The sequence below is a fragment of the Alienimonas chondri genome (assembly GCF_013036045.1).
Lineage (GTDB): Bacteria > Planctomycetota > Planctomycetia > Planctomycetales > Planctomycetaceae > Alienimonas > Alienimonas chondri.
The window spans coordinates 1-57671 of record NZ_WTPX01000008.1 but is presented as its reverse complement, the minus strand read 5'-3'; the positions used below and the strand labels follow the sequence as shown (position 1 = coordinate 57671).

The 57671-nt window shown below is 68.5% G+C and carries 45 protein-coding genes and 1 pseudogene (1 of these 46 running past the window's edge); 31 read left to right on the top strand and 15 right to left on the bottom strand.

The genetic code is table 11. The features are described from left to right. Window positions 1-158: the 3' portion of a phosphoribosylamine--glycine ligase gene (gene purD / locus LzC2_RS02470; protein ID WP_171183399.1), read on the top strand. Its footprint begins 1168 nt before the window's first position; only the last 158 of its 1326 coding nucleotides appear in the window; its start codon lies beyond the left edge, outside the window; it ends in the stop codon at window positions 156-158. 86 nt (window positions 159-244) lie between these two features. Here the strand turns inward: purD and LzC2_RS02465 are convergent, their stop codons facing one another. From LzC2_RS02465 to LzC2_RS02455, 3 genes are all read right to left on the bottom strand, one after another. Further along, window positions 245-1120 (bottom strand): sigma-70 family RNA polymerase sigma factor, encoded by an 876-nt coding sequence (locus LzC2_RS02465; protein WP_246254674.1) that lies wholly within the window; start codon window positions 1118-1120, stop codon window positions 245-247. A 288-nt stretch (window positions 1121-1408) separates the two neighbouring features. After that, a complete protein-coding gene (locus LzC2_RS02460; protein ID WP_171183384.1) occupies window positions 1409-3139 on the bottom strand; it encodes a 30S ribosomal protein S1 in 1731 nt (576 codons plus the stop codon). Window positions 3140-3380: 241 nt separating this feature from the next. Next, entirely contained in the window at window positions 3381-4553 is a 1173-nt protein-coding gene (locus LzC2_RS02455; protein WP_171183383.1) for a DUF4432 family protein, read from the bottom strand. A gap of 50 nt (window positions 4554-4603) precedes the next feature. Between LzC2_RS02455 and LzC2_RS02450 the strand changes: the two genes are divergently transcribed. From LzC2_RS02450 to LzC2_RS21990, 13 genes and pseudogenes are all read left to right on the top strand, one after another. Beyond that, window positions 4604-5464, top strand: a complete 861-nt coding sequence (locus LzC2_RS02450; protein ID WP_171183381.1) for a glycosyltransferase family 2 protein — start codon at window positions 4604-4606, stop codon at window positions 5462-5464. An 84-nt stretch (window positions 5465-5548) separates the two neighbouring features. After that, window positions 5549-7153: a P-loop nucleotide/nucleoside kinase family protein gene (locus tag LzC2_RS02445; protein WP_171183378.1), complete on the top strand. Its 1605-nt coding sequence runs from the start codon at window positions 5549-5551 to the stop codon at window positions 7151-7153. A 77-nt stretch (window positions 7154-7230) separates the two neighbouring features. Then, window positions 7231-9378 (top strand): ATP-dependent zinc metalloprotease FtsH, encoded by a 2148-nt coding sequence (gene ftsH / locus LzC2_RS02440; protein ID WP_171183376.1) that lies wholly within the window; start codon window positions 7231-7233, stop codon window positions 9376-9378. An 82-nt stretch (window positions 9379-9460) separates the two neighbouring features. Continuing rightward, on the top strand, window positions 9461-9742 hold the full coding sequence (locus LzC2_RS02435; protein ID WP_171183374.1) for a hypothetical protein: 282 nt from the start codon (window positions 9461-9463) through the stop codon (window positions 9740-9742). 344 nt (window positions 9743-10086) lie between these two features. Then, the gene (locus LzC2_RS02430; RefSeq protein ID WP_171183372.1) at window positions 10087-11502 is read left to right on the top strand and encodes a DEAD/DEAH box helicase; all 1416 of its coding nucleotides are present in this window, start codon (window positions 10087-10089) and stop codon (window positions 11500-11502) included. Window positions 11503-11640: 138 nt separating this feature from the next. Further along, complete coding sequence (rpsO, locus tag LzC2_RS02425) at window positions 11641-11910, top strand: 30S ribosomal protein S15 (RefSeq protein WP_171183370.1); 270 nt, start codon at window positions 11641-11643, stop codon at window positions 11908-11910. A gap of 266 nt (window positions 11911-12176) precedes the next feature. Next, entirely contained in the window at window positions 12177-14327 is a 2151-nt protein-coding gene (pnp, locus tag LzC2_RS02420) for a polyribonucleotide nucleotidyltransferase (protein ID WP_171183368.1), read from the top strand. Between the two features lie 63 nt (window positions 14328-14390). Further along, a complete protein-coding gene (locus LzC2_RS02415; RefSeq protein WP_171183365.1) occupies window positions 14391-15140 on the top strand; it encodes a sensor histidine kinase in 750 nt (249 codons plus the stop codon). Between the two features lie 53 nt (window positions 15141-15193). After that, window positions 15194-16609, top strand: coding sequence for a sigma-54-dependent transcriptional regulator (locus LzC2_RS02410; protein ID WP_171183363.1), 1416 nt, complete (start codon window positions 15194-15196; stop codon window positions 16607-16609). A 587-nt stretch (window positions 16610-17196) separates the two neighbouring features. Next, a complete protein-coding gene (locus tag LzC2_RS02405) occupies window positions 17197-18654 on the top strand; it encodes an Hsp70 family protein (RefSeq protein WP_171183361.1) in 1458 nt (485 codons plus the stop codon). Between the two features lie 114 nt (window positions 18655-18768). Next, window positions 18769-21552, top strand: a complete 2784-nt coding sequence (locus tag LzC2_RS02400; protein ID WP_246254679.1) for a PSD1 and planctomycete cytochrome C domain-containing protein — start codon at window positions 18769-18771, stop codon at window positions 21550-21552. A gap of 7 nt (window positions 21553-21559) precedes the next feature. Further along, on the top strand, window positions 21560-23002 hold the full coding sequence (locus LzC2_RS02395) for a DUF1501 domain-containing protein (RefSeq protein ID WP_171183356.1): 1443 nt from the start codon (window positions 21560-21562) through the stop codon (window positions 23000-23002). A gap of 219 nt (window positions 23003-23221) precedes the next feature. Beyond that, window positions 23222-23872: pseudogene (locus LzC2_RS21990) on the top strand (alpha/beta hydrolase); the annotation flags it as partial. A 246-nt stretch (window positions 23873-24118) separates the two neighbouring features. On the opposite strand, the gene LzC2_RS02390 reads toward LzC2_RS21990, so the two are convergent. After that, a complete protein-coding gene (locus LzC2_RS02390) occupies window positions 24119-25291 on the bottom strand; it encodes an FtsW/RodA/SpoVE family cell cycle protein (RefSeq protein ID WP_171183354.1) in 1173 nt (390 codons plus the stop codon). Between the two features lie 105 nt (window positions 25292-25396). Between LzC2_RS02390 and LzC2_RS02385 the strand changes: the two genes are divergently transcribed. The 3 genes from LzC2_RS02385 to LzC2_RS22710 all read left to right on the top strand — a co-directional run bounded on the left by LzC2_RS02385 (window position 25397) and on the right by LzC2_RS22710 (window position 29360). Continuing rightward, on the top strand, window positions 25397-26908 hold the full coding sequence (locus LzC2_RS02385) for a hypothetical protein (RefSeq protein ID WP_171183352.1): 1512 nt from the start codon (window positions 25397-25399) through the stop codon (window positions 26906-26908). Between the two features lie 209 nt (window positions 26909-27117). Beyond that, window positions 27118-28029, top strand: a complete 912-nt coding sequence (locus tag LzC2_RS02380; RefSeq protein ID WP_171183350.1) for a hypothetical protein — start codon at window positions 27118-27120, stop codon at window positions 28027-28029. A gap of 113 nt (window positions 28030-28142) precedes the next feature. Continuing rightward, window positions 28143-29360, top strand: a complete 1218-nt coding sequence (locus LzC2_RS22710) for an App1 family protein (RefSeq protein WP_171183348.1) — start codon at window positions 28143-28145, stop codon at window positions 29358-29360. Between the two features lie 39 nt (window positions 29361-29399). Here the strand turns inward: LzC2_RS22710 and LzC2_RS02370 are convergent, their stop codons facing one another. Further along, window positions 29400-29618 (bottom strand): hypervirulence associated TUDOR domain-containing protein, encoded by a 219-nt coding sequence (locus tag LzC2_RS02370; protein ID WP_171183346.1) that lies wholly within the window; start codon window positions 29616-29618, stop codon window positions 29400-29402. Between the two features lie 44 nt (window positions 29619-29662). Further along, the gene (locus tag LzC2_RS02365) at window positions 29663-29977 is read right to left on the bottom strand and encodes a cupin domain-containing protein (protein WP_171183344.1); all 315 of its coding nucleotides are present in this window, start codon (window positions 29975-29977) and stop codon (window positions 29663-29665) included. A gap of 240 nt (window positions 29978-30217) precedes the next feature. On the opposite strand from LzC2_RS02365, the gene LzC2_RS02360 reads away from it, so the two are divergent. Beyond that, window positions 30218-31507 (top strand): baeRF7 domain-containing protein, encoded by a 1290-nt coding sequence (locus LzC2_RS02360; protein ID WP_171183342.1) that lies wholly within the window; start codon window positions 30218-30220, stop codon window positions 31505-31507. Between the two features lie 580 nt (window positions 31508-32087). Continuing rightward, on the top strand, window positions 32088-32366 hold the full coding sequence (locus LzC2_RS02355) for a hypothetical protein (protein ID WP_171183340.1): 279 nt from the start codon (window positions 32088-32090) through the stop codon (window positions 32364-32366). 107 nt (window positions 32367-32473) lie between these two features. On the opposite strand, the gene LzC2_RS02350 is transcribed toward LzC2_RS02355, so the two are convergent. After that, window positions 32474-34225, bottom strand: a complete 1752-nt coding sequence (locus LzC2_RS02350; protein WP_171183338.1) for an alpha-keto acid decarboxylase family protein — start codon at window positions 34223-34225, stop codon at window positions 32474-32476. A gap of 213 nt (window positions 34226-34438) precedes the next feature. Between LzC2_RS02350 and LzC2_RS02345 the strand changes: the two genes are divergently transcribed. The 4 genes from LzC2_RS02345 to LzC2_RS02330 all read left to right on the top strand — a co-directional run bounded on the left by LzC2_RS02345 (window position 34439) and on the right by LzC2_RS02330 (window position 39942). Further along, the gene (locus tag LzC2_RS02345) at window positions 34439-36751 is read left to right on the top strand and encodes a hypothetical protein (RefSeq protein ID WP_171183336.1); all 2313 of its coding nucleotides are present in this window, start codon (window positions 34439-34441) and stop codon (window positions 36749-36751) included. Between the two features lie 70 nt (window positions 36752-36821). Beyond that, window positions 36822-38189: a glucose-6-phosphate isomerase gene (locus LzC2_RS02340; protein ID WP_171183334.1), complete on the top strand. Its 1368-nt coding sequence runs from the start codon at window positions 36822-36824 to the stop codon at window positions 38187-38189. A 110-nt stretch (window positions 38190-38299) separates the two neighbouring features. Further along, a complete protein-coding gene (locus LzC2_RS02335; RefSeq protein ID WP_171183332.1) occupies window positions 38300-39601 on the top strand; it encodes an aminotransferase-like domain-containing protein in 1302 nt (433 codons plus the stop codon). 161 nt (window positions 39602-39762) lie between these two features. Further along, window positions 39763-39942, top strand: coding sequence for a hypothetical protein (locus tag LzC2_RS02330; RefSeq protein WP_171183330.1), 180 nt, complete (start codon window positions 39763-39765; stop codon window positions 39940-39942). 126 nt (window positions 39943-40068) lie between these two features. Here the strand turns inward: LzC2_RS02330 and LzC2_RS02325 are convergent, their stop codons facing one another. Together LzC2_RS02325 and LzC2_RS02320 are read right to left on the bottom strand one after the other, a co-directional pair. After that, window positions 40069-40782, bottom strand: coding sequence for a zinc ribbon domain-containing protein (locus LzC2_RS02325; protein ID WP_171183328.1), 714 nt, complete (start codon window positions 40780-40782; stop codon window positions 40069-40071). Between the two features lie 117 nt (window positions 40783-40899). Further along, window positions 40900-41682, bottom strand: coding sequence for a metallophosphoesterase family protein (locus LzC2_RS02320; protein ID WP_171183326.1), 783 nt, complete (start codon window positions 41680-41682; stop codon window positions 40900-40902). Between the two features lie 203 nt (window positions 41683-41885). Here LzC2_RS02320 and LzC2_RS02315 point away from each other — a divergent pair, with 203 nt between their 5' ends. Continuing rightward, window positions 41886-42245 carry a hypothetical protein gene (locus tag LzC2_RS02315; RefSeq protein WP_171183324.1) on the top strand — a complete coding sequence of 120 codons (360 nt, stop codon included), beginning with the start codon at window positions 41886-41888 and terminating at the stop codon, window positions 42243-42245. 122 nt (window positions 42246-42367) lie between these two features. Then, entirely contained in the window at window positions 42368-44956 is a 2589-nt protein-coding gene (locus LzC2_RS02310) for a serine/threonine-protein kinase (protein ID WP_171183322.1), read from the top strand. Between the two features lie 45 nt (window positions 44957-45001). On the opposite strand, the gene LzC2_RS02305 is transcribed toward LzC2_RS02310, so the two are convergent. Further along, window positions 45002-45943, bottom strand: a complete 942-nt coding sequence (locus LzC2_RS02305) for an alpha/beta fold hydrolase (protein WP_171183319.1) — start codon at window positions 45941-45943, stop codon at window positions 45002-45004. A 331-nt stretch (window positions 45944-46274) separates the two neighbouring features. Here LzC2_RS02305 and LzC2_RS02300 point away from each other — a divergent pair, with 331 nt between their 5' ends. The 6 genes from LzC2_RS02300 to LzC2_RS02275 all read left to right on the top strand — a co-directional run bounded on the left by LzC2_RS02300 (window position 46275) and on the right by LzC2_RS02275 (window position 51796). Next, complete coding sequence (locus LzC2_RS02300) at window positions 46275-48242, top strand: vWA domain-containing protein (protein WP_171183316.1); 1968 nt, start codon at window positions 46275-46277, stop codon at window positions 48240-48242. Between the two features lie 73 nt (window positions 48243-48315). Further along, on the top strand, window positions 48316-48708 hold the full coding sequence (locus tag LzC2_RS02295) for a hypothetical protein (protein WP_171183314.1): 393 nt from the start codon (window positions 48316-48318) through the stop codon (window positions 48706-48708). 291 nt (window positions 48709-48999) lie between these two features. After that, window positions 49000-50703, top strand: coding sequence for an NYN domain-containing protein (locus LzC2_RS02290; protein WP_171183312.1), 1704 nt, complete (start codon window positions 49000-49002; stop codon window positions 50701-50703). A 140-nt stretch (window positions 50704-50843) separates the two neighbouring features. Then, complete coding sequence (locus LzC2_RS02285) at window positions 50844-51122, top strand: hypothetical protein (RefSeq protein ID WP_171183310.1); 279 nt, start codon at window positions 50844-50846, stop codon at window positions 51120-51122. Window positions 51123-51226: 104 nt separating this feature from the next. Then, on the top strand, window positions 51227-51442 hold the full coding sequence (locus tag LzC2_RS02280; protein WP_171183307.1) for a DUF433 domain-containing protein: 216 nt from the start codon (window positions 51227-51229) through the stop codon (window positions 51440-51442). Between the two features lie 18 nt (window positions 51443-51460). After that, the gene (locus LzC2_RS02275; protein ID WP_171183305.1) at window positions 51461-51796 is read left to right on the top strand and encodes a DUF5615 family PIN-like protein; all 336 of its coding nucleotides are present in this window, start codon (window positions 51461-51463) and stop codon (window positions 51794-51796) included. A 141-nt stretch (window positions 51797-51937) separates the two neighbouring features. Here LzC2_RS02275 and LzC2_RS02270 read toward each other — a convergent pair whose 3' ends face one another. From LzC2_RS02270 to LzC2_RS02250, 5 genes are all read right to left on the bottom strand, one after another. Further along, window positions 51938-52762, bottom strand: a complete 825-nt coding sequence (locus LzC2_RS02270; protein WP_171183303.1) for a FliA/WhiG family RNA polymerase sigma factor — start codon at window positions 52760-52762, stop codon at window positions 51938-51940. A 54-nt stretch (window positions 52763-52816) separates the two neighbouring features. Continuing rightward, window positions 52817-53074, bottom strand: coding sequence for a hypothetical protein (locus tag LzC2_RS02265; protein WP_171183302.1), 258 nt, complete (start codon window positions 53072-53074; stop codon window positions 52817-52819). Window positions 53075-53219: 145 nt separating this feature from the next. After that, the gene (locus LzC2_RS02260) at window positions 53220-54347 is read right to left on the bottom strand and encodes a flagellar biosynthesis protein FlhF (RefSeq protein ID WP_171183300.1); all 1128 of its coding nucleotides are present in this window, start codon (window positions 54345-54347) and stop codon (window positions 53220-53222) included. Between the two features lie 95 nt (window positions 54348-54442). Beyond that, window positions 54443-56677 (bottom strand): flagellar biosynthesis protein FlhA, encoded by a 2235-nt coding sequence (locus tag LzC2_RS02255; protein WP_171183297.1) that lies wholly within the window; start codon window positions 56675-56677, stop codon window positions 54443-54445. 451 nt (window positions 56678-57128) lie between these two features. Beyond that, window positions 57129-57590, bottom strand: a complete 462-nt coding sequence (locus tag LzC2_RS02250) for a hypothetical protein (protein ID WP_171183295.1) — start codon at window positions 57588-57590, stop codon at window positions 57129-57131. Window positions 57591-57671 lie beyond the last annotated feature (81 nt).

Below are 57671 nucleotides of genomic sequence, written 5' to 3'. Positions count from 1 at the left end.
GGCATGAGAGCGTGCAAACCGCCGGCGGGCGGGTGCTCGGCGTGACCGCGCTGGGCGACGACGTCACCGACGCCAAGCGGCGGGCCTACGAAGCCGTGCGTCGCATCCGCTGGGAGGGGGCCTGGTGCCGCACCGACATCGCGGATAAAGGCCGCTGAGGCGGCAGGGGAAAGGGGCGAGGCGTAAGGCGTAAGTTTTTGCGATGCGCTGCTTACGCCTTACGCCCCGCCCCTTTCCCCTCGCTTTACCCGCCCAGTCCGCGGTTGAGGCGGCGGAGGGCGTCGGTCTCGATCTGACGGACCCGTTCACGGGTCAGGCCGAGGACCTCGCCGATTTCCTTCAGCGTTTTCGGCTCGTCGCCCTCGAGGCCGAATCGCAGCTTGAGGATCGTGGACTCCCGTTCGTCCAGCTCGTCCATCAGGTCGAGGGCGCGGGCGATGCTGTCCGCTTCCGTGAGGTCCGCGTCCGGGGCGGGCGTGTTCTCGTCGGTGAGCATCTCGCCGAGGCTCCAGCCGCCGTCGTCCGCGGCGCTGTTTGGGCTGGTCTGATAGAGAGCCAGCGCCTTCTTGACGATCTCCAGCTTCCGCTTGGGGATTTCGAGTTCCTTGGCGATCTCCTCCGGCGTCGCGGTCCGGCCGAGGACGTCGCTCAGATGGGCCGACATCTTCCGCCACTTGCCCAGCAGTTCGACCATATAGGCCGGCACCCGCACGGTCTTCGCCGTGTTGACCAGCGCCCGCTTCACGGACTGCTTGATCCAGTAGCTGGCGTAGGTGCTGAACCGGGTGCCCATGTCCGGGTCGAAGCCTTCGACGGCCCGCATCAGACCGAGGTTGCCCTCCTCGATCAGGTCCGGCAGGGGCAATCCGCGGTTCGTGTAAGACCGGCTGATATTGACGACCAGCCGCAGATTGGCGCGGACCATGTGGTCGCGGGCGCCCATATCGCCGGTGGCGATCCGCCGGGCGAGAGACTTCTCCTCGTCGGCCGTCAGCAGCGGCGTCGCGTTGATCTCCCGCAGGTACGTTTCGAGCGGGGTCTGCACATGCCCGGCCCGACGACCGGGCGTCCGGGTGCGGGCATGAGTCGTCGTGCGGGGGCGAGCGGCGAGGGCGGGCAAGATCGGACCGGGGGCGGGGGGAACCTCCGCTCCGTCGGACCAGCTGTGCCGCGTCCTCCTGACGACGGCCGAGGCGCTAATCGCCCCGCCCCGCTGACATCGACCCGCACGCCTGCTCGACCGCACCCGGCAGCCGTCATTCGGCCCTGAATCGGCTCCCATCCGACCGGCGACGCCGGTCGTGACGGTCGCCGCGGACATCCGCGCACGAAAAACGGCCCCGGTTCGAAAACCGGAGCCGCACAGTGAAGATCAGCCGATCCGGCCGAAGCCGGACGCGGATCTCGCTCAGTCCTGTCCCGGCAGGGCGAACAGGGGACCGGCGTCCTCCGTACCGCCCTTGAGGTTCTCGTTCTTCTGCTCGGTACTGAGCTCTTCGGCCTCGCGGACCTGCTGCTCGAACTCCTCGTCGGAGGCGTCCAGCTTCAGCGACAGGCCGATCTTGCGATCCGCCGAATCGACCCGCAGCACGCGGACGTCCAGTTCCTCGCCGACCGTCGGGGTCTTGCCGGCCCGCTCCAGTTCGGAGACGTGCAGCAAGCCTTCCAGCTCCGGCTCGAGTTCGACGAAGGCGCCGAAGTTCGTGACCTTCGCCACGGTGCCGGAGACGACCGAACCCGGAGCGTACTTCTCCGGGATGGTGGTGTTCCACGGATCGCCGTCGAGCTGCTTCAGCCCCAACGCGATCCGACGGCGATCCTCGTCCACGGAGAGCACTTCGCAGGTGACGCGATCGCCCTTCTGCAGCATCTCGTTGGCGTGGGTGAGCTTCCGCGTCCACGACATGTCGGAGACGTGCAGCAGGCCGTCGATGCCCTCTTCCAGCTCCACGAAGGCGCCGTAGTTGGTGAGGTTCCGAACGGTGCCGGAAACCTTCGCCCCTTCGGGGTACTTCTTGAGGATGTCGTCCCAGGGATTGGCCTGGGTCTGCTTCATCCCGAGCGAGATCTCCTGCTTCTGGTGATTGATGCCGAGCACCACCACGTCGACTTCGTCGCCGATGTGGACCAGTTCGTTCGGGTGGTTGACCCGCTTGGTCCAGGACATCTCGGAGATGTGAACCAGACCCTCGATGCCGTCTTCCAGCTTCACGAAGGCGCCGTAGGTCATCACGTTCACCACCTCGCCGGCGACCTTGGTGCCGACGGGGTACTTCTCGTCGATGTTGTCCCACGGGCTGGGGAACTTCTGCTTCAACCCGAGCGCGATCTTCTCGTTCTCGCGGTCGATGTTCAGGATTTTGACCTCGATCTTGTCGTTGATCGAGACCATGTCCGTCGGGTGGCCGATGCGGCCCCAGGACATATCCGTGATGTGCAGCAGGCCGTCGATCCCGCCCAGGTCCACGAACGCGCCGAAGTCGGCGATGTTCTTCACTTCGCCGGTGACGATGTCGCCCTCGGTGATGCGGGCGAGCAGCTCCTCTTTCATCTTCGCCCGGCGCTCTTCGATGAGCTTCCGGCGGGAGACCACGATGTTCCGACGGTTCTCGTCGACTTTCAGGATCATGCACTCGATGTCGCGGCCGACCCAGGCGTCGATGCTGGGCGGACGGCGAATGTCGACCTGCGAGGCCGGCAGGAAGACGTGCACGCCGATATCGACCAGCAGGCCGCCCTTGATCTTGCGGAGGATCGCCCCGCTGACCTGGTCGCCTTCGCCGTACAGGTTGGTGACGGCTTCCCACTCGCGGATGCGGTCCGCTTTGCGCTTCGAGAGCAGCAGGATGCCGAACGCTTCGTCCAGATCCTCCATGAGGACCTCGACTTCGTCGCCGGGCTTCGGCGGGCCTTCTTCCTCGGTCCACTCGTCGATCAGGCAGACGCCCTCGGACTTGTAACCGATGTCGACCAGCACTTCGTCGCCGTTCAGGCGGAGGACGGTGCCGGTGACGATCTGTTCGGGATCGACAGCTTCTTTGACGTACAGCTCGTCGGGAATTTCCCAATCTTCGCCGAGGGCTTCATCGAGCGCGTCGTCGTCGACGTCAAACTCGCGGAACAGGTTCCGATCGACCATAAGAGAAAACGCTTTCGTCGCCCGGCCGATCGCCGGGCGGCGGTCGCATCACCTGTCGCCGTTCTGTCGAACGCGCAAACGGGGAGCAAACCGCGGAGGGTTGGAGTGAGGGGACGGGGAAACGCGCACGGCGGGGCCGGGACGCGGTCGAGAAGATTAGTGAACGCAGGCGCAGGCGACTAGGCCGGATCGACGGATTTTGCGGGGAATCGTCACGCCGAGGCTCCGCGGGGCCTCGGCGTTACAGGGCACACGGGCAGTATTCCGGGATCGGCTGCGGATGCACCGTCGGCGGGTCGGCGGCGAGCGCCTCGGCCTCCGCGACCGCGGCCCGCACCTCCTCCGGCTCCGTGAGGAATCGCAACGTGAGCTTCATCACCCGCGTTTCGTCGGGCTGGAGCACGACCACGCGGCCCCGCGTCCGCTCGAAACTGCGGTGATTGGGGAACGCGGTGCAGGGTTCCAGCCCCACCACATAGCCGTCCCGCTTGCCGCCGAACTGCTTCCACAGGGCGATCCACGGCAGCGTGTCCACGTCGAACCGCACTTCCAAAGCGACGGAATCGTCGTCCGCCGGCATCAGCGCCCGGCCGCGACCGTCGGCGTCGCGGCGGGGTTTGAGGAAGTACGCCTGCTCCGCGAACCCCGGCGTCGGCGGGCCGAGCTTCGCCCAGTTCTCCGGCCCTTCGAAGTCGCTGCCGCTCTCCGCCGCCCGCGCATCGCGCGGGGCCACCACCTCCGCGGGCACGATGATCCGCGATCCCAGCGGCGTCTGGTTGATGTGATACAGCAGCATCATCTCCGCCGGCACGTCGCCGGCGTTGGTGACGGTGTCCGTCAAATGGAGTTCCGGCGAGCCGATCTCCGCTTCGTACCGGGCGTGCAGCGTGAGGGAGGAACCGAACAGCGTGCGCTCGCTGACGGAACCCTTGATCACGAGCCGGTCGCCCACCCGTTTCATGTTCCAGCTGTCAGCCGGCAGGTTTGCGATCCGACCGTGCAGCGTGAGCGGGTTCTCCGTCGGATTTCCATCCGGGTCGTTCCCCGGGGGCCCCATCCAGCTCAACCCGCAGCGGGTCAGCAGTTCGGTGAAGCCGTCGAGCCAGCCGAGGCCGTTGCGAGCGCCGAGGTTCACTAGGGACGGGTGCACGCATTGCGGCCCGGATGGTGAGTCCCAGCCGAAGACCCGTCCCCCGGGGCGTCCTTCGGGTCGACCGCCCCCGACGAGTAAACCCATCCCTCGGGTCGGACAAATGCAAGCATAAATCCGGTCTGTATTGAGATCGACAGCGTCGCAGCCGATGCCGCGGCCATCTTCAACCTGCGACCATCGGAGCTTGGCCTTCTCATCGCCGATTTGGTGCGGCGGCGGCGGCCCATCGCCGGGGCGGCGGAAGGTGTCTGACTCGGGCACCGAAGAGACCTATTGGAGCGGGGGTACGTTCTTCCGCTAATCTTCCCCCGATGCCCGCCCCGACCGCCACCGTAGCGACGCCACGACGCCGCTCGACCGACATCGGCGGACCCGCGTTCAGCCCGTCCTGGTACGAACGGCTCGAAGACTCCCTCGGCGAGACCGCCTGTCGGCAACTGGGATTTTACGCGATCCCGGAGGGGTTCACGCTGTCGGTTGTCATCCCCGTCTACAACGAAGAAGCGACGCTCGCGGCGCTCGTCCAACGGGTCCGCGACGTGCCGGTCCGGAAGGAGATCCTGCTGGTCGACGACGGTTCGACGGACGGCTCCAAGGCGCTGACGGAACGACTCGCCGCCGCCCCGGCGGACGAGTTCAACACCGTGCGGGCGTTTGCCCAGCCGCACAACATGGGCAAGGGCGCCGCGGTGCGGCGGGGGTTCGCGGAGGCGACGGGGGACTGCGTCGTCGTGCAGGACGCCGACCTCGAATACGACCCCGCGGAGTATCCGACGCTGCTCGAACCGATCATCAACGGCAAGGCGGACGCGGTCTTCGGCAGTCGCTTCCTCGGCGATCGCCCGCACCGGGTGCTGTACTTCTGGCACAGCATGGGGAACCGCTTCCTCACCCTGCTGAGCAACATGTTCACCGACCTGAACCTCACGGACATGGAGACCTGCTACAAGGTCTTCCGCCGCGAATTGATTCAGGAAATCGTTCCCACGCTGAAGGCGAACCGCTTCGGCTTCGAGCCGGAAGTGACCGCCAAGATCGCCCGCCGCAAGGCCCGGGTGTACGAGGTCAGCATCTCTTACAGCGGGCGGACCTACGCCGAGGGCAAGAAGATCGGATGGAAGGACGGCGTCAGCGCCCTGTGGTGCATCGTGCGATACGGGATCGCGGATTGACTACGATCGGAACCGCGACCGTCAGGGAGCCGGCTCTGCACGGTCGCGATCACAGAGAGCCGGCTCCCTGACGATCGCGGTTCCATGTCATCCACCGATCCGCTGCTCGTCCTCGCGACCGACCTCGGCGGCGCCCCCGCCGAGCTGAAGGAAACGCACATCTCCCGGGTCGCCCTCTCCGGCGAACCGGGCGCCGGCGGGGTCGTGCTGAAGCAGTGCAAGCCGGTCGACTTCGGCTTCGTCGATCTCCGCACCCGCGAACAGCGCCGGGCCGCTTTGGAAAAGGAACACGCCGTCAACGACCGCTTTGCCCCCGGCGTTTATCGCGGGGTGAGAGAACTGTCGGACGGCGAGCCGGTGCTGGAGATGCTCCGCCTCAACGAGGCCGACACGCTCGAAGCGAAGGTGAAGCGGGGCGAAGCGACGGCCGCGGACCTCGACCCCGTGCTCGACCACCTCCTGCCGCTATTCGAGGCCAGCGAGCGAACGCCGCAATGGGGCGACCCGGCGGTGATCCGGCAGAACCTGACCGAGAACCTGGATGTATTGGATGAAGCGGAACGGCGCTTCGGGGTCGACTTGTGGGCGATCGCGTTGCGATCGGAGCAGTTGACCTGCCTGACGCTGATCGAACCAGAACTGGATGCCCGTGCGGCAGACGGCTGGATCCGAGACGGCCACGGGGACCTGCGGTGCGAACACGTCTACCTGACCACAGACGGCGTGAAAGTCTTGGACGGCATTGCGTTCTCGGATCGATTGCGGTGCGTAGACGTCGCCGACGAGGTCTGCTTCCTCGCCGTGGACCTCAAGCGCTTGTTAGAGGAGCAATACGCCGACAGTTCATGGGGTGGTCTGCATTACGAATTGCTCGACCGCTACGGCGACCGCAGCGGTGATCCAAATGCCGAGCCGCACTGCTCTGTGCTCCTCGCGTTCTACGAGTCGTATCGCGCGGCGGTGCGAGCCAAGATCGCCGCGATCCGGGCGCTTAGCACAGACAGCGAGGGCGAGAGAGCCGATGCGCTACGGGAAGCGAAACGATGGATAGAGCCGACGCTGACTTGGCTCACCATCATGCGGGAGATGCACGTGACGGTACTGGTGGGCGGCCTTAGCGGGTCCGGAAAATCGACGCTCGCCGCCGCCTTGGCGGAGCGTCTCGGGGCGACGCAACTTCGCAGCGACGTGATCAGAAAACAGCTCTTCCCAGCCGGCGACGACGGATCGAGCGACTACTCGCCGGAGGCAACCGCGGAGACCTACGACGTGCTCCTCAACCTCTTGTGGCACACGTTTCCGAACGGCGTTCACGCCGTCGTCGACGCCACGTTCCGCAAGGGGAACCAGCGGGAGCAGTTCCTCCGGATCGCGAGAACGGAAGACCCGGACGAGTACGCCACGCTGTTCGTCTGGTGCGAAGTCGACGACGCCGTCGCCGAGCGTCGAATTGCCGGACGGGCCGCCGAGGGCGCCGACGCCAGCGACGCGACGGTCGACGTGCGGCGGACGCAAGCGGCGAAGGCCGAGCCGCCGACGGAAGCCGAGTTCGCCGCCCTGCCGCACTCCGCGCTGCTGCGGCTGGACACCGACGCCCCGATCGAAACGCTCGTCGAACGTGTGATCGAAGCGCTGCGGGATCTCGTGGAAAGCGACGCCCGCGTTGCCGGGTCCGGCGGCGTGCAATAGGGTTCCGCGTTCCCGCCGTCCGGCCGCCGGTTCGGCAATCGAGGCCTCCCTACGGCCCGCCCCGCGTCCGCCGGTTCATGCCCGACCCGAATCCCAAACTGCCGATCCCGGACTCCGAGGAGTCGCCGCGTCGCTCTCGCAAGCTGAAAAAGGCCGGCGGCCCCCGCCGCCGCGGCGACGACGGCGACGGCCGGCCCCGGTCCTCGGCGCCGCTGATCTTCGCGGTGATCGGGGCGGTCGTGCTGGGATTGTTCCTGTTCGAGCGCAGTCGCGGCACCGGCAAAGAGGTCGCCTACAGCCGGTTCCTCGACGAGGTCCGCAAGGGGAACGTCGCGGAGGTGACCCAGGAGGGCGAACTGGTCTCCGGCAAGTGGGAGCGTCGGCCCACGCCAAAAGACGAGTTCGAGAACACCTTCACGACGGTCGTGCCGCTGTCGGAACTGCAGGTCGGCGAGCCGACCGCGACGCTGAAGGAGTTCCAGGTCAAGCGGTTCGACGCCGACCCGACCGCGATGGACGTCGGCACCCAGATCCTGCTGTACCTCGGCTTCGGCGCCGCGGCGCTGCTGGTGATGGTGCTCATCCTCCGCCGATCCGCCGACCCGATGGGCGGCGGGGGGATGATCGGTTCGTTCATCAAAAGCGGCGCCAAGAAGTTCCGCGACGACGACGAGAAGCGCACCACCTTCGACGACGTCGCCGGCATGGAGCAGGCCAAGAATGAATTGATGGAGGTGGTGGAGTTCCTCAAAGCCCCGGAGAAATTCACCCGGCTCGGGGCGGAGATCCCCAAAGGCGTGCTGCTGATGGGCTCGCCGGGCACCGGCAAGACGCTGCTCGCGAAGGCCACCGCGGGCGAGGCCAAGGTGCCGTTCTATTCGATCAACGGCTCCGAATTCATTCAGATGTTCGTCGGCGTGGGGGCGTCGCGGGTGCGGGATCTGTTCAAGACCGCCCGCGAAACCAGCCCCTGCATCATCTTCGTCGATGAAATCGACGCCGTCGGCCGCGAACGCGGCAGCGGCCTCGGCGGCGGCCACGACGAGCGCGAGCAGACGCTCAACCAGATCCTCGGCGAGATGGACGGCTTCAGTCCTTCCGAGGCCGTCATCGTGATCGCCGCGACGAACCGGCCGGACGTGCTCGACCCCGCCCTGCTGCGGCCGGGGCGGTTCGATCGGCACATCCAGGTCGACAAGCCCAACAAGGCGGGCCGGGTGGGCATCCTCAAAGTGCACACGAAGAAGGTGCCGCTGGCGGCCGAGGTGGACCTCGAAGACGTCGCCGCGGGGAGCATCGGGTTCAGCGGGGCGGAACTGAAGAACCTGGTCAACGAGGCCGCCCTGTTCGCCACTCGCGCGGAGCGGAACGCGGTGACGATGGACGACTTTGAAGAGGCCCGCGATCGCGTGCTGATGGGCGCGACCCGCGAGGAGGTGATGAGCGGCCACGAGAAACGCATGACCGCCTATCACGAAGCCGGACACGCCTTGATCGCCTGGGTGCTCCCGACGCTCGATCCGGTGCACAAGGTCACAATCATCCCCCGCGGCCGGGCGTTGGGCGTGACCCAGTTGCTGCCGGACGAGGAACGCCACCACTTCGGCGAACGCCGGATGCGGGACCACCTCGCGATGGCGATGGGCGGTCGGGCCGCGGAGAAGCTGGTCTTCGACGAATACAGCGCCGGCGCCGAGGACGACCTGAACCGCAGCACCAGCCTCGCCCGGAAGATGGTCGCCCACTGGGGGATGAGCGAGAAGGTCGGCCCGGTCGCGTTTCGGCAGGGGGAGACGCATCCGTTCCTCGGCAAGGAGATGCAGACCGGCCGCCACTTCAGCGACGAGACGGCCCGGCTGATCGACGAGGAGATCCGCGCCGTGCTGCTGGACGCCTCCGATCGGGCGACGGGCATCCTGGAGGAGCGCCGCGAAGATCTCGAGCGGATCTCGCAGCTGTTGCTCGAACGCGAATCGATCAGCCGCGAGGACATGGGCGACCTGCTGGGCGAGCGGGAGGTGCACCCTGACGACGCGGCAGAAGCCGCCCGCATTAAGGCGGAAGACCGGCGCAACGGCGTGGAAGGCCGCGCGACCGAGACGCCGAACTCCGATCAACCAACGATGAACGACGCTTCAAATGAAGAGTCCGCGGACGATCCGGGCGAGGACTTCGCGGGCGAGAGCGTCCTCGCGGGGGAACGATCGACGACGGGCCAAAATTGAGGCGATCGTCCCGGAGATCTAAGAACCACGGCGTCACGGCGAATGACGATCGATCCGCCTTCACTTTCATCCCCGTGGCTCGATGTTCGAATTCCTGCAGAGCGTTCCCTCCCGCGACCTCATCCCGCTCCTGGCGATCAGCGGTACCGTCGTCGCCGGGATCCTCATCGCCGTGCCGGCGATCGTCGGACGCTACTGGGTGACGTACGACCGAAATCGGCGGGGGGCGGAACTGACCGCCGAAATGCTCGCCGGCGGCTGGAGTCCCGAGGAGATCCGTTCGACCTTGGAATCGACGTTTGAGTGCCATGCCGAAGGGCGGCGCCTCGACTCGATGCCGACCGATCGAGCAGAGGCCGCGTGACGTACGGCGCCTGAACGGGGCCGATACGAACCGCCGTCTCCTCCGCCGCGGGGTTGCGGCCGTCGGCTGAGCGCCCCCGTAACGGACCCCGTGACGGGGTAGACGGCGGCCCGCAGGGCAACCTCGGCACGACCGCGGATTGACGCAGTTGGGGGGCGGACCTACGCTTGACGCGCCCCGCGGGGGGCATCCCTCAGAGCTTCGGCTCGTCCCGCAGCCGGTGGAGTAGCCCGGCGCCCGTCTTTCCCCCCGCACCCCCTTCCGATCGAAGCGGTCGCTCAGACCCAGATTCGTCAGACCAAAAGTCGCGAGCCACCCGCCGGTCGCACCTCACACCGGACTTCATGCCCACCACTGCCCGGGCCAAACGGCCCGCGACCCGTCGCACTGCCAAAAGCTCTTCCCGCACTAACGCCTCACAATCACGAGCTGATCGTCGCCCGGACGGCGACACGCCGTCCCGCTCCGCGAAGGCCAAAGCCCCTTCGAAGCCGAGGCGCACGCGGACGCAGTCGAACGACGAAAAAGAGGCCGCCGAAGACGGCCCGACGTTCGCCGACCTCGGATTGTCCAAAGCGACGCTCGCCACTCTGGACGAGATCGGCTTCGAGCGTCCCAGCAAGATTCAGGCGGCGTTCCTGCCGATTGCTCTCTCCGGCCGCGATTGTAGCGGTCAAGCCCGCACGGGCACCGGCAAGACGGCGGCGTTCACGCTGCCGATGCTGGAGAAGCTGGACCTCGATCGCAAAGTCATTCAGGGCCTGATCCTCGCGCCGACCCGCGAGTTGGCGGAGCAGGTCAGCCAAGAGATGAAGAAGCTCTCCGGCGGTCGCGTGAAGACCGTCGTGATCGTCGGCGGCCGTCCGATGGGACCGCAGGTCGACGCAATCAAACGCGGCGCCCAGGTCGTCGTCGGCACGCCGGGCCGGGTGATGGACCTGATGGGCCGCGGCCAGTTGGGACTGGAAAATATCGCGTTTGCGGTGCTGGACGAAGCGGACCGCATGCTCGACGACGGGTTCCGCCCGGACATCGAGAAGATCCTGCGGAAGTGCCCGAAGGACCGCCAGACGTTGTTGCTCTCCGCGACGATGCCGGGCGAAGTGGAGGAACTGGCCGCCAAGTTCATGAAGAACCCGGCCCAAGTCGACATGTCCGAGGACGCGCTCGTCGCGACGGAGATGATCGAGCAGTTCGTCCTGACGGTCGATCCGGACCGCAAGTTCGGCGCCCTGCTGCATGTGTTGAAGCAGGAGAAGCCGAAACAGTGCCTCGTATTCACCCGCACCAAACGCGGCGCGGAGAAGCTCTACGAGCGGTTCAGCCGGAAGCTGCCGAACTGCGCGATGATGCACGGCGATCTTCAGCAGCGGAAGCGGGAGAAGACCCTCCAAGCCTTCCGCGAAGGCCAGATCCGCATGCTGGTCGCCACGGACGTCGTCGGTCGCGGGATCGACATTTCCGGGATCAGCCACATCGTCAACTTCGACGTGCCGGAGTTCCAGGACGACTACGTCCACCGCATCGGCCGCACCGGCCGGATGAGCAGCGACACGAACGGCCGTGCGATCACCTTCGTCTGCCGCGACCAAGGCGATCAGCTGACGAAGATCGAGATCCGCGTCTCCCAGGTGCTGCCGACCTACCCGCTGAAGGACTTCGAGGCCGCCCGCCCGGTGATCCGCAAGACGGTGCAGGATCACGATGCGACGATCATCCCGGTGAAGAAGGTGACCAGCCCGCTGTTCGGCGGAAGCTGATCGGCGTTTGCGGGGCAAGCCGTCTTCGACGCGAGGACGGCTTGCCCGCACCAGGGCGCTTTCGGTTGCGGTTCGTTCTCACATCGCTACCATCTCCCGCTTCCCGTAACGCTTGCAGACGCCCCGCACCCGGCCCGTATGTCGATCACGAAAGACCGTAAACAGGAAGTTCTCTCGGACTTCCAACGCACCGACACCGACACCGGGTCGAGCGAAGTGCAAATCGCGGTCCTGACGGAACGCATCAACAACCTCACGGAGCACCTCCGTGAGCACAAGCAGGACCACACCAGCCGCCGCGGGCTGCTGGCGTTGGTCTCCACGCGTCGGCGCCTGCTCCGCTACATGCAGCGGACCAAGCCGGCGACTTATCGGGAACTGCTGACCCGTTTGAACCTGCGGAAGTAGTCGTTCGCCCCCGCGTTCGTTCGCGGGGGCGTTTGTGTTGATTGGGTCGGCGCCGGCCGAAGCGTCGGCCGTGGATCGCGGCGACGGACTGCCGTAGCGTGATATTGCCCGGGTCGTGCCGAACGGCCCCCGTGTCGACTCCCTGTCGTGAGTCCCTGTCGTTTCCCCTCGCGGACAGCGCGCCCGATCAGCGGGTTCGCGCCGCTTTACCAACCTTCCCCGGCCGGGCCGGGGATTTCAGAATCGAAGCAAGCCGGAAGTCTCCTATGCCGTCGAAGCCGAGCACGATCGAGTTCTCCCCCGTCACCGTCGAACGCGAGATCGGCGGCCGCACGATGTCGCTGACCACCGGCGACCTCGCCCGGCAGGCCAGCGGCGCCGTCACGCTGCAATACGCGGATACCGTGCTGTTCGTCGCGGCCCAGCGCGGCACCCCCCGCCCCGGCATCGATTTCTTCCCACTGCAGGTCGATTATCGCGAGCGCCTCGCCGCCGCCGGGCGTTTCGCCGGCGGGTTCCTGAAGCGTGAAGGCCGCCCGACCAACAAGGAAATCCTCACCTGCCGCGTCACCGACCGGCCGATCCGTCCGCTCTTCCCCAAGGGCTACAAGGACGAGATCCAGGTGATGGCCAATGTCCTCGCCAGCGACGGCGAGAACGACCCGGCGCCGCTGGTCAGCTTCGGCGCCTCCGCGGCCCTGATGCTCGCCCCGGTGCCCTTCGGCGGCCCGATCGCCAGCGTCCGCGTCGGCCGCGTCGACGGCGAACTGGTCCTCTTTCCCACCCAGGCGGAGATGGCCCAGAGCGACCTCGACCTGATCGTCGGCGGCTCGAAGACCAGCGTGCTTATGATCGAAGGCTTCGCCGGCCAGATGCCGGAAGACGACATGGTCGAAGCGATCATGTTCGCCCACAAGACCTGCGCCGAGCTGTGCGAGATGCAGGAAGAGCTGTGCAAGAAGCTCGGCATCAAGAAGACCGCCTTCTCCAAGCCGGCTGAGAACCCGTTCGCCAAGGCGCTGAAGAAGGATGGCTACGATCGCCTCAAAGAGGCGAAGACGAGCGGTGACAAAGCCGATCGTTCGGAAGCGGTCGAGGAACTCCGCAACGAGTTGATGGCCGATCACTTCGACGGCGACGCCGAAGAAGCCTCCAACGGCGGCACCCGCGGCGAGTTCAAGGCGGCGTTCTATCAGCTCGAGCACGACGTCGTCCGCGACCTGCTGCTGGACGGCAAACGGATCGACGGTCGCAAGCCGGACGAACTGCGTCCGCTGGACGTCCGCGTCGGCGTGCTGCCCAAGGTGCACGGCTCCGCCGTGTTCACCCGCGGCGAGACCCAGTCGATGTGCACCATCACGCTGGGCAACACCCGCGATCAGCAGCGGGTCGACGGTCTGTTCGGGGAGCACAGCGAACGCTTCATGCTCCACTACTACTTCCCCAGCTACTCCGTCGGCGAGACCCGCCCGATCCGCGGCCCCGGCCGTCGCGAAATCGGCCACGGCGTCCTCGCGGAACGCAGCGTGTACCCGGTGCTGCCGCACCCGGAGAAGTTCCCGTACACGATTCGCTGCATCAGCGACATCCTGGAGAGCAACGGCTCCTCCTCGATGGCCTCCGTGTGCAGCGCCACGCTGGGCCTGATGGACGCCGGCGTGCCGATCACGCAGCCGGTCGCGGGCATCTCGATCGGCCTCGTGAAGGAGTCCGACAAGAAGTACACGCTCCTGACCGACATCATGGGCGACGAAGATCACTTCGGCGACATGGACTTCAAGGTCGCCGGCACCCAGAAGGGCATCACCGGCATTCAGCTCGACCTGAAGATCGACGGGATCTCCGAGGCGATCATCAAGGACGCCCTCGCCCAGGCGAAGGAAGCCCGGATCACGCTGCTCCGCACGATGCTCGGCGGCATCCGTCGCCCGCGGGCCGAATTGGCGATGACGGCGCCGCGACTGCTCTCCACGAAGATCGACCCGTCCAAGATCGGCCTGCTGATCGGCCCGGGCGGCAAGAACATTCGTGCCTTGCAGGAAGAGACCAACACCACGCTGGACGTCCAGGACGACGGCACCGTGGTGATCGCCAGCGACGACGCCGCCGGCGCCGAAGCGGCGCTCGCCCGGGTCGAGGCGATGGGCGAAGACGTGAAGGTCGGCCGGATTTACAACGGCAAGGTGACCTCCATCAAGGACTTCGGCGCCTTCATCGAAATCGCCCCCGGCAAAGACGGCCTCTGCCACATCAGCGAACTGGACGAGGGCTTCGTGAAGAACGTCTCGGACATCATCAAGGTGGGCGAGACGGTCGAAGTCAAAGTCATCGCCGTCGACGATCAGGGCCGCGTGAAGCTGTCCCGCAAAGCGCTGCTCGTCTCGGACGACGAAGACGACGCCGACGAGGACGAGTGATCCACGCGGCGTCCCGATGATTCAGCGACCCGGACGCTCCCAGCGTCCGGGTCGCTCCCGTTCATGGTCTGCACTCCCATGCCGAACGCCTCGCCGAACGACATCGCCGTCCTCGCCGGGGGGCTGGCCCACGAGATTCGCAATCCGCTCTCGACGATCGGGCTGAACCTCGAACTGATCGCGGAAAGCCTCGGGGGCACCGAACCGGACGAGGCCGACGATCGTGCAGTCGCTCGTCGGAAGCGAATGCTGCGGACCGTCCAGCGGGAGTGCGGGCACCTCTCGGAGATCCTCGACGCCTTCCTAGCCTTCGCGCGTGCGGGGGAACCGGAGTTGAAGGAGGGCGACCTCAACGACTTGCTCGCGGAGTTCGCGGAATTCTTCGGCCCGACCGCGAAAGCCGCCGGCGTGCGGTTCGTTGCCCTCCCCACCGCGGACCTGCCCCCGGTGCGGTTCGACGGTCGCCTGATTCGTCAGGTGTTGATGAATCTCGCCCTGAACGCCCAGCAGGCTCTGACCGCTCAGAAGGACGCCGGTTCGGAGATCCCTCAGCCGTTGATCGAGGTTTCGACCCGACCGATCCTCGCCGGTCCCTCCGGCGGGGCGGTGGAACTGACGGTCGCCGACAACGGCGCCGGCATTCCCCCGGAGACCCGCGCGACGATGTGGAATCCGTTTTATTCCAGCAAGCCGGGCGGCAGCGGTTTGGGGCTCCCGACCGTGCGGAAGATCGTCGAGGCTCACGGCGGCCTCGTACATTGCGAGAGCGACGAAGACGGGACCGTGTTCCGCATTGCGCTCCCGTCTGTCTAGCGCTCGTCCAGCGTCCATGTTGCGTGATTCGATCACGCCTCGAAGATACCCCCATGCCCGACTCCCCCGACGACGATCTCTCCGGCGTGCCGATTCGCGTGCTGATCGTCGATGACGACGCGGCCCACGCGGAGACCGTCGCCGATTCGCTCGATCCGGTCGGCTGCGACTGTACGGTCGTGACCGGCGGGAAGGCCGGCGTGGAGGCGGTCGAACGCGACGTGTACGACGTGGTGATCACGGACATGAAGATGGACGGCGCCGACGGCTTCGCCGTACTGGAGAAGACCAAGGAGGAACTGCCCGACGCGGAGGTCATCGTGATGACCGGCTACGGCACGATCGACAGCGCCGTCGACGCCATGCAGCGGGACGCCTTCACCTACCTCAACAAGCCGCTCGACATCGCCCGGCTGCGGACGGCGGTGAAGCAGGCTTCAAAGCGCATCCGCCTCGCCCGGAAAAACGCTGAACTGAGCCGGCGGTTGGACGAGCGGTTCGGCTTCGAGGGCGTCGTCGGCACCAGCGGCCCGATGCGGCAGGTGATCGAAGTGTTGAAGAACGTCGCCCCGACGGATTCCACGGTGCTCATCACCGGCGAGAGCGGCACCGGCAAGGAACTCGTCGCCCGCGCCCTGCATCAGAACAGTCCGCGGAAGAACAAACCGTTCGTCTCCCTGAACGTCGCGGCGCTGCCGAAAGACATTCTCGAAAGCGAACTGTTCGGCCACGAGGCCGGCGCCTTCACCGGCGCGACGGGCAAGCGGATCGGCAAGTTCGAGTACGCCAACGGCGGCACCCTGTTTCTCGACGAAGTCGGGGAGATGCCCTCGGACATTCAAGTCAAGCTGCTTCGGGTGCTGGAGGACCGCAAGGTGACCCGGCTGGGCTCCAACGCAGAGCTGCCGATCAACGTGCGGCTGCTCGCCGCGACGAACGCGGACCTGTTGGAGATGGTCGGCGAGAAGTCGTTCCGCGAGGATCTGTACTACCGGCTGAACGTCATCAGCATTCGGCTGCCGCCGCTCCGCGATCGGCGGGGCGACATCCCGCTGCTGCTCGATTTCTTCCTCCGGGAGCTGACGGAGCGGTACAGCAAGCAAGTCGTGGGCTTCACGCGCCGCGCCAGAACGGCGTTGATGAGCTACGAGTGGCCCGGAAACATCCGGCAACTGCGCAACGTCGTGGAGCGGATGGTCGTGCTGGACACTGACGGCCTGCTGGACGCCGGCGATCTGCCCGAGGAGGTTGCCGGTCTGGCGCAGGAGGAAGGCGACGACACGACCGCGGCGCGCGGCTCCGGCGGGGGATCGGACCATCTGATCGGCCGCCCGCTTTCAGAGGTGGAACGCTTCTACGCGGAGCGGGCCCTGGAGGTCGTCGGCGGGAAGCGGGAGGACGCCGCGAAGCTGTTGGGCATCGGCGAGCGGACCCTGTATCGCAAGCTGAAAGAGTGGGGCTTGAACTAGCGCCGCGGTTCGCTCACGGATCGTCCGGGAGTCCGGCGTATGGCGTGTCCGGGCGACATTTTCAACCGTCGCGGGCGGTCGAAGATTGTGCGACGCGGGCGTTGGACAGGGTCTCTCCGGACGCCTAAGTTCGGCCTCGATCGCCACGGAACGGCGGCGCCCGCGGGCATGCTGGCCGGCGGTCTTTCGGGGGACCAACAGGCAAGCGAATGACGGCCGACGCCGACTCCTCACGGCCCGCTGACTCATCCCGAAAGTCTGCTGGGACTGATGACGCGAAGTCTCAGAAGGGCGGGAGGGGACGACGACGACGCAGACGGTCCGGTCGCCCCCGCAGGCCGCAGGCCTCGCCGGTGGGGATCGATTTCGGGACGGACAGCAGCTCTCTTGCGGATTTCGGTTCGGACGGCGCCCCGCATGTGCTTCCTAACGCTCTGGGGCAGATCCGAACCGCCTCCGCGATCAACGTCTTTCTCGATCGACTGACTCTGGGTCCCGGTTTCGACCAGACCCGCTTTCCCGCCAACGGGGACGGGCGTCACGGGGATGGGCGTCCCGGGGACGATCACGACGGCGTTCCCGTTCCGATGTCCGGCTTCAAACGGCCCTATCAGGGGTCCGGCGGCACCTACCAGCGAGGCCGCCGGGTGATGACCGTGGACGGCATCCCCGTTTCGCCGAAGCTCTTGGGGGCCGCGTTGCTGAGAGGACTCGTCGCCGAGACCGCGACGGGTCGGCCCGCAGACGCCCCGGTGGTGATGACGGTGCCGCACGCCTTCACGCGGACTCCCCGCGAGGCGGTCTGCGACGCCGGCCGTTCGGCGGGGCTGAACGTGACGGAAACGCTGTCCGAAACGACCTCCGCCGCCCTCGCCTGGCTGTGGAAGGATACCGCGGTCGACGGGCAGCCGGTCGGTCGGACTCGCCACGCCCTGGTCTACGACCTCGGAGCCGGCACCTTCGACGCCGCCATTGTCCGGACCCGTTGCAACGAACTCCGCGTGATCGCCGCCGAGGGCGATCCGACCTTGGGCGGTCGCGACTGGACGGAGACGCTCGCCGAGGACGTCGCCGAACAGTTTCGGAATAAATGCGGGCACAACCCGTTCACCCGCTGGCGGATGCAACGGCGCCTGCTGGGCGAGTGCGAACGGGCCAAGCTCATGCTGTCGAAGCAGAGGGTCTGCACGGTCCCCATCGTGACGCCCCGCCGGACGGAAGGGATCGAGGTCACCCGCGACCGGTTTGAAGGACTCACCGAGGATCTGCTGCGCCGCACCCGGGATCTGACGGAGTTCCTGCTGGAGAACGCGGGCATCGAGCCGCAGGATCTGGACGTCATCCTGCCGGTCGGCGGAGCCGCCGCCATGCCGGCGGTTCGACGGATGCTCAAAGAGCTGTTCGGAACCCGGGCCACCCCGGATCACGCGGCTCGCAAAGCGTTCCCGGATCCCCGCACCGCGGTCGCGGAAGGCGCCGCGGTGTACGCCGCGATGCTGCGAGCCTCCCCCGGCGCCGGCGACTACGGTCTCTCCAACGACGTCCCGCCCCGCGTCCGTCGACGGTTGCGGGCGATCTCCCTGGAGGAAGTCAGCGCCCACTCCGTCGGCGTCGAAATCGAGGATCCGAACGTCCCCGGGCGTCGCCTCAATCACGTCCTGCTGCCCCGCGGCGCCCGGCTGCCGACCGCGGTGCAGATGACCTTCGGCACCACCGTCGCCGACGCCGAAGGGATTCGGCTGCGACTGGTCGAGGGAGAACGTCCCGAGGCCGCGGATTGCGATCGCCTCGGCGAGTATCGGATCACCGGCCTACCCCCCGGCCTCCCCGCGCGGAGCCCGATCACGGTCGACATCTCCCTCGATGAGCGCAACGCGCCGCACGTCTCCGCCCACCGGGTGATGACGCCGGAGGAGCAGCGCATCAGCGCCGGCGCCCACGACCTGGCGCCGCTCAAGACGGAGCCGCTCACGCCCTCTCCCGGCTCCCGCGAGGAGCTGGAGGCCACGCAACGCCTGGCCCGTTTGATGCCGCACCCCCGCTAGCCGGCGGGCGGATCGGCTGGTGACGGGCGTTCAGATCGCCGCTACGATGCACGCATCGTCGTCCCCCGATCCGATCCGCCCGTGGCCCGCTCCGCTCTTCACGCCGCGCTCGCGATGAGCTTGCTGGGTTGGTCCGGCGCCGCTGCGGCGGCGAACGGCGAGCCGGGGCAATGGACGAACGGCCAACGCTTGTTCGCTCTGCAGGTTCAACCGGTCTTCGCGGCGAAGTGCGTCGCGTGCCACGGCGACGATCCGGCCGATCTGGGGGGAGCATTCGATCTGTCCTCCCGCGCCGGGCTGTTGACGGGCGGCGAGAGCGGCGATCCGGCGATCGTCCCGGGCGATCACGGCGCCGGCTCGCTCTATGACCTGCTGAAGTGGGAGGACGGCTACGGCATGCCGCCGAAGGAAACGGACGCCCTGACCGAGGCACAACGCTGGGCCGTTCGCGATTGGATCGACGCCGGCGCCCCGTGGCCGGATGCGGCGACGGTCGAGGCGATCCGCGAGGCGCACGCCCCCGGGGTGACGGTTCCGACCAGCGGGGGCCTTTCGAAGGACTGGACCGAGCGCCGCTACGACCCGGCGGACCTGTGGGCCTACCAACCGATCGACGATCCCCCGATCCCCCCGACTCCCGAGGGGTTCGCCGCTCCCGCCGACTCCGCGGACGCCTTCCTGAACGCATCGCTGAGCGAAGCAGGTTTGGCGCCGGCTCCCCGGGCCGACCGTCGCACGCTGATCCGCCGGGCGACGTTCGACCTCACGGGGCTGCCGCCCACGCCGGAGGAGATCACCGCGTTCCTCACTGACGACCGCGACGACCGAGCCGCGTTCGCCGCGGTGGTGGATCGGTTGCTCGCCAGCCCGCACTTCGGGGAGCGGTTCGCCTCGAACTGGCTGGACGTCGTGCGGTATGCAGACAGCGCCGGCTTCGCCAACGACTTCGAGCGCCCAAACGCCTGGCGATACCGCGATTACGTCGTGCGATCGTTCAACGACGACAAGCCGTTCGATCGCTTCCTCACGGAGCAGATCGCGGGGGACGAACTGGTCGATTCCGGTCGGCTCGAAGCGAACTCCCCGGAGGGGATCGACGCCTTGTTGGCCGTCGGCTTTCTGCGGATGGGGCCGTGGGAACACACGGGGATGAGCGTGGCGAAGATTACGCGGCAGCAGTTCCTCGACGACGTGACGGACACGGTCGGGCAGACGTTCCTCGCCCAGCCGTTGCAGTGCGCCAAATGCCACGACCACAAGTTCGACCCGATCCCGACCCGCGATTACTACGCCATCCAAGCCGCCTTCGCGACGACGCAGTTCGCCGATCGACCCGTTCCCTTTCACCCCGAGGAGGCGGCGGAGTTCGCGGGCGAGCCGGAGTACCTGCGGCAGCGTCTGGAAGAAGCGCGGGCGATTCAGCGTCGCATCGCGGCGAAGAAAGAGGCGGCCAAGAAGTGGTACGCCGATCGCGGGCTGAAGTACGGCAACCTCAATCAAAAGCGGGAAGAGGGCGCCCCGCCGGAGGAGATCGCTCCCGAGGAGTTGGAACTGACCGTCGCCGAGTACGGCCTCGAGCGGGTCGCCAAGAAGATGCTCCAGCGGCACGGATGGGAACTGGACCGCTACAAACCGATGGCGTTCTCCGTGTACAGCGGGGCCAGCCCGCCGATGAAGCCGGTCTTCGCGGCGATGCCGCTGCCGAAGGACCGGACGAAGGGAACGATCGCCGCGTCCGCGATTCTCACCGGGGGCGATCCGTTCAGCCCGGGAACGCCTGTGGAGCCGGGCGTGCTGAGCGCCGCGCTGTTGTCGGTCTCGCCGGAGAGCGAGGATCCCGTTCCCGCGGACGTGACCGGCCGGCGGACCGCGCTGGCCGGGTGGCTGACCGATCCCGCGAACCCGCTCCCGGCCCGCGTCTACGCGAATCGCGTCTGGCAATGGCTCTTCGGACGCGGCCTCGCGGCGAACGCCAACAACTTCGGCGGAGGCGGGGCGACGCCGTCGCATCCGGAGCTGCTCGATCACCTCGCGACACGGCTCGTGCGGGGGGAGTGGAAGACGAAGCCGTTGGTCCGAGCGTTGATGCTCTCCGACGCCTACGCCCGCGCCTCCCTGCACCCCGATCCGGCCGCCGTGGCCGAGGCGGACCCGACGGGGTCGCTGCTCGCCGCGGCGCGGCCGCGCCGACTGACGGCGGAGGAACTGCGCGACGCGATGCTGGCCTTCACCGGTGAATTGAATCCCGCGATCGGCGGGGCGCCGGTGCGGCCGGAGATCGAACCGGAAGTCGCTCTCCAACCGCGGCAAATCATGGGGTCGTTCGCCCCCGCCTGGCAGCCGAACCCGTCCCCGGACCAGCGCCACCGCCGCACGCTGTACACGCTCAAACTGCGGGGTCTGCGCGATCCTCTGCTGGAAACCTTCAACGCCCCCGCCCCGGACGCCCCCTGCGAGATGCGGGAAACCAGCACGATCGCCCCGCAGGCGTTGGCGTTGATGAACGGGCGATCCACCTATCTGCGGGCGCTCGCCGCGGCGGACGCCGTCCTCGCCACGGACCCCGATGCGGACGAAGCGGCCGTCGAATCGCTATTCCGAAGAGCGTTCGGTCGTCCGGCGACCGATGCGGAACGCGAGGCCTGCGTCTCGCATTGGCACGCCATGACGACCCGCCACGCGAGCCTGCACTTCGACCCGGTGCGACCGCCGACTGAGGTGGTTCGAATCGCGGTCGAGGAGAACACCGGCGAGCGGTTCTCCTACGTCGAGAAGCTTGAACAGGCGGCCGACTTCGAGCCGGACCTCGGTCCCGACGAGGCCGACGCCCGCACCCGCGGCCTCGCCGAAGTGGCGCTGGTCCTGCTGAACGCGAATGAGTTCCTCTATGTCGAATAGATCGCCGATGGCGTCTCCCCTCGCCCTGCCTCGTCGCGACGCCCTGTTCTCGCTGGGCGCGAGCGTGGGCGGGCTGGCGTTGTCCGCATTGCTGGCGGACGAGGGGTTCGGAGCCAAGGCGCCCTCGGCCACGGCGGGCGACGGGCCGACGGCTCCGAAGCCGCCGCATTTTCCGGCGAAAGCCAAGCGGTGCATCTTCCTCACGATGGAGGGCGGACCGAGCCAGATCGACACGTTCGATCCCAAGCCGAAGCTCCGGGACGTGCACCTCCAAGAGTTTCAGGCCGGCGGCGAGCAGAAAAGCGCCATGGCCTCCGGCAAGCGGTACTACGTCGAAAGCCCGTTCCAGTTCATGAAGGCCGGCGAGAGCGGCGCCGACATGGGCACGAACTGGCCGCACCTGGCCGGGGTGGCGGACGACCTCTGCTTCTATCGCGGCTGTCAGGCGGAGAGCGTCAATCACCCGACCGCGATGGCCCACATCAACACCGGCAACCGCTTCGGCGGCGACCCGGCGGTGGGTTCCTGGGTGACGTACGGCCTGGGCTCGGAGAACGCCGACCTGCCGGCTTTCGTGGTGCTCCCGGAGGTCAGCCATCCGCAGGGCGGCGCCGCGAACTGGGGGAACGGCTTCCTGCCGGCCCACTATCAGGGCACCCCGCTGCGGGCGGAGGGATCGCCGATTCTGAACCTCGCCCCGCCGGAGGGGATTACGCGGGATCATCAACGTCGCAATCTTGATCTGCTGGCGGAGTTGAACCGGCGCCACGCCGCGGATCGGATCGCCGCGGACGATCCCTTCGCCCAGACGCTCGCCGCCCGGGTGGAGAGCTACGAACTCGCCTTCCGCATGCAGGCCCGCGTGCCGGGGCTGATCGACATCGACGGCGAGGATCAGGCGACGAAGGACCTCTACGGCGTCGACGCGACGGACACCGACGCTTTCGGGCGAAAGTGCCTGCTCGCCCGTCGGCTGGTCGAACGCGGCGTGCGGTTCGTGCAGCTCTATCACGGCACCTGGGACTCGCACGATCAGCTCGCCCGGGCGCACGGGAACCTGATCCGTCAGGTCGATCGCCCGATCGCGGCGCTGCTGACGGACCTGAAACGTCGCAATCTGTTGGACGAGACGTTAGTCGTCTGGACGGGCGAGTTCGGCCGTTCGCCGGACAATTCGCCCCGCGGGGGGATCGCTTACGGCCGCGACCACAACGCCAAAGCGATGACGATCTGGATGGCCGGCGGCGGCGTGAAGGCCGGGCACACGATCGGGGCGACCGACGAATTGGGCGCCGAAGCCGTCGAGTGCGTGCATCCCATCCGCGATCTGCACGTCACGCTGCTGCACCTGCTCGGCTTGGACGACAACCGGCTGACGTACTTCAGTTCCGGCCGCTTCAAACAGCTCTCGCAATTCGGCGGGAAGGTCATCGAGGAGTTGTTGGCATAGGCGAGCGGGGGGCGTCCGCCCCCTGAGCGCACTGTCTCCAGCGACCCTTCGAGACAAATCTCAGCGGGCTGACGCCCGCCGCTCGCCTACACTCCCCGCGTGAGCGAACCCCCCTCCCCCGCCGAGGTCGTCGCCGACCGCGAGCCGGACGAGCCGCCGGTCGCTGCGGAGGAGGTCCGCAGCGTCCAGCGGATCCGCAAGCGGGCCGGGTTCGGCCACATGATCGGCGTGTGGGTCGGTCGGCAGATGCTGCGATTGCCGTGGCTCACGCGGTTCAGCTTGACCCGCAAACGTCAGCGGCCCCGCCTGCAGAACGACGGGGCGAGCTACGGGAGAACGCTCGCCGCGGACGGCGTGCCGATCGGGTACTGCTACCTGCCGCCCGCCGCCGGCGTGCCGCGGCGGGCCGGCGTCGTGCATTTCCACGGGTGGATGGAGACGAAGGAGACCCACGCCGATGTGGCCCGCACGCTCGCCGGATTGGGGCATCCGGTGTTGCTCGTCGACCTCCGGCATCACGGCGACAGCGGCGGGCCGTTCGTCACCTTCGGGGTGAAAGAACGGCACGACGTCGACGTGCTGATCGACCTCGCCGTGGAGCGAGGTTGGTTCGATCCGCCGGTCGTCACGGTCGGGTTCAGCACCGGCGCCGTGACCGTGCTGGCCCACCTCGCGGAGGATCGCAAGCGGGCCGAACCGCGGGTCGCCGGGTGCCTGGCGCTGGCCCCGATGATCTCGTTGCGGCGGGGCGTGCGGTGGTTCCGCGGCATGGCGGCCCCGCGGATCGCGGAGCGGTGGTTGATGCTGGGCGTCATGGAAGCCGTCCGCCGAGCCGGGCTGAGTTTCGACGAAACGGAACTGCGCGACGTGGTGAGGGACGAGGAGCGGCCGATCCTGTTCGCCGCCGGGGAGAAGGGCGACCGCTACACGTTGGGCGATCAGGTCGAGGAGCTGCACCGGCTGAAGACCCGCGGCTGGACGAGCCTGCACACCGTCCCCGGCGTCACGCACTTCGCCGTCGGCACCGCGGCGTTCCCCGCGATCCTGCCGCTGTGGGAGGCGCTGCTCGCGGTCGTTCGCCAGCGGTGCGACGAGCCGGCGTGCGCGGACGATCCGTCAGCAATCGAACCGGGGGCCGAAGTGGAGGGGGTCCGGGCGGACCTCCACCCGATCGCGGATCGCCACCCCGATTACCAGCCCGACCGCCGCCCCGCAGGCGACGAGACTGCTGCCTCCGTAGGAGACGAGCGGTAGCGCGAGCCCCGTGATCGGCATCAGGCCGACGGTCATCGCGGTGTTGATGACCGCCTGCGTGCCGAACAACGCCCCGACGCCGGTCGCTGTCATCCGGCCGAACGGGTCGCCGCAACGGGCCGCGACCCGCAGGCAGCCCGTCGTCAGCAGGCCGAACAGGCCCAGCACGCTCAGCGTTCCCGGCAGGCCGAATCGCTCCGCGACGAGGCAGAAGATGAAGTCGGTCCGGGCCGCGGGCAGTTGCAGGGAGACACGGGCGTCGGCCGCTTCCTCCGCCGTGCCGAACCACCCGGCGCTGCCCCCCGCTCCGCCGAGGGCCAGCACCTGCTTTGAACGATGGAGGTGATAGCCGTCGCCGCGGGGGGCCGGTTCGCTGAGTTCTTCGAGCGAATGCTGCGTGAAGACGGCGGTCACGCGACTGCGCTGCTCCGCGCTCATGCCCAGCCACAGCACGGGCAGGCAGGCGAGCCCGAGCGCGGCCGCGGCGCCGAGGTGCGATCCGCGGGCGCCGCTGGCAACCAGCACGGCCCCCAGCATCGGCAGAAAGACCAGCGACGTGCCGAGGTCGGGCTCCTTCAGGATGAGCCCGACAGGCACGACGGTCAGCAAGAACGGCGGGATCAGGCCGAGCACCGTGCGGTGATCGCGGCGGTGCGACAGATAGCGGGCCAGCGCCAGCAACACGGCGAGCTTGGCGAACTCGGACGGTTGCAGCAGGACGGGGCCCAGCGGGATCCACCGCCGCGACCCGTTCCGCGCGGGAAAGGCGTAGACGAGGATCAGCAGCCCGATCGCCGCGGCGAACGCCGGCAGGGCGATCGACTTCAACATCTTCGGCGGGATCGCCGCCGTCGCGAGGCAGGCGATCGCCGCGAACGCCGCCCAGACCCGTTGCTTCGCCGCGTAGCCCGCTCCCACATCCGAGACGCCGGCCAGCACGTCCCCGCGACCGATCGCGAGGAGGCCGATCCCGGTCAGCGCAACGGCGCTCAGCGCCGTCGGCCAGGGAACGCGGGACCAGAGGATGGGGGACACGGGACGCCTTCGAGGAGTGGCCGGATTCTAATCGCCGCGGCTTGATCCGCGAACGGCGGTTCGGGGGCGAAGTTGCTTCGGGCGGGGTTCCCGTAAACTGACGCCGTGAACAGCCGCGTCGCCGCCGTCGTCGTCGCTGGGCTGCTCGCAGCGACGCTGGCGACGACGGCGGCGCGACCGCTCTATCACTCAGACGTCTGGGCGCATCTCGCCTACGGTCGGCAGGTTCGAGCCGCGGGCGAAGTGCCGGCGACGGAACCGCTGATGCCCCTGTGCGAAGGGGTGCCCTTCGTCAATTTCGCCTGGCTGGCCGGCGTGGCGGGTTCGCTGCTGTACGACGCCGCGGGGCCGGAGGGGCTGCGATTGGCCGGCGGACTGCTGGTGGCGATCACGGTCGGCCTGTTCGGCGTCGCCGCTCGGAAGCGGGGACGAGTCGCGTGGGCGGGGATCCTCGCGGGAACGGCGTTCTTGGCGATCGCCTGGTTTCAGCTGTTCGCATTCGCCCCATGGGTCGATCCGCTGGGGCCGCAGATCCTGCGTCCGCAGACGATCGGCGTCGCCCTGTTCGCCGGACTGACCGCCGTCACGCCGATCCCGCGACGGCCGGGCTGGCGCTGGCTCGGGCTGCCGATCGTCTTCGCCCTGTGGACGAACCTGCACGGCAGTTGGCCGATCGGGCTGGTCTGGCTCGCCGCCGATTGGCTCGACCGAGCCGGCCGGCTGCGCGGCGCCGCGTGGCGGAGCGATCGAGTACGGAGGGGTGCGGGGCTGATCGCCCTGTGTGCGGCGGCGTGTTGCCTCAATCCGCTGGGGCCGGGGGCGTTCGTCGAGGCGTTGACGTTCGGCCGGCATCCCAATCTCGAGGACGTGATCGAATGGGGCCCGCTGACTTGGGCGATGAATCAGACGTGGGTCTTCGTCGTCGCGGCGGCCCTGACGGCGATCGCGGCGCTCCTCAGCCCGCGGCGGATCGGCTGGGGGGAAGCGTTGTTGCTCGTCACTTTCGGGCTGGCCGCCTGCCGGACGAGCCGTTGGCTGCTCTGGTGGGCGGGACCGGCGGCGATCTCCCTCGCGGCCCATCTCTCCGCCTTTTCGCAGCGGCCACGGCCGGCGGCCGGTTCGGCGGCCCGTCCGGCGCACGAGCGGCGCTGGTGGATCGGGGCGTGGGCGGTCGGGCTGGTCATCGGCACGGCGGCGAGCGTGCCGACCTGGCGGATCGCCGCCGGGCAGTACGCCGGCGCCGGCTGCTTGGCTCACGGCACGCCGGTGCGGGCAACGGCCTATCTGCGCGAGCATCCCCCCGCCGGTCAGGTGTTCAACGCCCACGCGTTCGGGGACTTCCTGCTGCTCGCCGGGCCGCCGAACGTGCGGATCTTCGTCGGTTCGCACGCGCATCTTACCCCCCCGACGGTCTGGAACGACGCCCTAGCGATCTCCAGGGCGGACCCGGGCTGGAAGGCGAAGCTGGACCGATACGACGCGACCACGCTGATGCTCTCGGTCCAAGACCAGCGCCGGTTGATCTCCGAGGCGTCCGCGTCCCCCCGGTGGAGAGAGGTCTATCGGGACGGAACGGCGGTGATTTTCGACCGTGTGCAGCCGATGGCCGGGCCGTGACGCTGATGGGCGGCGCCCGTCCGACATGGGCCCGCAGGAGCGCCAGTCCGGCGCCCAAGATGCGGTTCAGGCGTCGCCTGACTGGTCGATTTGACGGCGCCGGGGGCCGTCGGCATGCGAGTTGCCCCTTTGTTTATCGAATCTTATTGCCGCCGCCGTTCGCCGGCGACGCTGACCACTTGCTCGCATCACTGTCAGGCCCGTCCGTCATGACCGCCGCCGCCACCGCACCGACCGCCGATCGCTACAGCGACGAAAGCTATAACCTCAAGCTCGAACTGGATACGAAGGGCTGCTCGTTCGGCCCGGGCGAGATCCGAAAAATGGAGAAGGATCTCGACGCCCTCGCCAAGCTGACCGAGGAGATGCCCGTCTCCGACCTGCACGTCACCATCGCCTGGTTCGAGCACAGCCAGGAATATCACGTCAAAACCAGTTTGGTCACGTCGGGACGCATCCTGTTCACCGGCGAACACGACAGCGTCGCCCATCCGGCCTATCAGAAGTGCATCCGCAAGCTGGTCTCCAAGTTGAAGGCCTACAAGGATCGCATGGAGACGCAGGACAACCGCCGGGCCAAGTTGGCCGAGGGGACGATTCAGCAGGTCACCCCGGACGTGCAGCCGGAGCTCGATGCCTTGGAGAGGGCGATTCACGCCCGGGACTATCTGGCGTTTCGGCAGGAGATGGCCGGGTTCGACGGATCGCTGCGCGATCGCGTGGGGCGGTGGGTGCAGCGGTATCCGAGTCTCGACCGCGAGATCGGCGCCCGATTGCCGATCGCGGACGTGATGGAGGAGGTCTACCTCACCGCCTACGACGAGTTCCTCGAACGCCCGGGGGAGATGCGGCTGGGCGATTGGCTGGACGGACTGGTCGATCCCGCCGTCCGCAATCTGCTGCGGCATCCGGAGGAGGAAGCGGAAGAGATCAGCTTCGCACGCACGCTGCGTGAGATGCAGACCTCGGAAGTGCATACCGGGCCGGGCGGCTCGGACCCGGATGCGGACGACCCGACGAACGCCGAACCCGGCCACCGCAGCATCGGCGGCACGCACGTCGCCCCCGTGCCGAGCGATGAGTCGAACGACGGACCGGAGAGTTCCGCGAAACCCCGCTGAACCGACTGCGTCGCACGAACTCGTCGCCCGCCTCGCTCCCGACCGGGGGCACGGCGGGCGGCGCTGTTCTATCGTCTGCTTTCCTCCCCGCTCTTCGCCCGCCGCCCCGCCCCGTGCCGCACGGCTCGCTCCCCTCCGCCGACCAGCTCAAACGCGCCGCGCAAATCGTGGAGGGTCGGTATGAATCGGCCAAGCGGAACCTCAAGGCGCTCGTCGGGTTCCGGCGGCCGCTGAGAATCCAGACCTATCGCGGCTTCGGATCGCCGAACGACCTGCGCGTCAGCGGTCGCGTGTTGGAGGATAAGCCGATCGCGGACCCGGAGGAGGATCATTCCTGGTGGCAGAACATGCGGTCGATGTACCGCCATTGGCAGACGGACGAAGTCAGCGGTTGCCGGATCGCCTGCGAGTTCCACGGTCGGCGGCAAACCGCATTGACGGACGAAGAGGGGTATTTCGAATTCCGCTACCGCTTCGCCGAGGCGCTGCCCGACGGCGCCTTTCACACCGCGACGCTGTCGCTCCCCCCGCAGGCGATTCGGCAGGCGGGGCCGGTTCAGGCGACGTCGTTCAACCTCGTGCCCTCCGCGACCGCCCAATTCGGGGTGATCTCGGATATGGACGACACCGTCATCCGCTCCTACGCCAGTAATTTCTGGAAAATCGCCCGACTGACGCTGCTGAAGAACGCCCGAACACGTTTGCCGTTCGAGGGCGTCAGCGCCTTCTACAACGCGTTGGCCGCCGGCACGCACAGCGATTGGGCCGAATCGCCGACCTCGCGGGACCCGGACATCGATCCCGTCGTCCCGCCCAACCCGATCTACTACGTCTCCAGCAGCGCCTGGAACCTGTACGAACTGTTCCGCGTGTTCCTGCGGGTCAACGGACTGCCGGACGGGCCGATCCTGCTGCGGGATCTGGGCATCGATGCCAACCAGTTCATCGCGGGCGGCCACGGACACAAGCTGGAGAAAATCGAGCGGATCTTCGCCTCTACGGGCGACCTGCCCTTCGTGCTGATCGGAGACAGCGGCCAGGACGATCCGAAGCTGTACCGCGACGCGGTCGCGCGACATCCCGGCCGCGTGAAAGCGATTTACATTCGAGACGTCCGCGACCGGACGCGATTCGACGTCCGGCGGATCGCGAGGGAGGTCACGGCCGACGGGGTGCCGATGAAACTCGTGCCGGACACCGTCGCCGCCGCGAACCACGCCGCCCAACTCGGACTGATCGACGCGGCTCATCTGCCCGCGATTCGGGAGGACCGCCGCGGCGACCGCCTCGATGCGACCGGCGAGTCGGCCGAACGCCAGGAAACCGTCTGAGCGTCCGCTCCGCCCCTCGCAACGAGCCGCCGCTGGGCGTCAGGAGTCCTTCCGCACTTCGCTATGCGACTTCAACGCCCGGCTGTCGTCGGTTTCGATCATGTAAGCGGGCTCGTCGTCGCTGGCGTTGCGGGTCACTTCGTTGCCCTGGATCGTGCGGGTGACCTTGGAGGTGAAGACTTCGTCGACGGTCCCGTGGCCCCAACCGTCGCCCCACTTCCATTTGACCTTCGTGCCTTTGGAGTAGCTCTTGCTCATGGGATCGAACGCCTGCCGGAGGGAGGGGGAAGAGAGCCGCGAGTTCAGTTCGAGCGAGCCGGGGGGCTGGTGGCCTCGATCGCCTTGAAATGGCCGGAGACGCTGTAGAAGTGCTCGGCGCCCGCGGGCACGACCCAGGAGAGGCCCGGCGTGAGCTTCGTCTCGGCGCCGTCGATCGTGAGGGTCGCTTCGCCCTCCAGCGCGTAGCCGACCGTTTCGTAGGGATGGGCGTGCGGACCCTGCCCCGGCGTCGGTCCTTCGTCCCAGAGGCGCAGGGCGACGCGCTCGCCCGCAGCGAGCAGTTTCTGGCCGTCCGGGCCGGTCGGAGCGGCGTCAGCGGAGACGAGAGAAGCAGACATGGCGAAGCGCTTTTGAGAAGGGAGGATTGGGGACGGGATTGAATCCCCCGCCGGCGGCATGGCGATCCGGGGCAAGCGGGGAAGCGGGATTCGGGAGCGTCCCCACCCCGCCGGGCGGCCGGTTGGGAACTCTGCGGGGATCGCCGGGCGCGGCGATCAGGAACACTCCGAGGTCGGTTGAGCCGTTGGGCGTCACCGTGAAGACTCATTCGTTCGCTCCCCTCAGTCAGGATTCGGCTCATGAACGTCGCTCCGATCGATCCCGTCACCCGCGAGACCGTCCGCGAACTCGTCGCCCCCGCCTCGTCTGACCATCCGGGCCCGCGGCTGACCCTCACGATGCCCACGCATCGCAGCGGCGCGGACGGACTCCGGGAGGACGCGATCCGATTCAAGAACCTCGTCGGAGAGGCGGAACGACTGCTGAAGGAATCCGGCTTCACGGGCGTTCGCCTGCAACACGCTCTCGCCCCGCTGCACGCCCTCCGCACCGACGACCTGTTCTGGCAGCGACAGGCGGAGGGACTGGCCTTGTTCCTCACCCCGCCCGCGGAGGACGACGGGAAGTCCGAAGGCGCTCTGAAGACGTTCCGCCTCCCCTGCGGCGTGCCGGAACGTGTGGCCCTGGGCGACCGCTTCGAGGCGCTCCCGCTGATCCCGCTGGTGCACGGCGAAGGGCGATTCTTCGTGCTGACCGTCAGCCAGAATCACGTCCGGCTGTTGGAGGGCACGCGATCGGCCGTGATGGAACGGCACCCGGACGCCCTGCCGGAGAACCTCCGCGACGCGCTGAACATCGACGAATATCAGGGCTATCTCGGCCTGCGAAGCAACAAGTCCAGCGGCGTCGGCGGCGACGTGGGCGGGCAGGCGAACTACCACGGGCACGGTGCCGGCAACCAGAGCACCGTCAAGCAGCAGGAACTGACGGAGTACTTCCGGCGGATCGGCGCCGGTCTGGAGGAGTTCTTCCGCGATCCCACCCCGCGGGAGCACAGCAGCGACCCGGTGCCGCCGGGCACGTTCAATCCGCCGGTCATTTTCGCCGGCGTGGACTATCTGTTCCCGATGCTGAAGGAGGCCTGGAGCTACCCCAACCTGCTCCCGGACGCGATCCACGGCAACGTCGACGCGCTGAGCGCCAACGAGCTGCACGCCAAGGCGTGGCCGCTGGCGGAGGCGTTCTTCCAGGCCCCCGCGGATCGGGAGCGGGAGGCGTACGCGGAGAAGGACCCCGGGCTGCGGTCGGACGATCTGCCCACGATTCTCGAAGCCGCGAAGATCGGCCGCGTCGAGACGTTGTTCGTCGCGGAAGGCGAGCGGGCCGCGGACCCCGAACCGCCCCGCAGTCTCGATCCGGCCGCGGTGAACCTACTGAGCGTCGCCGCGGGCGACGTCGTCGGCTCCGGCGGACGGGTCTTCGTGCTCCCCCGCGATCGGATGCCCGGGGAGTCCATGATCGCCGCCTCCTTCCGGTATCCCCTCCAGCCGGCCGAGATCAAAATCAGCGCCGCCGCCGACGGGAGCTGAGCACGGCTCCGGATCGCCCGTCCCGACGCCGCCGGGGGGAATCGCATCCCCCCGAGCGGCGTCTGCCTTCTCCAACAGCGACTTGGCGCCGTCGAGCGCACAGCCGATGGTATGACCGGCGTCGCAGGTTCGAGCCACTGCCCAGCCGACGGCGCCCGGCAGCCAGGGAAACGCCGGGCCGGGCGGCTGATGCCGTCTCGGGGCGCCGTGGTTCAACCGAGCGTGATGCACCTCGCGGGCGGGCGGCGGGATCTGGCCGGAGACCGTCATGACGGCCTGATTCCCCCGCAGGGGATGCCGCTCCACCGTCTTGCGACAGGTGGTGTATGCCCCATGGCAAACGCACCCCCCAAGCGACGCGACGCACAGGCCGGCCATCAGGAGGACTTCTGGGCGGCGGGGGCGCCTCCGGTTACAGCGGCGGTGCGGATCGAAGGGGAACACCCCTGCGGCATCGGTCGGGCCGAATCCTCCGCGTCAGTCGGCCGACACCTACAATGCAGGAGTCTTCCCCCTCCGCCCGCACAACCGGCGCCACCGGACCGACGGGCGGCTTCCCTCCCCTGATCCGTCGCGTCCGATGTCCGGCAAACGCGGCAAGCACCAGTCGCTCTCCAAAGGATTGAAGCGCACCGTGGGCTGGCTGGAGAACCGCCCCGGCGTGCGGAAGGTGGTGCTGGGGCTGTCCGAAGCCTGTCGCCACAAGCGTCCGCCCGGCACGTTGGCGGTCCGCCGAGCGACCGACGCCGGACTGCATCTGAACGGCTACAGCGGCACCGGCGTCGTCAAACTGTTCCTCGTTTGCGACGCCGACCGCCGCGACGCGCTGGCGTCGGAGATCGGCGAGCGGTTCGCGTGAAGAAGAAATCCCAAGACCAAGACCTCAAGAACCAAGCCTGGCTCTCGAGACGTCTTCGATGCGGCAACGCCTTTGGTTCTTGATTCCTTGGCCTTGAGGCTTCCCCGCTACACCACCTCCGACATCCGTTCGCCCAGCCGGATCAACGCCGGGCTGACGTCGAGCGAATCGAGGTGGCAGTTGATCAGCGTGAAGCCGTCCCGGTTCGGCAGCGCCGCCTTCAGCGCCTTGTCGAGGTCGCCTTCGGTTCGGCACTCGAAGCCCCATCCGCCGCCCAGCAGGTCGGGCAGGCGGTGATAGGTCCAGTTGGGGATATCGTTGAACGGTCCTTCCGCGAGGAACCGCTCGGTCGTGTAACCGTGGTTGTTGAGGACGATGACGATCGGGTTGAAGCCCAGCTTCAGGCCGGTCGCGAGTTCCAGACAGGTCATCTGAAAGGCCCCGTCGCCGACCAGCACCAACGGGCGATGTTCGCGGTTCGCCGCCTGCACGCCGACGCTCGCGGGCACGGCGAAGCCCATGCTGGTGTAGTAGGCGGGGGAGAGGAACTCCGTGTGTTTCTTGATCGTGAGATCGCTGGCCCCGAACAGACAGTCGCCCACATCGGCGACGACGACCAGCTCCTCCTCGTCGAGAAGTTGATTCACCCGGCCGAACAGCTGTCTGGTGGTCAGGGCGGCGTCCGGTTCGAGTTGGAAGCCGTCATGCACGCTGCCGCGTTCCTTGGGCAGCGGTCGCTTCTGCGGCGAGAGATCCGCGGCCGCCAACGCTTCCACGAAGTCCGTCAGCCGGACGTCGTGGAAGTGGCTGTGGCCCACCCGGAGGGCCTCGCTGGTGGCGTAGACGCACCGGCCCGGGTCGAGGCGGGCGGTGAAGATGCCGAGGTTGATGTCCGACATGAACGTCCCCAGCAGGATCGCGCAGTCGCTGTCCTCCACGTACTCCGTCACGCTCGGCCGGCCCATCGCGCCCTCGTACACGCCGACGTGCAGCGGGTGGACCTCCGACACGGCGCTCTTCCCCAACAGAGTGGAGCAGATCGGGATCTCGTGGGCCTCGGCCAGCTTCTCCACTTCCTCCCGCAGACCGAAGCGGTGCATCTCGACGCCGGCGACGATGACGGGCTTCTGGGCCGCGTCGATCATCGCCTTGGCGGCGGCGAGGGCGTGGGCGAGCGCGTCGGGGTCGCTCTTCTGCTCCTCCTTTCGCGGTTCATGCGGGTACGGCGGCTCCACCCGGACCATGTCGCGGGGCAGTTCGATGTAGACCGGGCGTTTGAACCGGTCCGCGGCGGCGAGACAGCGGTCGATCTCCCGAAACGCTGTCAGCGGATCGTCCAGCACCGTCCCGGCGACGGTGATCTTCTCGAACACGTCGCGTTGGGTCGTGAAGTCGCGGACGCGGTGATGCAGCAGCGGATCGCTCTCCCGTTCCTTCACCCCGGGCGAGCCGGTGATGACGACCACGGGGCTTTTCTCCGCGAACGCCCCGGCGACGCTGTTGCAGGCCGACAGCCCGCCGACGCAGTAGGTCACGCACAACGCCCCCATGCCGTGCACCCGGGCGTAGGCGTCGGCGGCGTAGCCGGCGTTGTCCTCCCGCGTCGCCCCGATCACCCGCAGGTCGCTCCCTTCGAGCATGCCGTAGAACTGCAACACGAAATCGCCGGGGATGCCGAATACGTCCCGGACGCCGTAGTCCTGCAAGCGACGGATCAGGTATCCGCCGATGCTGTTCGGCGGCACCGTCAGGTCCGCCATGGGCAGCTGCACGTCGGCGACGACGCGGTCGCCGGTCGATCGCTTCTTCCCCCCGCTTGGCTTGGCCGTGGGGGAACCGGCGTCTGCTGAGGCGGCCATCGGAGCGCTCCGTTTGGGGAGGGGCGGATGAGCCATTCTAACCGGGACGCACGCCCCGGGGAGGGCGGCCTCCAAGGGGGCGACGGAGCGCCTTCGGGCCTGCGATTCGGGGGCGGCCCGCCGGACCCGTCTTGACCGCGGCGGCGGAGCAGTGCGACACCCGACGCCGCTGCCGTTCGTTCGTTCGCCCCGCTCTTGCGCGCCCGCCACGCCATGCTCGCACCCCAGTCCCGCCCCGGACGCACGCACAGCGATCGCCCGTCGCCCGCGGAAACGGCGCCCACGGAGTCGGCGCCTGCGGAGACCAATCGCGGGGGTTCGCGATTCGCCGCCCTCGCCCTGCTGCTGGTCGCCGGGGCGAGCCTGTGGACCGCCGGCTGCCGCAATCTGGCGGAGCAACGGGCCGTCCGCCGGTTCGGCGACGCCCTGACCGCGGAGAGCCTCGCGGATCTCGAAGGCGCCACGACGGACAAGTTCCGCAAAACCGCGCTCAATCACGACACCGCAATCCAAGACTTGCGGTTGCTTCGTTTGCCGAAGGAAGAGTTGAAGGTCGTCGCGGTCACCGAAGTGGCGGAGGAAGACTGGAAGAACCCCGACATGCCGGAGTGCCTGGTCATCGTGGAGACGCCCCCGCCGACGCGGCAGGCGCGCTACAAGCTGGTGCGGGCGGACGCCGGTCGATGGCTCGTGGACGACGTGTTGCTGAAGCAGACCAACGGCGGCGTGAAGGCCGTGATGAGCGTCACGGAGCAGTTGGAATTGCTTGCCGCCGTGCGGGGCTTCACGCAGGCGTGGGGAACCGGCACGCATGACGAACGGCTGGCCGTCGTCACGCCGGAATTGCGTCAGGAACTGTCCGCTCTGCCGGAGTCCCGGCTGACTGAACTGGCCGGCTGGGTGGTCAATGCCGAGCGGGTCGACAACCTCACGCCGAAGACCGAGATGGACGACGACGAAGCCGCCGTTCAGTTCGCTGGTCGCGGCTACACGCTGCTGATCAGCCTGGAGAAACGCGGCGAGGCTTGGTTGGTGAAGGACGCCGCCGCGGAGAACCGGGGGAACGGGCCGAAGATCCCCAGTCTCGAGCGCACCTGCGTGGCGCTGACCGGCGTCTCGCGGTTCCTCGACTCATACGCCGCCGGCGATCTGGAGGGCTTGGAGGCCACCGTCGCCCCGACGCTGTTCAACGGCTGCCTGCGGACCGCGGACCTGGCCGGCGTGCCGCTGCCCACCGCCGCGGACCTCGACGGCGACAGCAGCTTCCAGATCCACGGCGACCGGGCCGAAGTGGTCGTCACGACCGACGCCGGCATCTACACGCTGGACCTCACCGACCCCAACCGCTTCGACGACGACCGCCGCACCGGCGCCTTCCTCGTGGAGAAGGTGACGATTCGCACCGGCGACGGGGAACAACGGCAGCTTTCCACGATCTTCACGGCCCGGGCCGCGGTCGCCTCTTTCGCCGCCGCCGCCGCCGCGGGCGATCTGCACGCGCTCAAGGCCAGCAGCACGCGGGAACTGTCGTCGACGGTCTGGAATCAGATCGAGCAGAGCGATCTCGCCGCCCTGCCGCTGGCCGACGCCGCCGCGGGAGCGACCGGGAAGGTGCTGACCGAGATGCACGCCGGCCCGGTCACGGAGATCACGATGGAAACCGCCGCCGGGCCGCGGACCTTCGTGCTGAAAGAGGAACGCGGCGCCTCGAAGGTGGACGACATGCTCGCCCCGTCGCTGGATCTCCCCGAGAGCTTCAAACAGACCTGCTCCCTGATGCTGCCCGCCCGCGCCTTCTCCCGGAGCCTGGCGAACGGCGATCTGTCCGGATTGAACAAAAACAGCAGCGGGGCGTTCAACCGGCTCGTGTGGCATCAGTTGCGTGAGGTGCCGCCGGCCGCGGCCGTCGCGGCGAAGAAGATGTCCGGCTCGCTCACGAAGGCCACGCCGCTGTCCCGGGGCGAGGGCGCCCGCTGCGAACTGCACTACGGCACGCCGACCGACGGCGTCGTCCTGCACCTCGTCCGCGAACAGGGTCGCCTGGTGGCGGATGACGTGGAACTGGTCTCCGGCGTGCACCCGGACGCCCGCGTCGCTTTGAAACAGGCGATTCGCGAGCAGATGGCCGACGGCTCGCTGATGATCGCCGCGAACTTCTCGCCCCGCCCGGTTCCCGAATCGGACGGCGCCGCTCCCCTGCCGAACGGGCCGGAGCCGACGCGGATGATCGACCCGGCCATCCAGCCCGCGGGATTCGATGCGCCCGCCGAGCGCATGACCGACCCGTCCGGCGTGATCCCGGCCCACGCCCGCTCGGCGACGGACGAGATCCGCCGCACCGTCCGCAACGCCGCGTTCGAACAAGCGGCCGGTCCCGCGTCGACGGCGACGCCGGCGGAGCCGCCGCCCGCGTTCGAGTCCCCCGCCGCCCTGAAGCCGTTGCCGTCCTCGATCGCCCCGGTCAAAGGATCCGACGGCGGCGCCGCCGCCCCGTTCGGCGAACCGCTGCCGCTGGGCAAAGGCTGAGCCGGTCCGCCGTGGCGATTCGAGCCGATCGGCGGCATGATGCCGTCCCCGCACGCCGACCGCTCGACCGATGCCCGCTCCGCTTTCTTACTCCAACTCGTCCGCTCTCGAACTGCTGCCGGCGAACGCCGCGGAGGCGTTGCGGCCCGACCTGCTGAAGGCCCGCGAGGAGACCCTCGCGGACGTCGCGCTGTTCGACGCCGGCGGCGAGGTTCCTTCTGACAAGGAGCCGTTGGACGCCGGCTACATCGACCTGCCCGCCAAGCTGTTGGCGACGAAAGACAGCGGCGAGTTGGCGGACCTGCTCGCCGCGACGGAGCGGTTCCGCGAAGAGGTCGACGCCTTCGTCTCCCTGGGCATCGGCGGCAGCTACATGGGGCTGCGGGCGTTGCAGGAGGCGCTGGGCGATCCGCTGCACAACGAGAAGCCCGCCAGCCACCGCGACGGCCCGAAGCTTTACTACGGCGGCCAGAACGTCGATCCCGGCGTCACCGCTGGCCTGCTGGAGCACCTTGAAAACAGCGGCGTGGATTGGGGGATCGTGGTGATCTCCAAGAGCGGCGGGACGCTGGAGACCGCCCTCGCCTTCCGCCTGTTCCGCGAGGCGCTGGAAGAGGCCGCCGGCGACGACGCGGCGAAACGGGTGATCCCCGTGACCGGCGGCGCTGGCTCCAAGCTGCGGGCGTTGGCCGAGGAGAAGGGCTACGCGGATATCTTCCCCGTGCCGGACGGCGTCGGCGGACGGTTCAGCGTGCTTTCGGCGGTGGGTCTCGTGCCGGCGGCGGCGCTGGGGCTGGACGTCGTCGCCCTGCTGCAAGGCGCCGCGGACATGACGGAGCGGTTCAAGACGGCCGACCCCGGCGACAACCCGGTGCTCGATTACGTGTCGACCTGCCACCTGTTCGAGAAGCACCTCTCGATGGACGTGCGGATTCTGTCCACCTGGGGCGATCGCCTCGAAGCGGTCGGCCTGTGGTACGACCAGTTGCTCGCGGAGAGCCTCGGCAAGAAAGAACGCGGCGCCCTGCCGCTCACGGTCGTCAACACCCGCGACCTGCACTCCCGCGGTCAGCAGCACCAGGAAGGCAAGCGGGACAAGCTGATCCACAACCTCTACGCCGATTCCCCCAGCGGCCCGAACCCGGAGGTGCCCTCCTCCGAGGCGAACCAGGACGAGCTGAACAAGTACGCCGGCAAGTCGATGTTCGACGTGCTGACCGCCGCCCGGCAGGGCACCGATCAGGCCTACGCCGAAGATCGCCGCCCGACCGCCGACATCATCCTGCCCACGATCGACGCCTACGCGATCGGCCAGTTGTTGCAGATGCTGATGCTGGCCACGACCGTCGAAGGACGGTTGATCGGCATCAACCCGTACGGCCAGCCGGGCGTCGAAGCGTACAAGCGGAATATGAACGCGATTCTTTCCGCGTCCTGAGTCGCTCGCGAACCGCCGGCGAGCGGGGGGCGTCCGCCCCCCGTGTTTCCAAACCTCGCCTCATGCCTGCCCGCTCAGGGGGCTGACGCCCCCCGCTCGCCCAACGTTTCATGTCGACGAAATCTCCTCTCTCTGATCGTTCCGGCTGGGCCTCCGGCGGGGCGATCAGCGAACTGATGGCTCAAGCCATCGCCAATCCCGACTGCCTGTCGCTCGCGGCCGGGTTCGTCGATCCGGCGACGCTGCCGGTGGACTTGGTGAAGCAGGCCGCCGCGGAGGTTCTCGCCGCCCCGGACGCCCGCGATCTGCTGCAATACGGCACGCCGGCGGGCGCCGGACGCTTGCGGGCCGCAGTGCTGGAACTGTTCGCCATGCTGGAGGGGGTGCCCACGGAAGAACTCGCCGAGACCCGCGGGCTGACCGCCGGCCGGGTGCTGCTCACGAACGGGTCGCAGCAGTTCCTGTCGCTGGTCTGTCAGGCGCTCCTGAACCCGGGCGACGTCTGCCTGGTCGCGGGGCCCACCTACTTCGTGATGCTTGGCACGATCGCCGGCGTCGGCGGACGGGCGGTGCGGGTGGAGACCGACGACGACGGCATGACCCCCGCCGGGCTGGAGGCGGCGCTCGATCATTTCCAGACCGTCGGCGAACTGCCGCGGGTGAAGCTGCTGTATCTCGTGCCGGACTTTGAGAACCCCAGCGGCGTCGTGCTGGCCGATCGACGGCGCTCGGAACTGCTCGACATCCTCGATCGCCGCGATCCGGACGGCCGCATCCGCGTGTTGGAAGACGCCGCGTACCGTGAGCTAGGCTTTGACGGAACCATCGGCGCCAGCCTGTGGGGCCGCGACCGCAGCGATCGGGTGATCTACTCCGGCACCTTCAGCAAGTCGTTCTCCCCCGGCCTGCGGATCGGCTTCGGTCTGGCCCCGGTGGAGTTGATGCAGCCGCTCATCGACCGCAAGGGGAACGAGGACTTCGGCTCGGCCCATTTCAACCAGCATTTGTTGGCCCGCGTGCTGGAAAGCGACCGCTACGAAGCACACGTCGCGGACGTTCGTCGGAGCTACCGTCGGAAGCGGGACGCCCTACTGGCGGGGCTGAGCGAACACCTGGGCGACCTGCCGGGAGTCTCGTGGCGAGAGCCGGCCGGCGGGCTGTACGTCTGGGCGAACCTGCCGGAGGGAGTTTCGACGGGGTTTGATTCGCCCTTGGCCGAGGCGGCGCAGCGGGACGGGGTGATGTACGTCCCCGGCGAGCTGTGCTACGCCCCGGAATCGGTCGACCCCGCGTCGGGGGAGAGCCGACCGCGGCCGACGAATCACATGCGGCTGTCGTACGGCGTGCTGGACGTGGGGCTGCTCCGCGAGGCCGCCGCTCGGCTGGGGCGGGCGGTGCGATCCGTGCTGTGACCGTGGGGCGAGCGAACCGCCGCGGGGAATCCTCGGGGCAGGTGCGCAGATGGGGTCTCCCATCTGCCGTGGGGGATCGGTAGCATCGGACTAAACCGTCACGGGTCGCCCTTCCCGCCCGATCGACGGAATCCTCCGAACACGATTTGCGAGACGGATCGATGAACCGCCCCCTCTGCGGCGTCGCCCTGATCCTCACTGACGCCGTCGTCAGTTCCTCCGCCTACGGGGCCGGGGTCTTGACGGTCGAAGCCGCCGCGTTCGCCGCCGGGGTGAGCGTCGCGGGGATCTTGCTGACCGCCCGCGGAATTGCGGACAAGCTGCTGCCCCCCACCGACTGAGCTCGGCTGGAGGTTCGCGCCTCTGATGGAGGTTTGCGCTACCGAACGACGCTCGCATCCCCAAGAGCGGCCAAACCTTTACGCTGACGCACGGTCATGCCGCGGCGCGAGTCACGCCGAGGAATCTCAGGCGCCCGCGTCGTCGCCTCGGTACAGCAGGCGGCCGCAGCTCCGGCAGAAGACGAACTCACCCATGTTGAGCTGCACCTTCTGCTGCGGGCTGACGGTCGTCTGGCATGACGTGCAAACGCGGTCTTCGACCGGCGCCATCGCGTTCGCCCCGTGGTGCTCGACCAGCCGGCGGTAGTCCACCTGCAGGCTGCTGGGGATGATCGACTCGGACTGTTGGAGCCGTTTCTCCAACGCGACGAGGTCCTCTTCCAACCCGGCTTTCTCCTCCGCGACCTTCTTCTCCAACGCATCCGCGTCCTCGGAACGTTTGTCGCGATCGGCCAACGCCGCCTGAATCTCCTTGCTGAAGGCGTCGACGCGGTCGAGCGTCTCCAGAATCTCGTCCTCCAACACGGCATTGGAGGCGGTGTCGGCGTCGATCTCTTTGCGGAGAGCGGCGAAGACCTCGTTGGTGGAGGCCTGATTCAGCTTCGCTTTCAGGCCGAGAATTTTCTCCTCGTTGGTCCGCAACTGGAGGTTCTTGGCGTCGCCGCTTTTCTTGAGGGCGACCAACTTCTCCCGCATCGCGGCGATGTCCGCCTCTTTGTTCTGCACCGCTTTACGACGGGCCCGGACCTGCCGGGGACCGCGGGCCAAGGCCTCGCGAACTCGGGCAATGTCCCGATGGACGGAGTGCAGGCGGGAAAGTCCGGCGGCGGTCTCGGTCACTCGGGCGACTGGCGGTCGGGGGGCCGGCGGGACAAGCGGTTCGGGCGGAACCGGGCCGGACGGGCGGATACGGACGCCATCTTGCCCGCCGACGGCGCGAAAATCACCCCGGGCAGTTCAGCCCGGACAGATCGCCGCGGCGCCGACGCTCGATCGCGGACCTCGGACCGCGCCGCCGCGGGCGCTCGGACGACGCCCGGTCCGCAGCAGGGCCTCCGCCGTCTCCATCACCTCGTGCGGCAGTCCGCACTCCCGCAGCGCCTCGACGGCGGGCGTCGGATCGTATTCGGCTCGATGCAGCGTGATCTCTCCCGCTTCGATGAGCGCATAGGCGGCCCGAGGATCGCCGTCCCGCGGTTGTCCCACGCTGCCGGGGTTCAACACGGTCGTCATGCCGCCGCCGGGCCGTTCCGCCTGAATTAGGTAGGGGGCATGCGTGTGGCCGACCAACACCAGCTCCGCGGTGATGCCGACGAGCCGATCCCCCCAGCCGGCCGGGTCGGCGGGGGCGTAATCGTCGAGCGGATCGCGGGGCGATCCGTGCACCATCAGCGTTTCGCGGCCGTCCAGATCGAACGTCTCACAGACCGGCAGGCGGGCGAGATACCGAAGCAGTTCCGGCGTCAGCTCCTCCCACTGCCGATTGCGAGCGTGCGCGGCGACGGCCCGGAGACCCGTGTCGCCGACGGAGGGAACGTGCTGAGCGACCGCGTGATCGTGGTTGCCGCGAACCGTGCGTTCGGCGTGCTCCCGCACCCATTCCACGCAGCGCCGCGGAGCCGGTCCGTAATCGACCAAGTCGCCCGTGCAGAGCACCCGATCGACGGCGCCGGCGGCGGCGACCGCCGCCTGCAACGCCCACCAGTTGGAATGAATGTCGCCGAGGATGAGGGTCCGCACGCGCGGGTCCGATCGAGGCGGGGACGGGCGCCGGTGCGGTTCGCTTTCCACGAATCGCTCCCGCACGCCACGAGCAGCCGCTACCCTGTGCCGTCGGCTTCGGCTCGTCAATGGCTCGCCCCGGGTTGATTCCCGGGTCGTCCGTCGCGACGGGACTCGCCGACCGGTCCCCCGCCCGGTGTCCCCCCGGTGAGTCCTCCGCCGTGCTCCAACACATTCCTCCGCCGGAAAAACGCACGCTGCGGGAACGGGTCGACACCGCGTTGAAGCTGAGCCGGGAGCTGGACGAGCATCTTCGCCAGACATTAATCCCGGCCTCCCGACGGGTGCGGGAACTGGCTCAGGGGAAGAGCGCGAACGACCGCGGCGGCGACGTCACGGGCACGTTGCGGGTCGCCGTGGACGACGACAGCCCCCAGCAGCAGGACCGCACGGTGCGGCATGCGGTGGACGCCCTGTTGGAGGCGGACCGGTTCGCCGCCGCCAAGCGGGTCCGGCTGCATGAGTACTGTCGATCGATCCGGCTGGCGGTTCAGGGCGAACTGAACGGAGAGCCGCTTTGACGACGCAGAGCTCGAATTCCCCCCTGTAGCGCCCGCCCGTGTCGGGCTACAGTACGATGTAGTCGGCCGGTGAATTGGATCGAACCGCCGCCGCCCTTCCGTCCCACCCCGAGTCGACACGCATGACGCGCGCCGCCGCTCCCCGCACCGAGCGATCGAAGACGTCGATCATCCGGGCGACCGGGGGAGTCTTGTTGTCGCCCGACGACGACGGCGGCACCCACACGGTGGACGCGCCTGCGCCTCCTCCCTGGGCGGCGGTCTCCCACACCGTTCTTCGTCCCCCGGTCGACGACCCGTCCTCCTCCTCGGAGGTCAGCCCCTCGGCGGATGCTTCGCCGAGCGTTCTCGACGGGGCGGACCTCAAACGCCGGTTGTTCCCCGCGATCGGCGAGGACGACCCCGCCCTGTCCGGCTGCGTGCTGGATCATTTCCGCATCGAAGAGCGGATCGGGCACGGCGGCATGGGTTCGGTCTTCCGAGCGACCGACGAGCGACTGCAGCGCACGGTCGCGTTGAAGGTGCTCAGCCCCGCCCATTCCCGGGACCGGGCGAGCGTTTTGCGGTTTCGCAACGAAGCCCGGAGCGCCGCGAGGCTGGATCACCCGAACATCGCCCGCGCGTTTTACGTCGGCGAGGATCGCGGGCTGCACTTCATCGCCTTCGAGTTCGTCACCGGCCGCACCGTCCGCGATCTGCTGCAAACGCACGGCCCGCTGTCCCCGCCGGACGCGGTCTCGATCACCCGGCAGGTCGCCGAGGCGCTGCATCACTGCGCAGACTCCGGCGTGGTGCACCGCGACGTGAAGCCGTCGAACGTGATCGTCACGCCGGACGGGATCGTCAAACTGGTCGACCTGGGCCTCGCCCGGAAGGAAGCGGCGGACAGCGTCGGCGATCTGACGGTCGCGGGGACCACGCTGGGGACCTTCGATTACATCGCCCCGGAGCAGGCGAAAGACCCGCGGGTGGCGGACGTTCGCAGCGACATGTATTCGCTGGGCTGCACGCTGTTTCACATGCTCGCCGGGCGTCCGCCGTACCCGGAGGGGACGGTGCTGCAGAAGCTGTTGGACCACCAGAATCCGCAAACGCCGGACGTGCGGGTCTTCAACCCGAAGGTGCCGGCCCCGCTCGCGGACCTGTGCCGGGCGATGATGGCCAGCGATCCGCTGCTGCGTCCGCAAACGCCCGAGGCGCTGCTGGACGAATTGGACGATATGCCGGGCGTTCGCGGGCTGCGGCCTCGCCGTCCGATGCGGGCGATGCCGCTGCTGAACACGATGGCGACCGTCACGCTGGCCGCCGCCCTCTCCGTTTTCGCATGGGTTCGCTGGCCGGCTCCGACGCCCGACCCCGAAGAAGAAGAGGGCGTCGAATCGGCCGAGGTCAAAACGCAGGCGAACGCCCCCGCCGTCGCCTCCCGGCCGCTGGCGCCGCCGCGGTTCGTCGTGGGCGGGTCCGACGACGTCGCCCCGCGGGGGTTCTCGTCGCTCGACGCCGCGATCGAAGACGCCTACCGCGGGGAAGAGATCTCCGTGAACGTCGACGGTCCGGTCGAATTCGTGCTGAAACGCCCGCTGACGCTGACCGGCAAAACGCTCACCCTGAAGGCCGGCAAACGGCCGGACGGATCGCTCTATCAACCGCGGCTCAAAGCGTTCGCGAACTATCAGGCGCCGCAGTCGCTGTTCCACCTCACCGGGGCGGCGAACCTGACGCTGGAGAACCTGTCGCTGTCGTTCGAGCTGCAAAGCCGGGCGTACGGGTGGACGATGTTCTCGGTCGGCGACAGCGACCGACTGACGATGCGGGACTGCACCGTCACGCTGGTCAACGTGGACGAGCGGGCCGACACGAACTGCCTGCTGCTCGTCCGCGGCTATCAACCGCCGACCAGCGGTCTGACGGAACTGGCCGATCCGGACCGTAAGGACCGGGCCACCGAAGGCGAGTTCTTCGTTTCCGCCGAGCGCTGCCTGCTGCGTGGTCATGGCGATCTCGTGCGGGTCGAACCGGACCGCGGCGGGTGGCTCGAGTTCTCCCAGACGGCGGTCGCGGTGCAGGCCGCGGCGGTTCGCATGGGCGGCGCCGACGCCGAAAGCCCCATGCCCTCGACCGAAGCCGGCCGCGTGCACCTCAAATTGCAAAACAGCACGCTGCTGTTCGGCGAGGCGCTGCTCGATCTGCGTTGGAAGAGCATGCTGGGCGAGCGTCCGCCGTTGCCGCTGAACGTGTTCGCCACCGACAGCCTGTTCGTGGACGCCGGCGAGGGCGTGCTGATCCGCACCCGCGGCGGGGACGATCAGGACGAGTTCCTCGATCGACTCGAATGGACCGGCGCCGGGATCAACCGCTATCTGCTGGATCGCTTCTGGATCGCCTCCGGCACGACCACGCAGATCCTCAACCCGGCCGAGACGTACTCGGACTGGGTCGAGATGGCGGAAACGCCGGCCAGCCCCGTGATGGACATGGGCGCCCAGCACCGCGGCGTCGAACTGGAACCGGACTATCGCGGACGGTTCCCGAACCTCATCTCTCGACAGGATGTCGAACCCCGCCTCAGCGACGTGGCCGTCGATCGCTCCGCGGAGGTCGAAACCGACGACGAGGCCGTCCCCCCGGCCGCCTTCGAGAACGGGGACATTCCCGGCGTGGATACGGAGCGACTCCCGCCGCCCCCCGGCATCCGCACGGCACAGCCGTAGTCCCGGGCGCCGGCTCGTTCAGGCGCCAGCAATCTCAGGCACTGCTTAGGCGGCGACGCGGGGATACGGAGCGAACGTCGCGTCCTGCTGCGTCGCGGGGACGTGGTTCTCGAACCAGTCGGCCAGTCGAGCCGCGTGGCGACGCCATTCCGGTTCCTGGAACACCTCGTGACAGGCGCCGGGGAGCACCTCGCAGCTGCGGTCGGCGGCGCCGACTTCGTTGATCCACACGCCCGGAGCGAGGGGGCAGACCACGCGGTCGGCGCCGCTCTGCATGATGTGCAGCGGCGTTTCGATGCGGGCGGCGTCCTTCCACACCGCTTTCACGGCCCGCCGCACGGCGAAGAACCAGGAAGCCGTCACGCTCGTTCGCCGCAGAGGATCGTGCGGCCGGGCGGCGACCCGCGGATCGAGCGGACGCGGGGGCACGGCGAATCGCGTGCGGGGTCGCAGGAGTCGGCACATTTTCCCCGCCGCCAGCGTCATCACCGGCACCGGCGTCACGATCCGCAACAACGGACTGCACAGCGCCACCGCCGCCGCGGGGCTCGGGCCGCCGCGATCGGCGCTCTGGGTCAGTCGAGCGGTCGCCAAGCCGCCCATGCTGTTGCCGATGATCGCGGTGCGGTCCGGCTCCGCGTCGAAGCGTTGCAGAATTCCCCGCAGGTCGGCGACGTACTCCGCGAACCGTCGTACGTGCATCGGCTCTCCCCCGCTGAGGCCGTGCCCGCGGAGATCCGGGACCAGCGCCCGCCAGCCGCGTTCGGCGAAGTAGCGGCCGGCGTGTTCATACAACGCCCCGTGCTCGAAGGCGCCGTGCACCAGCAGCAAGGTGCGAGACGCGGAGGCGGACCCGGCTCCCTCGAACTCCCGGACGCGCAGTTCGGCGCCGTCCCCCGCGAGTACGCGGTGGGTTCGCTCGACGATCCGTCGGGAACCGGCGAGCCGCCAGGTCGCCGCGAAGGCGGCGGTCGCGGGGACCGTCACCGGGACGGAAGCGGCGGGAGCCGCGGCGGCGAATGGGGAGGCGGCGAGGTCCGTCGGTCCGTCTCCGCTCGTCGGGCGTCGGTCGATCGAGGCGACGCGGGCGAGCGGAACCGACGTCCACGATCAGCCGTGCCTCTTGGTCACTTCATTCATCGGCCGCGAAGCCGGCCGGACTGATGTGATTTCCCCGATTCGTTCGCGCCAAGCGGATTGGCGACGAACCTGTCGCCTGTTCGACGGGTAAGAGTGCGGTTCCGCAGCCCGTTGCGGCGGCGCCGTGCGCGACGTAACGTCGTGTCCACCCTGTCCGTATGCCCACCGGAGTCCGCCCGTGTCCACCGCAGCGCTCGCCTCTCCCGGGACGAACCGTTGGGCGGGTCGGAAAGTGCCGCTGCAACTGGTCGCCCCGCCGCCGGTCGAGACGCCGTCGCTGTGGGAACGAATCGGGACCGCCCCCGCCTGGCTGGTGAGCCTCGGCGTGCATGTCGCCGTGCTGGCGATGCTCGCGGGCATCACGATTATCGTGCCGGCGGACGCCATCAAGACGATCCTCACCAGCGAGATCACGCCGGAGGAGATCGACCAGTTCAAGGTCGAGAACGTCGTCCTGGAGACGGAAGTCGGCAACGACAGCCTGGCCAATATCCTCAGCCCCTCGATGGCGGCCAGCACGGAGAGCCAGCCGCTCGATCAGGAGATGCAGCGGGAGGTCGAGATGGTCGACTTCCCCGCCCCCAGTCCGGCCGCCTCCGCCGTCGAAGTGCCGAACGATGCGGTGCTGACGACGGAGTTCGCCGCCGAGGGCATGACCGAATACACCGGCGGGGTCGAAGGCGCCATCGACGTGCTGACCCGCGAGATCGCCGCCCGGCTGCGTGAGAACGAAACGACCGTCGTCTGGATGCTGGACGCCAGCCTGTCGCTGGAAGAGACCCGCGACGCCTTGGCGGATCGTTTCGAAGCGGTCTACGCCCAGCTCGGCAACACCGGCGACATCGACACCGATCACCTCCGCACCGCCGTGGCGACCTTCGGCGAAGGCGTCGAACTGCTGACGCCCGAAGCGGTCGTCGACGTCGCCCCGCTGGCCGAACTTATGCGGAACGTCACCCCGGACGAAAGCGGCCAGGAGAACGTCTTCACCGCCCTGAAGGTCGTCGGCCGCGAGTTGCTGCCCGAACGCACCCGCGAGAAGCGGACGCTGATGTTCGTGATCGTCACCGACGAAAAGGGCGACGACGACGGCGACCTGGAGAACGTCATCGGCCAGTTCAAACGCTACGGCGTGCCGGTGTACGTGGTCGGCAACGCGGCGCCGTTCGGCCGCGACAAAGGCTACGTCACCTATACCTGGAAAGAGGGCGACCGGCAGTACACCCTGCCCCGCCCCGTCGACGCCGGCCCGGAGACGGTCATGCCGGAACGCCTCCGCCTCGGCTTCTGGGGACCGGGCGGCGAAGTGGAGAACGAACGCCTCTCCAGCGGCTACGGGCCGTACGCCCTGACCCGGCTCTGCGTGGAGACCGGCGGCATGTATCTCGTCGCCGACGACACCAACAGGAAGAAATTCGACCCGCAGCTGATGCGATCCTACGGTCCCGACTACCGCCCCATCGCCGACTACACCCGCGACGTGATGTCGAACGGGGCCAAGCGGGCGCTGATCGAAGCGGCCGGCAACAGCCGGGCCACGGAGATCCCCAACCCGCAGCTCGTCTTCGCCGCCGTGGACGACACCCGCCTGCGGCGGGAGATCACCGAGGCCCAGAAGCCAATGGCCGTCATCAGCTACCGCCTCACGATGTTGCAGACGAAGCTGGAAGCCGGCCTCGCCGATCGGGCGAAGCTGACGGAGCCGCGTTGGCGGGCCGGGTTCGACCTCGCGTTGGGCCGCGTGTACGCCACGCAGGCCCGGGCCCTCGGCTACAACACCGTGCTGGCGGAGATGAAGAGCGACCCGAAGCCGTTCGAGCGTGAGAACAGCAACGAATGGCTGCTCCGCGGCGCCCCGGAGTCCGACGCGGGCGGCGAGGTGAAGCAGCTCACCCGCAAGAGCCGCGAACTGCTCGCCCGCGTGATCGACGAGCACCCCGGCACCCCGTGGGCCCGCCTCGCGGAAAAAGAGCTCGCCACGCCGCTCGGTTGGGAGTGGAGAGAGCGGAATAATGAGATTCTGCGGGCGATCGACAACGGCGCCACGCCCGCGGAGGCCGCTGCGATGTTCGCCCCTGAAGACGACAACCAGCGCCGGGCGATGCAAATGGGTGAGCAGGGACCGAAGAACCCGCCGAAGCTCTGATCCGCCTCGGCGGTTGGAGTCGGCGACCGCGGCCCCGCGTGATCCGCCCGGCCCCGAGACCCGTTCGCCCGTCATGAAGACCGCCGCCCGCACTCGCGACGCCGAACCGGTCGCCGAGACCGTGCAATTCCCGCTCTCCCCGAGTCGGCAGATGTCCGGTCGGCAGACTTCGCCGACGCCGGACGATTCCGCGACCCTCGCCGCGATCGAGCGTCGGCTGGGGCAACTCGTGCAGACGGCTCGGTTGGCCGTGTTCGTGGCGGCGGCGTGGCTGCTGTGGTCGATGTTCGGCGACGGGTTCGCCTGGCTGATGTCCGCCGCGACGTGGACGGCCGGGGTCCTCGTGCTGCTCGCCGTGAGTCTTGGCGTGGGTATGTACGTCTCGCCCCGCTTCCGCCGGGCGATCCTCGGCGGGGTACGCGGATTGGGCGTCCGGGCCTTCCGAGCGATGGACCGGCGGCGGTAACGACCGGCCGCGGCGACCGCCGGCGACAGGCTGGGCGAGAGGGTCGGACAAGAGCGGCAGGCGACGGCGAGAAGGCGACGGCGGCCCCGGGGCATCCCCTAAAACCCCATGGCGAGTCCGCTGGTTGACCGGGAGGGCGGCGGCGCCGATGGTGAACGGTGATCCCCGCACGCCTGCGTCGCTCACAGGCACGGTCGGGCGGGGGCGTATCGGCGCTTCGCGCCGCCTCCGGCGTCTGTCGCCGCCTGCCGATCGGCTATCAATGTCCTACTTCGCACCGCCCCTCCTCCCATGTCCGGGTCCAGCAATGGCCAGAGCGCCCTATTCATCGACCTTGAGAACTTCGTGCTCGGCCGGGAGGAGAACTGGCGGCTGGAACAGGACCGACACCCCGGCGAAGACGCGGACGACTATGACTGTGCGGAAGACCTCCGCGATCTAGTCACCTTCGCCACCCGGTTGGCGGGCGGGCGAAGCCTCGCGGTGAAGCGAGCGTACGCGAACTACAACGTTCGCCGAGAGAATCTGAACTCCGAACGCTGGTGGGATTACTACCTGCAAGGCGTTCCCAACGTGCTGCTGGGGCTGGGCGTCGAGCCGATTCAGGTGTTCCGCTTCCCTGGCGGGAAGAACAAGAACGCCAGCGACCTGCGGATGGCGATGGACGCCGCCGCCACCGCCGCGGAGGCCGGGCCGCACCTCGCCGGGAAGTTCGGCGGCGGGCACTTCGGTCAGTTCATCCTCGCCACCAGCGACAGCGACTTCATCCCGCTGAGCCTCGAACTGCGACGGGCCGGGGCGGAGGTCGTCGTGATCGGCGTGCAGGACAAGACGAAGCCCGTCTTCGAGCGCTTCTGCGATCGGTTCGAGTACTTCGAAGACCTCCGGGCCGCCCGCGATCTGCTGGACGATCGGCAGACGGAGGAGCGGAAGGCGTTGCTGTCGGCGGTCGGGGATCTGGTCGATCGGCACGGTCCCATCCGGGCCGGCAGCGTGCGGACCCTCGTGGAGCACACCGGCCGCACGCCGGACGGGGAGCCGATGCAGTTCGACCCCATGCGATTCGGCTGCGGCAGCACGATCGAACTGATCGAGCGCCACGGCGAGGACGAAGGGCTGGTGCTGAAACGCACCGGCGGCGTGCAAGTCGTCGCCCGAGCCGAGGAGCACGCCCCACTCCCGCCGACGAACGGCTACCACGTTAACGGATCGTCTTCCAAGGACGAGGACGAGGACTCCGAGGGCGTGGCGAGGATTAGTCTGAACGGCCGTCGCCCGATTCGCGAGACGCCGGAGCACAGCCCCGCCCTGTACCGCCGGTTGCTGCTGTACGGACACCCCCGCATCGCGTTGGTGCCGGCGTCGGCGTGGTCGGAAATCGCTAACGCGGTGGTCGCTCGCGTCGCTAATCAGTCCGAAGACGCGGACGCCCGCACGCGGATCTACCATCAGGATCTCGTCTCGGACATCACCGAGGTCTGTGCGGAAGCCGGCATTCAGGACGCCGCGGCGAAGGTCCGCAGCGCCTTGTTCCAGATGTTCAAAGCCGGCTGCTTCCTCTGCGACGAGCACGGCCCCCGTCGTGGCCATCGGGACTTCCATTGGTCGCGGCCCGCGGTGCTCGACCCGGCGCTGCCGACCTTCGAGCACGTCCGCGATCGCGTGTGGCGGTTCGTGACCGGCGCCCTCAGCGAGAAGCTGCGGGAGCACGGCCTGGACGGTTCGATGCACGTCGGCTTCCTCGCCGAGTTGCTCTGCGGCCCGGAACCCAGTCCGTCGGACATGGTCCGCATCGCCGCCGTCGCCCGAGCCGCCCAAATCGGCCCCGCCAACCCGGCCCCCCCCTGTGCGGAACGACCGACGGCCGAACGTCAGCCGGCCGAACGTCAGCCGGCCGAGCGATCCACCGCCCAATGCACCGAGGCCGAGACGCAGTCGGCGCCGACCGACGAGCCCACGAAGCCGGAACCCGTCGCCGCGACCGCCGATGACTGACGACGGCTCGATCGAGCCGTCCGACCGCGAAGGCGCCCAAGGCGCCCATCCCCCGGGGGCGGGCGCCTTGGGCATCTTGGACGCCTTCCGCCATCGCCCCCCGCCCTGCCCACACGCCTGCGTCGTTCCATGAGAGCGAGATGAAGAAGCGATACGGCGTCTTGGCGTTCCTGGCACTGGTGTCGGCCGGGTTCTTCCTCTGGTCGCTCGCTTGGCTGCGAGGCGGCCGGTTGGAAGACGAGCTCAGCCTCAGCGTGCAGGTTCAGGCCTACGCCGGTTTGGCGGTGATGGCCGCGGCCCCCTTCCTCGCGGGCCTGCTCGTGTTCGTGTTCAACCGACGTGCCGCCGGTCGGCAGGGTGAGGTTGGCATCCTGCCAGTGGAGAGTGACGACGATCAGCGGTCCCGCGTCGAGCGATGAGCGGCGCCGCTCTCACTGGCGGGGCGCCAACGGCGCCCGGTGATTCCCCGGTCGGACGGCCGTCGGTAGACTGATCAAACCTGTCGCTCCGTCCGCACCACCTCATGGCTCTCGCCGCAGAAGTCGTCCGCGTGGACCCTGACGTCCTCGGCGGCACGCCGGTTTTTCCAGGCACTCGCGTCCCTGTCGAGACGCTGTTCGCCTATCTGCAGGAAGGCCATCGGGTCGAGGACTTTCGAGCGGACTTTCCCTCGGTCACCCGCGAACAGGCCGAAGCCGTGCTGGATTGGGCCGGTCGCCACATCGCGACGGCCGCCTGAACCGCCGTCTCCTGACCGATGCCCGGCCCTCGCGTGCTGCTCGATGAGAACCTGCCCCGGACGCTGAAGGCGTCGCTCGCCCCCGCTGCCTCGGAGGTTCTCACGGTGGTCGAATGCGGTTGGGGCGGGACGAAGAACGGCGAACTGCTGGCGTTGGCCGCCGCGGACTTCGACGTGTTTCTCACGATGGATCGCGGGATCGAATACCAGCAGAACGTCGTCGCTCTCGACTTGTGCGTCGTGCGGCTGTCGGCGGCGAGCAACACGATCACGGCTCTCCTGCCCTTGGTCCCGGCGACGTGCGACGCTCTCGCCCGAGTGACGCCGGGGCAGGTCGTCACGGTGGTCGCCTGAGGCGCCGTCCCCCAACGCGTTCAAGGCGATCAAGGCGTTCACCCCCGGAGGGTGGACGTCTTGATCGCCTTGGACGGGATCGCCTGCGGGACGCGGACTCGGTCGGGCCGGACCACCCGGACCTGTGCCGCGGAACGGGACTCAGCCGAACTCGGGGCGGCGGGGGGCGAGTTGCTCTTTGAGACGGGCGACGATGCTGCTGTGCATCTGGGAGACGCGGCTCTCGGACAGGCCAAGGGTGCCGCCGATCTCCTTCATCGTCAGCTCCTCGTAGTAATAGAGGATGACGATCAGGCGCTCGTTCCGGTTCAGGCCCTTGGTGACCATCTTCATCACGTCCCGCTTCTGGATCCCGCCGGTGGGATCGTCGCTGCGATCGTCTTCGAGGACGTCGATCTCGCTGACGTCGCGGGAGCCGTCCGTCTCGTACCACTTCTTATTGAGGGAGACGAGGCCGACGGCGTTGGCTTCGGTCTTCAGCTTGCTGAACTCCTTGGGGTCCAGCTCCATCTTCTTGGCGACTTCGGCGTCCGTGGGCGGACGGCCGGCCTCGGCCTCGGCGGCCTTGCGGGCGTTCTCCAGCTTGGTGGCTTTGGAGCGAACCAGGCGGGGCACCCAGTCCATGCTGCGGAGTTCGTCCAACATGGCGCCGCGAATACGGGGCACGCAGTAGGTTTCAAACTTCACGCCGCGGGCCAGGTCGAAGGCCTCCAGGGCGTCCATCAAACCGAAGACGCCGCTGCTCATCAGGTCGGCGATGTCGACGCCGTCCGGGAGCTTCTGCCAAACCTTCTCGGCGTTGTACCGCACCAGGGGCAGGTAGCGTTCGACAAGGGTGTTGCGAATCTGCCGATTCGTTTTGTCCGCCTGGAAGGCGACCCACAGGGCGGCCGTCTCCTCGGGGCTCAAGGCGCTGTTTTCGGTGCGGGAGGTCAGTCCCCGCAGGCCAGTCGTCCGTAACGCCATCGACCGCTCCGTGGTCTAAAGTATCCGGGATCGCCGGGGACCGTCCCCGACGTACTAGGTGGTCTCGTGTCTCGTCGCCGCGTGGTCCGAGTCGGACGTGGCGGCCAATTCAGCGTTCAACTCGCGGCGGGCCTGCTCGGTGGCCAATCGCCCGCAGGCGCCGCCGGCGACCAGCCCCGGGAGGAACCCGAAGGCCGCGGCCAGCAGGGCGGAGGCGAGAGCGGCGTTCGCGTCGGTTCCCCGGGCCGCGTCCCGCAGGACGCTCGCCACGAAGAGCACCGTCGCCAATCGCACGCCGAAGGCCGTCGCCACGCCGTTCTCCCCGTGCGTCCCAGCGAAGCGGCCTCAGCCGGCGTCCGCACGGACCGTTCCCGCGGACCCCGTCGGTATCGTCACCGGGGGGGTCGCGGCTTGAGCAAAGTTCGCACGGTCCTCACAACCGCCCGAACGGGGCCGGTCATGGGACCGCCTCACTGAGCAAACGCCCGCCGGCGGGGGCTTCCTGAAGCAGCGGTTCCCAGTCTCCGAGGCAGGCGGCGGCGAGGTTCGCCGGCGTCGCTTCGCAGAAATCGTCCGGCACGTCCTGTCCGAAAGTCAGCAGGCTGACCGGGGCGGGCGGAGCCGTGGTGAGCAGATCGACCGCGGCGCCGGCGCCCTCGGCTTCGTCCAGCTTGGACAGCACGACCGAAGAAGGCCGCAACCGTCCGTACCGCGTCGCCGCCCGCAGCAGCGCCCGCTGGCCGGCGGCGACGGAGAGCACCAGATGAGCCTCGATCCGCGTGCCGCTCGGCCCGTTTTGCGGAACCTGGGCGGAGAGCAGCGAGGCCAGTTCGGTCAGATGAGCGTCGTCCCGCGGCGCCCGGCCGGCGGTGTCGATCAGCACCACGTCGCAGCCGCGAAGCGAATGCAGGGCCAGCGACAGGGCGTTCGCGTCGCCGGCGACCTCGAAGGGCACGGCGAGGATGCGGGCGTAGGTCGCGAGCTGCTCGACGGCGCCGATCCGGTAGGTGTCGGCCGTCACCAGACCCACCCGGCGGCCGTGCCGCAGGGAGAGCCGGGCGGCGAGCTTGGCGAGGGTCGTCGTCTTCCCCACGCCGGTCGGGCCGACGAACGCGGCGACGTGCCGGCGATCCGGGTTCGCCGCGATGCCGCCGGAGACCGGCAGGTCTTGGGCCAGCACGGAGATCACGTCCGCGTCCGAGGCGTCGCCGAGCGACTCGACGAACCGCTGGGCGGCGGTCGGGGCGAAGTCGCGGCCGGTCAGCCGGGCGAACAGCGGGTGAGCCTCGCCGACGGGGGCGGTCGGCAGGGCGCCGGTGCGAGTCAGTTCCCGCACGATGTTCGCCGCGTGGGCGGTGCGGGGATCGAGGACGGAGCCGTTCGAGGCGCCGTTGAAGGACCCGTTCGCCCGCTGCGGCTTCGGCCCGGCGGTGGCGGTGACTTCCACCCCGCGACCGGCGCCCGGCAGCGTGCGGCTGCCCAGCAGCGAGGCGTCCGCCCCGAACTCGTCCCGCACCTGCCGCAGAGCGTCCCGCATCGTGGCGGCACGGAACGTGCGAGTCTGGTTGTCAGACAGAGCGCTCATCGGGGTTCTCGCGGACGGGGGAAGAGGGAGGAGGGACGAATTACGAACGTTTGGCGAGCCGGGGGCGTCAGCCCCCGGAGGGAATCACGGGCGAGTCAGGCGAACGCCGCCAGCGGAGACTTGGGAGGGGGCACAGATTCCGGCGAGCGGGGGGCGTCAGCCCCCTGAGTCGCGGAGCGGAGCGAGTCCGCCGCGAGTTGGCCGTGGACTTCGAGGTCGGTGTCGCGGGTGACTTCCGTCAGGCTCATCACCGTCAGCTTCGGCAGCTTCTCGCGGACGATCTCCCGCAGGCCCAGCCGAACCTGCGGGCCGACGAGCACGATCGGGGCGTGCCCGGCGCTGGTCAGCTTGGTCAGTTCGTTCTTCAATCCGCGGACGACGGCGTCGCGAACGGCGGGGGGCAGGGTCAAGACGAACCCGCCCTCGCGGAACTCGCTTTTCGAGGCGATCAGCTCCTCGGCGGCCGGGTCCAGGCTGACGACGTGCAGCAGGCCGGCGGCGTCGCGGTGCGTTTCGCACAGCGTGCGGGCCAACGCATGACGGGCACATTCGGTGAGGAAGTGCGGGTCTTTCGTGCGGCCGGCGTGATCGGCGAGGGCTTCGAGGATCGCTTCCAGGTCGCGAACCGGCACCCGCTCCCGCAGGAGGTTCGCCAGCACGGCCTGAATCTGGCCGGCCCGCAGCAGGTCGGGAACCACTTCGCTGACCAGCTCCGGGCAGCGTTCCTTGAGGTGATCCAGCAGGCCGTGCGTTTGCTGACGGGTCAGCAGTTCGGCGGCGTGATCGCGGACGATTTCGGTCAGGTGCGTGACGACCACCGCGGCCGGCTCGACGACGTGGTAGCCCATCAGCGAAGCCCGCTCCGCGGCGGTGGAGTCGATCCACACGGCGGGACGCCCGAAGGCGGGGTCGGTCGTTTGCAGGCCCGGCGGGGTGCCGCTGGCGCTGCCGGTGTCCACGGCCAGCTTGGCGGTCGCGTGGCATTCCCCGGTGGCGATCACCACGCCGCGGATCTTCACCCGGTAGCTGTTGGCGTCGATCGTGGGCACGTCCCGGAACCGCACCTTGGGCAGGATGATGCCCAGTTCGCCGGCGATGTTCTGACGCACCTTGGCGACGCGGTCCAGCAGGTCCCCGCCGGCGGTCGGATCGACCAGCTTCAGCAGGTTCACGCCCAGTTCGAGAGCCATCGGTTCGACGGTCAGTTCGTCTTCCGGCTTGGCTTCGGGGGCTTTGCCCTCGCTCGCGCCGCCTACCGGCGACGGCGAACCGGGGGACGCGTTCGAGTCCTTCGCGTCGCTTTGATCCGTCGTGCTCTTGCCGCCCAGGGTCCAGCCGACGATTCCGCAGGCGGCGGCGAGACTCAGCAGCGGGGCGGTCGGCAGGCCGGTGAAGGCCAACGCGACGAGGAACCCGCCGGCGAGGAACATGCTTTCCTTGTAGCGGAACAGCTGCGTGACGATCTCCGTCGGCAGGTGCGTGCTGTTGGAACTCCGCGTGACGATCAGGCCGGCGGCCAGCGAGATCAGGAACGCCGGCACCTGCGAGACCAGCCCGTCGCCGATCGTCAGCGTGGTGAACACCGTGGCGGCCCCGCCGACCGGCATCCCCATCTCGACCACGCCGACGTACAGCCCGCCGGCGATGTTGATGCAGGTGATGACGATGCCCGCGATCGCGTCGCCCCGCACGAACTTGCCGGCGCCGTCCATGGCCCCGTAGAAGTCCGCCTGGCTGGTCACGTCGTCGCGGCGTTTCTTGGCCTCTTCCTGATCGATCAGACCGGCGGAGAGGTCGGCGTCGATCGCCATCTGCTTGCCGGGCATCCCGTCCAACGCGAACCGGGCCGCCACTTCGCCGACGCGGGTGGCGCCCTTCGTGATGACCAGGAACTGGATCGCCACCAGGATCACGAACAGGATCAGCCCGATCGCGAGGTTATCCCCGGAGACAAAGGCGCCGAACGCCTCGATGACCCCGCCGGCGGCCCCGGTGCCGTCGGTCGCGGCCCGACTCAGGATGAGCCGGGTGCTGGCGACGTTCAGCACGAGCCGGGAGAGCGTCGTGCCCAGCAGCACGGCGGGGAACACGCTGAATTCGAGCGGCCGGCGGACGTAGACCGTCACCAGCAGAATGACCGTGGCCAGCGTGACGTTCGCGGCCAGCAGCAGGTCCAGAATCGGCGCCGGCAGCGGCACGATGATGACCAGAATCGCCCCGCACAGCATCACCGGGAACAGCATCGCCCGCCCGCTGGCCAGCACGCCGCCGAACGTCACCCCGGCGCCGGCGGCGGAGAGCGAGCCGGCGGTGGGGGACGCGGCGGACATACTGGGAGCGGCGACCCGCCGTCCCCAAACTGGGAGCGGGCCGATTCAGAGCGGATGAGTTGGGGTGGAGAGTCGCGTCCGCTCGGCGAGCCGTGGGCGTGTGCCCTTGGCGTCCGGCGGGGGGAGTGACGACGGACGGGGGTGTAGATCGTGCCGCCCGTCGGCGTCCAGACTTGCAAAACGGAATTGTAAGGATTGCTCTCAAGCTCGGGCCGTTCCCGATGCCGGCAACCGATTCGCCGCAGTGCGTCCTTCCACATCGCCCGTGATCCACGAAGGCGTCCAAGGCGTCCGGCCCCGGGGGGTGGACGCCTTGGACGCCTTGGACGCCTTCGGACCTCTCGGCAGGTCGCCCGCCGGTCAGGCCGCCTGCACGTCAGGACATCTGGAGTCAGGGCATCTGGAATCAGGGCATCTGGAATCAGGGCATCTGGAATCAGGGCATCTGGAATCAGGGCATGTAGAGGAAGTCGACTGAATCCAGCACGGCGACCGCCGCGGGCAGCGAGGCGATCGGACCGAGCGCCGCGACGGCGCCGCCGACGATCACGGTGGCGACGAACCGGCGCCGCCTCAGGCCGGCGTTCAACCGGATCAGCGCCGGGAGCAGGCAGATCGTCGACACGAGCCAATACATCGCCGATCCCGCCGCAAACGCCGCGTACGCCGCCGGGGCCGGACCGGGGAGCAGCAGTTCGTGGGCAATCAGCGTCAGCCCGCAGGTCAGGAGCGTGCCCGGCCCGGCGCTGAACCACCACACCATCCCGGCCCCCAGACACACCGGCGCCGACAACCGCCGCACGCCGGCCAAGCGGGCGGACGCCCGGTCGCACGCCAGAATCGTCGCCCCGGCCCACAGGCCCGGCGCCACGAAGATCAACAGCAGGGCCAATCCGTAAGTGAGAGCGGTCACGAGGCATCAGCGAAGAACGGCGAACGCCCCCCGGAGCCTCCCCCCGCCGCCCGCGACCGACGCCCGCGACCGTCGGCGGCC

Bases quoted from the DNA above. Each gene is read 5' to 3' on its own strand.
- LzC2_RS02460 (WP_171183384.1), bottom strand. From the start codon at position 3,139: ATGGTCGATCGGAACCTGTTCCGCGAGTTTGACGTCGACGACGACGCG.
- LzC2_RS02450 (WP_171183381.1), top strand. From the start codon at position 4,604: ATGCCCGCCCCGACCGCCACCGTAGCGACGCCACGACGCCGCTCGACC.
- LzC2_RS02445 (WP_171183378.1), top strand. From the start codon at position 5,549: ATGTCATCCACCGATCCGCTGCTCGTCCTCGCGACCGACCTCGGCGGC.
- ftsH (WP_171183376.1), top strand. From the start codon at position 7,231: ATGCCCGACCCGAATCCCAAACTGCCGATCCCGGACTCCGAGGAGTCG.
- LzC2_RS02435 (WP_171183374.1), top strand. From the start codon at position 9,461: ATGTTCGAATTCCTGCAGAGCGTTCCCTCCCGCGACCTCATCCCGCTC.
- LzC2_RS02430 (WP_171183372.1), top strand. From the start codon at position 10,087: ATGCCCACCACTGCCCGGGCCAAACGGCCCGCGACCCGTCGCACTGCC.
- rpsO (WP_171183370.1), top strand. From the start codon at position 11,641: ATGTCGATCACGAAAGACCGTAAACAGGAAGTTCTCTCGGACTTCCAA.
- pnp (WP_171183368.1), top strand. From the start codon at position 12,177: ATGCCGTCGAAGCCGAGCACGATCGAGTTCTCCCCCGTCACCGTCGAA.
- LzC2_RS02415 (WP_171183365.1), top strand. From the start codon at position 14,391: ATGGTCTGCACTCCCATGCCGAACGCCTCGCCGAACGACATCGCCGTC.
- LzC2_RS02410 (WP_171183363.1), top strand. From the start codon at position 15,194: ATGCCCGACTCCCCCGACGACGATCTCTCCGGCGTGCCGATTCGCGTG.
- LzC2_RS02405 (WP_171183361.1), top strand. From the start codon at position 17,197: ATGTCCGGCTTCAAACGGCCCTATCAGGGGTCCGGCGGCACCTACCAG.
- LzC2_RS02400 (WP_246254679.1), top strand. From the start codon at position 18,769: ATGAGCTTGCTGGGTTGGTCCGGCGCCGCTGCGGCGGCGAACGGCGAG.
- LzC2_RS02395 (WP_171183356.1), top strand. From the start codon at position 21,560: ATGGCGTCTCCCCTCGCCCTGCCTCGTCGCGACGCCCTGTTCTCGCTG.
- LzC2_RS02380 (WP_171183350.1), top strand. From the start codon at position 27,118: ATGACCGCCGCCGCCACCGCACCGACCGCCGATCGCTACAGCGACGAA.
- LzC2_RS02370 (WP_171183346.1), bottom strand. From the start codon at position 29,618: ATGAGCAAGAGCTACTCCAAAGGCACGAAGGTCAAATGGAAGTGGGGC.
- LzC2_RS02365 (WP_171183344.1), bottom strand. From the start codon at position 29,977: ATGTCTGCTTCTCTCGTCTCCGCTGACGCCGCTCCGACCGGCCCGGAC.
- LzC2_RS02360 (WP_171183342.1), top strand. From the start codon at position 30,218: ATGAACGTCGCTCCGATCGATCCCGTCACCCGCGAGACCGTCCGCGAA.
- LzC2_RS02355 (WP_171183340.1), top strand. From the start codon at position 32,088: ATGTCCGGCAAACGCGGCAAGCACCAGTCGCTCTCCAAAGGATTGAAG.
- LzC2_RS02350 (WP_171183338.1), bottom strand. From the start codon at position 34,225: ATGGCCGCCTCAGCAGACGCCGGTTCCCCCACGGCCAAGCCAAGCGGG.
- LzC2_RS02345 (WP_171183336.1), top strand. From the start codon at position 34,439: ATGCTCGCACCCCAGTCCCGCCCCGGACGCACGCACAGCGATCGCCCG.
- LzC2_RS02340 (WP_171183334.1), top strand. From the start codon at position 36,822: ATGCCCGCTCCGCTTTCTTACTCCAACTCGTCCGCTCTCGAACTGCTG.
- LzC2_RS02335 (WP_171183332.1), top strand. From the start codon at position 38,300: ATGTCGACGAAATCTCCTCTCTCTGATCGTTCCGGCTGGGCCTCCGGC.
- LzC2_RS02330 (WP_171183330.1), top strand. From the start codon at position 39,763: ATGAACCGCCCCCTCTGCGGCGTCGCCCTGATCCTCACTGACGCCGTC.
- LzC2_RS02310 (WP_171183322.1), top strand. From the start codon at position 42,368: ATGACGCGCGCCGCCGCTCCCCGCACCGAGCGATCGAAGACGTCGATC.
- LzC2_RS02295 (WP_171183314.1), top strand. From the start codon at position 48,316: ATGAAGACCGCCGCCCGCACTCGCGACGCCGAACCGGTCGCCGAGACC.
- LzC2_RS02290 (WP_171183312.1), top strand. From the start codon at position 49,000: ATGTCCGGGTCCAGCAATGGCCAGAGCGCCCTATTCATCGACCTTGAG.
- LzC2_RS02285 (WP_171183310.1), top strand. From the start codon at position 50,844: ATGAAGAAGCGATACGGCGTCTTGGCGTTCCTGGCACTGGTGTCGGCC.
- LzC2_RS02280 (WP_171183307.1), top strand. From the start codon at position 51,227: ATGGCTCTCGCCGCAGAAGTCGTCCGCGTGGACCCTGACGTCCTCGGC.
- LzC2_RS02275 (WP_171183305.1), top strand. From the start codon at position 51,461: ATGCCCGGCCCTCGCGTGCTGCTCGATGAGAACCTGCCCCGGACGCTG.
- LzC2_RS02270 (WP_171183303.1), bottom strand. From the start codon at position 52,762: ATGGCGTTACGGACGACTGGCCTGCGGGGACTGACCTCCCGCACCGAA.
- LzC2_RS02260 (WP_171183300.1), bottom strand. From the start codon at position 54,347: ATGAGCGCTCTGTCTGACAACCAGACTCGCACGTTCCGTGCCGCCACG.
- LzC2_RS02255 (WP_171183297.1), bottom strand. From the start codon at position 56,677: ATGTCCGCCGCGTCCCCCACCGCCGGCTCGCTCTCCGCCGCCGGCGCC.